General features: G+C 32.3%; 53 protein-coding genes, 2 tRNA genes and 1 pseudogene (1 of these 56 running past the window's edge). 24 read left to right on the top strand and 32 right to left on the bottom strand.

Going from position 1 to position 57,671, the window contains the following annotated elements; genetic code table 11:
* A pseudogene (locus tag BP92_RS17515) lies at nt 1-153 on the top strand (IS30 family transposase); the annotation flags it as partial.
* Nucleotides 154-252: 99 nt separating this feature from the next.
* Here the strand turns inward: BP92_RS17515 and BP92_RS15535 are convergent.
* From BP92_RS15535 to BP92_RS0100030, 5 genes are all read right to left on the bottom strand, one after another.
* A complete protein-coding gene (locus tag BP92_RS15535; protein ID WP_150111833.1) occupies nt 253-1,326 on the bottom strand; it encodes a GNAT family N-acetyltransferase in 1,074 nt (357 codons plus the stop codon).
* Nucleotides 1,327-1,391: 65 nt separating this feature from the next.
* Nucleotides 1,392-1,874, bottom strand: a complete 483-nt coding sequence (locus BP92_RS0100015; RefSeq protein ID WP_026724149.1) for a DUF1761 domain-containing protein — start codon at nt 1,872-1,874, stop codon at nt 1,392-1,394.
* A gap of 58 nt (nt 1,875-1,932) precedes the next feature.
* A complete protein-coding gene (locus tag BP92_RS0100020) occupies nt 1,933-2,382 on the bottom strand; it encodes a KTSC domain-containing protein (protein WP_026724150.1) in 450 nt (149 codons plus the stop codon).
* Between the two features lie 136 nt (nt 2,383-2,518).
* A tRNA-Met gene (locus tag BP92_RS0100025) sits at nt 2,519-2,591 on the bottom strand.
* A gap of 30 nt (nt 2,592-2,621) precedes the next feature.
* Nucleotides 2,622-2,694, bottom strand: a tRNA-Met gene (locus BP92_RS0100030).
* A 117-nt stretch (nt 2,695-2,811) separates the two neighbouring features.
* Here BP92_RS0100030 and era point away from each other — a divergent pair.
* Nucleotides 2,812-3,696, top strand: a complete 885-nt coding sequence (gene era, locus BP92_RS0100035; RefSeq protein ID WP_026724151.1) for a GTPase Era — start codon at nt 2,812-2,814, stop codon at nt 3,694-3,696.
* Nucleotides 3,697-3,731: 35 nt separating this feature from the next.
* On the opposite strand, the gene BP92_RS0100040 is transcribed toward era, so the two are convergent.
* From BP92_RS0100040 to BP92_RS0100065, 6 genes are all read right to left on the bottom strand, one after another.
* The gene (locus tag BP92_RS0100040; RefSeq protein ID WP_026724152.1) at nt 3,732-4,499 is read right to left on the bottom strand and encodes a heme ABC transporter ATP-binding protein; all 768 of its coding nucleotides are present in this window, start codon (nt 4,497-4,499) and stop codon (nt 3,732-3,734) included.
* 1 nt (nt 4,500) lies between these two features.
* Nucleotides 4,501-5,529 carry a FecCD family ABC transporter permease gene (locus BP92_RS0100045; RefSeq protein WP_026724153.1) on the bottom strand — a complete coding sequence of 343 codons (1,029 nt, stop codon included), beginning with the start codon at nt 5,527-5,529 and terminating at the stop codon, nt 4,501-4,503.
* Entirely contained in the window at nt 5,529-6,392 is an 864-nt protein-coding gene (locus BP92_RS0100050) for a heme/hemin ABC transporter substrate-binding protein (RefSeq protein WP_026724154.1), read from the bottom strand. The genes BP92_RS0100045 and BP92_RS0100050 overlap by 1 nt, the downstream gene beginning before the upstream one ends.
* A gap of 42 nt (nt 6,393-6,434) precedes the next feature.
* The gene (locus tag BP92_RS0100055) at nt 6,435-8,648 is read right to left on the bottom strand and encodes a TonB-dependent receptor (RefSeq protein ID WP_026724155.1); all 2,214 of its coding nucleotides are present in this window, start codon (nt 8,646-8,648) and stop codon (nt 6,435-6,437) included.
* Between the two features lie 79 nt (nt 8,649-8,727).
* Nucleotides 8,728-9,225, bottom strand: a complete 498-nt coding sequence (locus BP92_RS0100060) for a hypothetical protein (protein WP_150111834.1) — start codon at nt 9,223-9,225, stop codon at nt 8,728-8,730.
* 69 nt (nt 9,226-9,294) lie between these two features.
* Nucleotides 9,295-9,786 (bottom strand): hypothetical protein, encoded by a 492-nt coding sequence (locus tag BP92_RS0100065; protein WP_026724157.1) that lies wholly within the window; start codon nt 9,784-9,786, stop codon nt 9,295-9,297.
* 241 nt (nt 9,787-10,027) lie between these two features.
* Here BP92_RS0100065 and der point away from each other — a divergent pair, with 241 nt between their 5' ends.
* Both der and BP92_RS0100075 read left to right on the top strand, forming a co-directional pair.
* Nucleotides 10,028-11,338 carry a ribosome biogenesis GTPase Der gene (gene der, locus BP92_RS0100070; RefSeq protein WP_026724158.1) on the top strand — a complete coding sequence of 437 codons (1,311 nt, stop codon included), beginning with the start codon at nt 10,028-10,030 and terminating at the stop codon, nt 11,336-11,338.
* A 129-nt stretch (nt 11,339-11,467) separates the two neighbouring features.
* Entirely contained in the window at nt 11,468-14,251 is a 2,784-nt protein-coding gene (locus BP92_RS0100075; protein WP_026724159.1) for an outer membrane beta-barrel protein, read from the top strand.
* 158 nt (nt 14,252-14,409) lie between these two features.
* On the opposite strand, the gene BP92_RS0100080 is transcribed toward BP92_RS0100075, so the two are convergent.
* The 5 genes from BP92_RS0100080 to BP92_RS0100100 all read right to left on the bottom strand — a co-directional run bounded on the left by BP92_RS0100080 (nt 14,410) and on the right by BP92_RS0100100 (nt 17,638).
* Entirely contained in the window at nt 14,410-15,171 is a 762-nt protein-coding gene (locus tag BP92_RS0100080; protein ID WP_026724160.1) for a TPM domain-containing protein, read from the bottom strand.
* Between the two features lies 1 nt (nt 15,172).
* Nucleotides 15,173-15,610, bottom strand: a complete 438-nt coding sequence (locus BP92_RS0100085) for a TPM domain-containing protein (protein ID WP_026724161.1) — start codon at nt 15,608-15,610, stop codon at nt 15,173-15,175.
* The gene (locus BP92_RS0100090; RefSeq protein ID WP_026724162.1) at nt 15,610-16,212 is read right to left on the bottom strand and encodes a LemA family protein; all 603 of its coding nucleotides are present in this window, start codon (nt 16,210-16,212) and stop codon (nt 15,610-15,612) included. The genes BP92_RS0100085 and BP92_RS0100090 overlap by 1 nt, the downstream gene beginning before the upstream one ends.
* A 34-nt stretch (nt 16,213-16,246) precedes the next feature.
* Nucleotides 16,247-16,579 (bottom strand): MerR family transcriptional regulator, encoded by a 333-nt coding sequence (locus tag BP92_RS0100095; RefSeq protein ID WP_026724163.1) that lies wholly within the window; start codon nt 16,577-16,579, stop codon nt 16,247-16,249.
* Between the two features lie 81 nt (nt 16,580-16,660).
* The gene (locus tag BP92_RS0100100) at nt 16,661-17,638 is read right to left on the bottom strand and encodes a M23 family metallopeptidase (protein WP_026724164.1); all 978 of its coding nucleotides are present in this window, start codon (nt 17,636-17,638) and stop codon (nt 16,661-16,663) included.
* Nucleotides 17,639-17,814: 176 nt separating this feature from the next.
* On the opposite strand from BP92_RS0100100, the gene alaS reads away from it, so the two are divergent.
* The 4 genes from alaS (at nt 17,815) to BP92_RS0100125 (ending at nt 22,485) form a co-directional block, all read left to right on the top strand.
* The gene (alaS, locus tag BP92_RS0100110; protein WP_026724165.1) at nt 17,815-20,451 is read left to right on the top strand and encodes an alanine--tRNA ligase; all 2,637 of its coding nucleotides are present in this window, start codon (nt 17,815-17,817) and stop codon (nt 20,449-20,451) included.
* Between the two features lie 205 nt (nt 20,452-20,656).
* Complete coding sequence (locus BP92_RS0100115; protein WP_026724166.1) at nt 20,657-21,391, top strand: hypothetical protein; 735 nt, start codon at nt 20,657-20,659, stop codon at nt 21,389-21,391.
* A 4-nt stretch (nt 21,392-21,395) separates the two neighbouring features.
* Complete coding sequence (locus BP92_RS0100120; RefSeq protein ID WP_026724167.1) at nt 21,396-21,989, top strand: outer membrane beta-barrel protein; 594 nt, start codon at nt 21,396-21,398, stop codon at nt 21,987-21,989.
* Between the two features lie 10 nt (nt 21,990-21,999).
* The gene (locus BP92_RS0100125) at nt 22,000-22,485 is read left to right on the top strand and encodes a hypothetical protein (protein ID WP_150111835.1); all 486 of its coding nucleotides are present in this window, start codon (nt 22,000-22,002) and stop codon (nt 22,483-22,485) included.
* A 39-nt stretch (nt 22,486-22,524) separates the two neighbouring features.
* On the opposite strand, the gene BP92_RS0100130 is transcribed toward BP92_RS0100125, so the two are convergent.
* Nucleotides 22,525-22,896, bottom strand: coding sequence for a RidA family protein (locus tag BP92_RS0100130; protein WP_051604329.1), 372 nt, complete (start codon nt 22,894-22,896; stop codon nt 22,525-22,527).
* 80 nt (nt 22,897-22,976) lie between these two features.
* Between BP92_RS0100130 and BP92_RS0100135 the strand changes: the two genes are divergently transcribed.
* The 7 genes from BP92_RS0100135 (at nt 22,977) to BP92_RS0100165 (ending at nt 29,471) form a co-directional block, all read left to right on the top strand.
* Nucleotides 22,977-23,930: a GSCFA domain-containing protein gene (locus tag BP92_RS0100135; protein WP_026724170.1), complete on the top strand. Its 954-nt coding sequence runs from the start codon at nt 22,977-22,979 to the stop codon at nt 23,928-23,930.
* A 79-nt stretch (nt 23,931-24,009) separates the two neighbouring features.
* Nucleotides 24,010-24,489 (top strand): YbjN domain-containing protein, encoded by a 480-nt coding sequence (locus tag BP92_RS0100140; RefSeq protein WP_026724171.1) that lies wholly within the window; start codon nt 24,010-24,012, stop codon nt 24,487-24,489.
* Nucleotides 24,490-24,497: 8 nt separating this feature from the next.
* Entirely contained in the window at nt 24,498-24,869 is a 372-nt protein-coding gene (locus tag BP92_RS0100145) for a hypothetical protein (protein WP_026724172.1), read from the top strand.
* Nucleotides 24,870-24,886: 17 nt separating this feature from the next.
* Nucleotides 24,887-26,701, top strand: a complete 1,815-nt coding sequence (locus BP92_RS0100150) for an outer membrane protein assembly factor BamB family protein (protein WP_026724173.1) — start codon at nt 24,887-24,889, stop codon at nt 26,699-26,701.
* Nucleotides 26,702-27,021: 320 nt separating this feature from the next.
* Nucleotides 27,022-27,675: a tetratricopeptide repeat protein gene (locus BP92_RS0100155; RefSeq protein WP_150111836.1), complete on the top strand. Its 654-nt coding sequence runs from the start codon at nt 27,022-27,024 to the stop codon at nt 27,673-27,675.
* A gap of 174 nt (nt 27,676-27,849) precedes the next feature.
* On the top strand, nt 27,850-28,794 hold the full coding sequence (locus BP92_RS15540; protein WP_035692563.1) for a sensor histidine kinase: 945 nt from the start codon (nt 27,850-27,852) through the stop codon (nt 28,792-28,794).
* A 20-nt stretch (nt 28,795-28,814) separates the two neighbouring features.
* Nucleotides 28,815-29,471 carry a response regulator transcription factor gene (locus BP92_RS0100165; RefSeq protein WP_026724175.1) on the top strand — a complete coding sequence of 219 codons (657 nt, stop codon included), beginning with the start codon at nt 28,815-28,817 and terminating at the stop codon, nt 29,469-29,471.
* 182 nt (nt 29,472-29,653) lie between these two features.
* On the opposite strand, the gene BP92_RS0100170 is transcribed toward BP92_RS0100165, so the two are convergent.
* Nucleotides 29,654-31,576 carry an ABC-F family ATP-binding cassette domain-containing protein gene (locus BP92_RS0100170; protein ID WP_026724176.1) on the bottom strand — a complete coding sequence of 641 codons (1,923 nt, stop codon included), beginning with the start codon at nt 31,574-31,576 and terminating at the stop codon, nt 29,654-29,656.
* A gap of 143 nt (nt 31,577-31,719) precedes the next feature.
* On the opposite strand from BP92_RS0100170, the gene BP92_RS0100175 reads away from it, so the two are divergent.
* On the top strand, nt 31,720-32,133 hold the full coding sequence (locus BP92_RS0100175; protein ID WP_035692565.1) for a DUF983 domain-containing protein: 414 nt from the start codon (nt 31,720-31,722) through the stop codon (nt 32,131-32,133).
* An 18-nt stretch (nt 32,134-32,151) separates the two neighbouring features.
* Here the strand turns inward: BP92_RS0100175 and BP92_RS0100180 are convergent, their stop codons facing one another.
* The 7 genes from BP92_RS0100180 to topA form a co-directional block, all read right to left on the bottom strand.
* Entirely contained in the window at nt 32,152-33,204 is a 1,053-nt protein-coding gene (locus BP92_RS0100180; protein ID WP_026724178.1) for an NAD(P)/FAD-dependent oxidoreductase, read from the bottom strand.
* 65 nt (nt 33,205-33,269) lie between these two features.
* Complete coding sequence (porN, locus tag BP92_RS0100185; protein ID WP_026724179.1) at nt 33,270-34,190, bottom strand: type IX secretion system ring subunit PorN/GldN; 921 nt, start codon at nt 34,188-34,190, stop codon at nt 33,270-33,272.
* A 49-nt stretch (nt 34,191-34,239) separates the two neighbouring features.
* Nucleotides 34,240-35,769, bottom strand: a complete 1,530-nt coding sequence (gene porM / locus BP92_RS0100190; protein WP_026724180.1) for a type IX secretion system motor protein PorM/GldM — start codon at nt 35,767-35,769, stop codon at nt 34,240-34,242.
* 49 nt (nt 35,770-35,818) lie between these two features.
* Entirely contained in the window at nt 35,819-36,451 is a 633-nt protein-coding gene (gene porL, locus BP92_RS0100195) for a type IX secretion system motor protein PorL/GldL (RefSeq protein WP_026724181.1), read from the bottom strand.
* A gap of 53 nt (nt 36,452-36,504) precedes the next feature.
* Entirely contained in the window at nt 36,505-37,887 is a 1,383-nt protein-coding gene (gene porK, locus BP92_RS0100200) for a T9SS ring complex lipoprotein PorK/GldK (RefSeq protein WP_026724182.1), read from the bottom strand.
* A gap of 154 nt (nt 37,888-38,041) precedes the next feature.
* Nucleotides 38,042-39,190: a formimidoylglutamase gene (locus tag BP92_RS0100205; protein WP_026724183.1), complete on the bottom strand. Its 1,149-nt coding sequence runs from the start codon at nt 39,188-39,190 to the stop codon at nt 38,042-38,044.
* 3 nt (nt 39,191-39,193) lie between these two features.
* Entirely contained in the window at nt 39,194-41,695 is a 2,502-nt protein-coding gene (topA, locus tag BP92_RS0100210) for a type I DNA topoisomerase (protein ID WP_026724184.1), read from the bottom strand.
* Between the two features lie 265 nt (nt 41,696-41,960).
* On the opposite strand from topA, the gene miaB reads away from it, so the two are divergent.
* The 8 genes from miaB to groL all read left to right on the top strand — a co-directional run bounded on the left by miaB (nt 41,961) and on the right by groL (nt 48,905).
* Nucleotides 41,961-43,409 carry a tRNA (N6-isopentenyl adenosine(37)-C2)-methylthiotransferase MiaB gene (gene miaB, locus BP92_RS0100215; RefSeq protein ID WP_026724185.1) on the top strand — a complete coding sequence of 483 codons (1,449 nt, stop codon included), beginning with the start codon at nt 41,961-41,963 and terminating at the stop codon, nt 43,407-43,409.
* A gap of 41 nt (nt 43,410-43,450) precedes the next feature.
* Complete coding sequence (locus BP92_RS0100220; RefSeq protein WP_026724186.1) at nt 43,451-43,822, top strand: GxxExxY protein; 372 nt, start codon at nt 43,451-43,453, stop codon at nt 43,820-43,822.
* A 45-nt stretch (nt 43,823-43,867) separates the two neighbouring features.
* Nucleotides 43,868-45,130, top strand: coding sequence for a sigma-54 interaction domain-containing protein (locus tag BP92_RS0100225; RefSeq protein WP_026724187.1), 1,263 nt, complete (start codon nt 43,868-43,870; stop codon nt 45,128-45,130).
* Nucleotides 45,130-45,633 (top strand): LptE family protein, encoded by a 504-nt coding sequence (locus tag BP92_RS0100230; RefSeq protein WP_026724188.1) that lies wholly within the window; start codon nt 45,130-45,132, stop codon nt 45,631-45,633. Before BP92_RS0100225 ends, BP92_RS0100230 begins: the two co-directional genes overlap by 1 nt.
* Nucleotides 45,634-45,647: 14 nt before the next feature.
* Nucleotides 45,648-46,445 carry a tetratricopeptide repeat protein gene (locus tag BP92_RS0100235; protein WP_026724189.1) on the top strand — a complete coding sequence of 266 codons (798 nt, stop codon included), beginning with the start codon at nt 45,648-45,650 and terminating at the stop codon, nt 46,443-46,445.
* Between the two features lie 2 nt (nt 46,446-46,447).
* Nucleotides 46,448-46,810, top strand: coding sequence for a preprotein translocase subunit SecG (secG, locus tag BP92_RS0100240; RefSeq protein ID WP_026724190.1), 363 nt, complete (start codon nt 46,448-46,450; stop codon nt 46,808-46,810).
* Nucleotides 46,811-46,948: 138 nt separating this feature from the next.
* On the top strand, nt 46,949-47,224 hold the full coding sequence (locus BP92_RS0100245; RefSeq protein WP_026724191.1) for a co-chaperone GroES: 276 nt from the start codon (nt 46,949-46,951) through the stop codon (nt 47,222-47,224).
* A gap of 55 nt (nt 47,225-47,279) precedes the next feature.
* Entirely contained in the window at nt 47,280-48,905 is a 1,626-nt protein-coding gene (gene groL / locus BP92_RS0100250) for a chaperonin GroEL (RefSeq protein WP_026724192.1), read from the top strand.
* Between the two features lie 91 nt (nt 48,906-48,996).
* Here groL and BP92_RS15545 read toward each other — a convergent pair whose 3' ends face one another.
* The 7 genes from BP92_RS15545 to BP92_RS15550 form a co-directional block, all read right to left on the bottom strand.
* Nucleotides 48,997-50,325, bottom strand: coding sequence for a hypothetical protein (locus tag BP92_RS15545; RefSeq protein WP_035692568.1), 1,329 nt, complete (start codon nt 50,323-50,325; stop codon nt 48,997-48,999).
* A 62-nt stretch (nt 50,326-50,387) separates the two neighbouring features.
* Entirely contained in the window at nt 50,388-51,995 is a 1,608-nt protein-coding gene (locus BP92_RS0100260) for a SulP family inorganic anion transporter (protein WP_026724193.1), read from the bottom strand.
* Between the two features lie 15 nt (nt 51,996-52,010).
* On the bottom strand, nt 52,011-53,879 hold the full coding sequence (locus tag BP92_RS0100265) for a proton-conducting transporter transmembrane domain-containing protein (protein WP_026724194.1): 1,869 nt from the start codon (nt 53,877-53,879) through the stop codon (nt 52,011-52,013).
* 3 nt (nt 53,880-53,882) lie between these two features.
* Nucleotides 53,883-56,378, bottom strand: coding sequence for a YbcC family protein (locus BP92_RS0100270; protein WP_026724195.1), 2,496 nt, complete (start codon nt 56,376-56,378; stop codon nt 53,883-53,885).
* Nucleotides 56,379-56,451: 73 nt separating this feature from the next.
* Nucleotides 56,452-56,787 (bottom strand): hypothetical protein, encoded by a 336-nt coding sequence (locus tag BP92_RS0100275; RefSeq protein WP_150111838.1) that lies wholly within the window; start codon nt 56,785-56,787, stop codon nt 56,452-56,454.
* 151 nt (nt 56,788-56,938) lie between these two features.
* Nucleotides 56,939-57,286 carry a heavy-metal-associated domain-containing protein gene (locus tag BP92_RS0100280; protein ID WP_026724197.1) on the bottom strand — a complete coding sequence of 116 codons (348 nt, stop codon included), beginning with the start codon at nt 57,284-57,286 and terminating at the stop codon, nt 56,939-56,941.
* 11 nt (nt 57,287-57,297) lie between these two features.
* Nucleotides 57,298-57,671: the end of a TonB-dependent receptor gene (locus BP92_RS15550; protein ID WP_051604330.1), read on the bottom strand. It continues 1,927 nt past the right edge of the window; 374 of the gene's 2,301 nt are visible here — the last part of the coding sequence; its start codon lies off the right edge, out of view — the gene reads right to left on this strand; the stop codon is at nt 57,298-57,300.

Consider the following 57,671-nt stretch of genomic DNA (forward strand, 5'->3'; position numbering starts at 1 on the left):
CGTTTTTTTCCTAAAGGAACTGACTTTAATAAAATAACAATTGAACAGCTTAAACAAGCTCAATTAGCTTTAAACAACAGACCTAGAAAGGTTTTAGGATACAAAACACCAGGAGAAATTATGAACCAAGAAATCAATAATTATGCAGCATAAAACAAGCCAATTTCGGAAATAACTTTTGGCTCTTGAAAAAGCCAAAAAAAGTTATTCTGAAATTATGCAAAATTGAAATAAAAAACTAAATTTGATATATTAACTAATTATTGACCTTGTTGCATTAAGGTCTTGAATCCGCCCAGGTGTTGCTCCGATAGAACTTTTAATTTCCAGAGCTGTTCTACCGAAAATAATTCGCTTAAATCCGTTTTCAATTCCATATTCCGTCATGTTGTACAACATATTCAAATACAACATATTTTCTTTTTGAATGTGATCATTATAACCTAAGAAATAGGTTTCAAGAGTTTCATCATTTAGTAACAAAGTATGAAAACCTACTAACTCTTCATTAAGAAAATAACCAAAAATTTGGAATCGATTACCACATTGTCCTTTTAAGGTAGAAAAGTGATTTTTTGACAAGAAAAATGTATTGAAAGGTGCATTTTTAGCTACATAATGATACAAATCATATATCTTCTCTTCGTTTCGAAGCACTTCTTCGTAAGAAAGATTCTTCATTTGAATGCCATCGAATTTTTTACGAGCTCTTTTAAATTGGTCGCGGTATTTTTTGGAAAGTGCAGCTACATAATCGTCTAAGGATTTCCAATTTTCATCCAAATAGAAAATCATATTCGGTTGTGTATTGAATTCGTAAATGTTTGAAAAACGGTACTTTTTCAACTCTACCGAACAATGGTCATAAAAATCTTTGAAGGAAACTAAGTGAATTGAAATTCCTTTTTTCTTGAAGTACAACGTGATTTCATCGGCACTTTGTAAAAGAATTTCACTTATGTGATTGAAGTCGATTTCTTTTGAAAACACATAGCCATTTTGACCTGTAATCATGTTATTCCCTAGAAATAAAGTGTGAGAAGCAAAATTCTTAAAGATAAAATTACGAACTGCGATTTTTAACGATTTATCGCGCTCTCCAAAAGATTCTAATTTATTCAAATCTAAATATTGCGCCAAAGAAACACCTATAAGTTCTGAATTTTCAAAAATTCCAATATAAAAACACTCCATATTTATAGGAGCCGAACGCTCAAGTACAGATAGATAAGATGTTTGCAGAAAAACATTGCTCTGAGCCACAGTGTCCCAAAGTGCTGGTAATTCCTTAACTGAATTGTATATTTTAAATGAAATTTCCTCCAATGTAAAAGTAAAATCGCTCCACAAAAGTAGAGCGATTCCTATATAATTAAATGTTAAAATTTATTTTATTTCCAGCCACAAATGATAGCTCCCATTAAGGTCATTACAACAATCCAATAACCAGAAGTTACAGCTGCGTATTTAAATGATTTTTGTTCGAACAAACAATTCGTAGCCACCACTGGTAAAGCAATAAATAATCCAGCCATGAATCCATGCAAAGCACCATGCTTAAAAGTTCTGAAGGCATCTTGATAATCTGCCATAAAAGCTGCATAAGACGGCAATGCTTTTGTTTCATCTCCTCCAACCATTCCTAAAGCACCGAATTGATGAATCGTTATTGGCATCATTATAAAAGCTAACATAAAGGCAAATACAAATGTTAATCCGAAGATTTTTGCCATATTTCCTTGTTTGGCTTTTTCCTCAGTCATCCCGATTTCATTCATCCAAATCGTTCCGAATACTTTAGGATTATACCACACAAATCCAACGACAAAACTTGAGAGTGCTGCCACTAAAACAGCTAAAAAATTAATTTCCATAATTGATATAGTTTTTTTGGTTAGTATATCAAAAGTAGGGATATTTTTTAACAATTGTTTATTCTGCAACTATTTTGCTTGCACTGCGATATAAGAACTCATTATAAATGTGTCTTCTTGCAAAACGACTTGGAGACTCAGCATTTACCATTTTAATGTACGTTACTTTTGGCACGCTGAAATATTCGTAGTTACTTCCATCTAAAAATGAAATATACAACACACCGTTATCCATATAAAAATCTTGGATATTTACAGTTGAAGTAATTTTTTGATAAACTTCTTTGTTTTTCTCTTGAGTTTCAGGAGCAATACTAACCAAAAAATGGTATGCCTCAATAATATTTTTACTTCTTTCTTCAGCAGCTAAACGCTCCACTGGATCAGCAATAGTATCAGGATGATCTTCCTTCATGCTATTTCTGTAAATGGTTTTTAATTCTTTCAGCGTAGCTGTTTTAGTAACATCAAGTAACTTTCTGTACTCGGCAATTTTCTTTGGATTCATAATTTTTAAAAATAAAGGTGCAAAAGTAGTGTTTTATTATTGAATTTCGCAAGAAAAACAAAAACAATCACAATCATAATCATTTGTTAATGAATTAATTGCATAAAAAAAAGCTCCACATTTCTGTGAAGCTTAGTAGCGGGAACAGGACTCGAACCTGTGACCTTCGGGTTATGAGCCCGACGAGCTGCCTACTGCTCTATCCCGCGATGTACGGTTGTAATTGAATAAATTCTTAGTAGCGGGAACAGGACTCGAACCTGTGACCTTCGGGTTATGAGCCCGACGAGCTGCCTACTGCTCTATCCCGCGATTTGTGAGTGCAAAGGTACACTCTTTATTTAAAATTACAAGACTTTTTTAAAAATAATGTTTTCTTTCTGCTATTTCAGGCGTTATCACTACCTTTGTACCCATAAATATATTGAAATGGAGCACAGAGCAGGTTATGTAAATATCATTGGAAATCCGAATGTAGGGAAATCAACTCTTATGAATGCGTTTGTAGGGGAACGTCTTTCTATTATTACATCGAAAGCACAAACTACGAGACACCGTATTTTAGGAATTGTAAATGGAGATGATTTTCAAGTTTTATTTTCAGATACGCCTGGAATTATAAAACCAGCGTATGAATTACAAAATTCGATGATGGATTTTGTGAAATCGGCTTTTGAAGATGCTGATATTTTGGTTTATATGGTAGAGATTGGCGAAAAAGAATTAAAAGACGAAGCGTTTTTTAATAAAATTATCCATTCTAAGATTCCGGTTTTATTATTATTGAATAAAATTGACAAATCGAACCAAGAACAATTGGAAGAACAAATGCAATTGTGGAAAGATAAAGTGCCAAATGCTGAAATCTATCCCATTTCTGCTTTAGAAAACTTTAATGTCCAAACTGTTTTTGATCGCATTATCGAATTACTTCCAGTTTCTCCAGCGTTTTATCCAAAAGATGCTTTGACAGATAAACCAGAGCGTTTCTTTGTTAACGAAACCATTCGTGAAAAAATCTTATTGAATTACGACAAAGAAATTCCGTATGCCGTAGAAATTGAAACGGAAGAATTTATTGAAGACGACAACATTATTAGAATTCGTGCCGTAATTATGGTAGAACGCGATACGCAAAAAGGAATTATCATCGGTCACAAAGGTGCTGCTTTGAAGAAAGTTGGGATTCAAGCAAGAGAAGATTTAGAGAAATTCTTTGGAAAACAAATTCACTTAGCTACTTACGTTAAAGTAAATAAAGATTGGAGAAGCAACGAACGTCAGTTGAGACGTTTTGGATATAATCAAAAATAAATAGAAAAGCCTGATAAGTATATCAGGCTTTCTTTTTAAAAATGAATGAAGATTTCGTTTTCTATTGTATGAATTTTAGGCTCCATTTTAAAAGCTTCCACTATATTTTCTTTAGATAAAACTTCTGATTTATTCCCAGATGCAATTACTTTTCCTTGACTAAGCAGCATAATTTTATCGGCAAATTTAGCTGTCAAATTCAAATCGTGCAAAACACCAATAATTACCATGTTATTCTCTTTTGCTAATTCTTGCATTTTGTACATAAAACTATATTGAAAGTGGACATCTAGAAATGTTAGAGGTTCATCTAAAATTAAATAGCGTGTTTTATTTTCTTCGGAAAACCAGATTTGAGCTAAAACTCGGGCAAAATGAACCCGTTGCATCTCGCCTCCACTTAAAGTCAAGTAATTCCTATCAACAAAATTTTCTAATTCAAAAAACTGAATCGCTTCACTACAAGCTCGTTTGTCTTTTTCAGATGGATAATTGCTAAAATGCGGATATCTTCCCATCATTACAATATCACGAACGGTTAACGGAAAATTCAACTTACTATTTTGAGATAAAACAGCTCTTACTTTAGCCAATTCTGAAATGGATAAAACCTCAGCATCATAATCAACTGTCCCTTTTTGATTTAATTTTAATTGACCACAAATTGACTTTATGAAAGTTGATTTTCCAGCGCCATTTGGACCAATGATTAGCGTTATTTTACCCGCTTCAAATGTTTCTGAAATATTTTCTAGAATTACTTTATTGGCAATAGCAACCGATAAATTTTTAGTTGTAAGCATATTAAAAAAAGTAATTGGATTTTCGTAATAAAATAATAAACACTGGAACTCCAACAAATGAGGTTACAATTCCAATTGGTAATTCCGCCGGACTTAATAATAATCGTGCAACCAAATCGGCAAAGCAAAGAAAAATGGCACCAAATAGCGAACCGAAAATAATGAGTTTTCGGATATCGGAACCACTAATCATTCTTATAATATGAGGCACAATTAATCCCACAAAACCAATAACTCCTACAAATGATGTAGCCACCGAAACCATAATAACATTAATTATTAAAACTTGATATTTTAAGAGATTCACATTGATTCCTAAATAGCTTGCTTCATCGGCTCCAAGAATTAGGGCATTTAATTTCTTCCCTAAAAAATAAGACAAAATTAAACCAGAAATAGAAAAAAAAGCCACCATTTCTACCGCTTGCCAATTGGCTCCTGAAAGTGTTCCTAAATTCCAAAATGTAATAGAACGTGCTTGCGGATCACGAGCAATGTAGGATAAAAATCCGATTCCGCTTAAAAACAAAGCATTTACAGCAACTCCTATTAGCAACAAAACCGTTACTGAATTGTTGTTTCCGTTTATTTTGGATAACGAAAAAACCAAGAATGTTCCAATTATTCCACCGATACAAGCGATTAAGGGCAACGAAATATTGTTAGTTGCAAAAGCAAAAGTATTTCCCAACACAATAAAAAAGGAAGCTCCAAAAGCAGCTCCGCTAGAAGTTCCTATTAAGCCAGGTTCTACAATTGGGTTTCTAAATAAGGTTTGAACTAAAATTCCGCCAACGGCTAATGTAGCACCAACTAAAATACTTAATACTGATCTTGGCAATCTTATATCAATAAAAATGCGTTCGTTCAAAGTTGTAAATTCATTTCCATTGAAGAAATTAGAAAACGAGGAAAAAATCTCATCAAGTGAAATTTTCACTGCTCCTAATCCTATGGATAATAAGAAAACCACAACTAGCAATAATAGTAGTGTAATCAATAAAAAGCTATCTCGTTTTGTAAAAAACATTATTGATGAATTAATTTTTGAATCAGTTGTATGTTTTGACCTGTTCTTGGACCTAAATACACCAAATCGTGTTCTTCTATTCTGTAAATTTTCTTGTCTTTGTAGGCTTTTGTACTTGAAACTCCAGGAAGTACTCCTATTTTTTCATAAGAACCACCCAGTTTATCATAACCAAAATCGGTAATTAAAATAACATCTGGATTTGCAGCAGCTACTAATTCTGGAGAAAGATGTTTCATTCCTTTTTCTTCATCTATAGCAATTTCACCACCAGCCCATTCGATCATTTTACCACCCGTACTATTTCTAGTCATAACTAAATATACATTTGAAGCTTGTCCATAATGTATAACCAAAACTCTCATTTTTTTTGTGAAAGCGTTTGTTTTTTTAATTGCTTCATCAAATTCATTTTTCAAAGTAATGCAGATAGAATCGGCCGCTTTTTCTCTTTTAAAGTAGCGTCCCATTTCATGAATTAACGAATCAGTTCCTGCAATGGTTTGTTCATACTTCCCAAATTGTTTCATAGGAACTTTAAGTTTCTTCAATTGATCAACCACGGTTTCAGGACCAATATTATCATCTTCAATCACAATAGTTGGTTTGCTCGCCAAAATGGCTTCCAAACTCAATGCTCTATGATAACCAACAGTTGGTAGTTCTTTTAATTCTGCTGGATAAGTACTTGACACATCAACGGCAACTAAATCTTTTTGAGCACCTAATGCGTAAATAATTTCATTGTATTGCTTTGCAATGCAAACAATTCTTGTTGTAATTTCTTGCTTTTTGTCTTCTTTCGAAAATCTATCACAACTTATAACAACAAGTAACACTACTAAGTATTTTATAGCTTTCATATTATGAAATTTAAGAGCGGCATAAAACCGCTCTTTTATTAATTAGAATGTATATTTTAAGTTTAATCCACCAAAGAAAGTTGCATTATAAGGCGCTGGTAAATAAGCATCTGGCAACTGGTTATTGAATACCATTTGGTAATATTGTGTGTTTGTAATGTTATTTATCCCAAGACTTGCATCTAATGATAAGTTATTTACAATTTTTCTTTGGTAACCTAACTTAGCATTTAACAAATTATAACTTTTGGTTTCATAATGAACCCTATTAGGATCTGTTGTTGCAGTAGGCACATAACTGTAAAAAACCGCATCTCTGTAATTATAGGTCACATTTCCATAAAAACCATATTTAAACATAAAATCAAAACCGGAGTTAAATACAACCGGAGGAGTTCCTAATACTTTTTCACCTGAAAAATCAAATGCTATATTGTACGTTCTTTGAAAAACATAATCTTTATATTTAAAATCTGAATATGTTACGTTTGCGAAAGGAGTTACATTTTTAACGAATCCAGTTTCTGATTTGATTAATTCATATTTTACATTAATTTCTATTCCTTTATGAACTTGCTCTCCAGCATTAACAATGTAAGAATATAAAGTTGCCGTATTTGTAGCATTTGGAACCGCTACAGAAGTCATTTTATCTTTAAAATTTGTTTGAAAAAGGGCAACTTCATAAGTAAATCTATTATTTAATAAATTTCCCTTAGACCCTATCTCGAATTGAGTCCCAACTTCTGCTTTTAAATCTTTATTAACTTCTCCTGTAAAAGGAATATAAAAATAAGAACTAACAGGTGCTTTATACCCTTTATTATAAGAAGTGTATAATGAAACTTTTTTATTAAAAACTTTGTTAATAGCAAATTTAGGCGAAATCATATTTTTATATGAAGTTCTAAATGTAGTTGGCATGTAAGTACTAGGCGTGTTATTAGCTGCAACATAAACTCTATCTTGTAATTCAATACCCATATAACTGCTTCCAACACCTGCAGTAAGAGAAAAGTCTTTTGGCATATTCAATGTCCATTCTGTAAACAAGCTATTTGTTTTAGAAATACTGTACTTGTTACTTCTTTGATTTCCTATTACATTATAAGCATCAGGATCTACACCATTAGCAACCATAGCATAAGCAATAGTTTGAGAATTTTGCTGTTGCAATTCAGCCCCTGTAATACCTGAAAGTTTAAGCGAAGTTCCTAAGTCGAAATTTGTATTAAATGATGTTCTAAAACCATAATTTAATGCTGTTCTATCCGTCCAACCTCCTGCAGAACTTGCGTCGCTTACAATTCCAGTTCCAAAAACAGTTAGCGTATTTCCTATGTTTTTATTAAATTGGTAATCATGATTTAAACCTCCTCTAAAACTAACAACATGAGAATGTGCATCATTCTTAATGTAAGCAGGGTTTCCAGAATAATCAAAATCTTCATATTGCTCTCGCGTTAATTCTCCGTTTCTTTGATCATAACTATCGCTGTATCCTAAATAAGCATTGATTTTTTGTTTCTCACTTAGTGAAGTATTTCCAAAAATATTTACAAAATCTTTACTTGAAGCCGTATGTTTCATAAAACCATCGTAAGTTTGGTTTCCATAATTAATCAACATTGATCCATTTTTCCCTCCTATCTGAGCTTGTGTTGTTACTCTTTTTAATCCGTAACTTCCAAACAATGTATTTTGTGTTAAAGAAATTTTTTCTAGCTCTGGCTGTATTGTTTTTAAGTTTACAACACCTGCTATGGCTAAACCATATAATGAACCTGAAGGCCCTTTAACGATTTCCACATTACCGATGGATGCAAAATCAATATCATCTAATACCGTTATTCCTTCTGCATCTGTTACTGGAATATTGTTTAAATAAACTTTAGTCCCTTGGGTATCAAAATTACTATTTGAACCATTTGTTCCTCTTACCCCATTTCCGTAGCCACGAATATTAAATTGTTGGCCTCCAGAAACCGTTCTTTTTTGCATATTTACACCTGGTGCATTTGTATTAATTGCATCATCTAAAAACAACCCCGTATTTCTATTCAATTCTTTTTTATCCAATTTTGATATGGATTGTGGTTGACTTAGAATTGACTTGTTTGAATTTGATGTAGCTGTAACTTCTACTTCTTTTAAGTAATTAATTTTTGCTACAGAATCATTTTTTGTGTCTTGACTATAAACCATAGTCGATGTAACGATAGCTAAAAGAGCTATCATTTTATTTAATAATTTCATTTTATTTTTAATTTAAATTAAATAACAAGAATATTTAGATGCGTTTTAAAAAGCATCTAATCAACATAAATTGAAAAAATTAAATAAAATCGGGAGGTGGAACAATTATAGATAAATAAACTTCTTTTATGTAAATGAAGTTAAATGGTGTTTTTTTCAAAGATTCCTTTTTAAGAGACTTTGAAATGTAATATCGTGTTTTATTCAAACAAGCGATCTTGGTTTTGAAGATACTTTTCCCCTTAGAAGACTGACTTTTCTTTTGAATGTTTTTGATTTTCAAAGCAAAGTTTTTCTCTTTTTTGTCTTTAAAAAGTTTTAGTTTAACAAAATCACCTTCAAAAGTCTCCTCTAAAATATCATAAAGTTCATCCTCAATAACAATTTCAAGATCATCAATTTTCATTAAATAATAATCTTTTTTAGCAATTGTTTTTGTGACAATTAAATGAGGGTTTTTATTAGATTCAGCAATTTTTTTAAAAATTTTATGCGAAAAAGTAGCAAAATAGAACATCCCTACTGATTGAAGTAGTATAAATACAGCTAAAAACAATGTGATGTATTTTTTATTCAAAATAGGGGCTAGTTAATTGACCTCCAAATGTATTAAATTAATTTCTTAAAAAAGAAATCTTTTTAATTCTTAACTTAAAACCTTATGCATCAAATCTTCTAATTCATGCATTTGTGGAACACCTTGCTCTCTGTTTAATCGCGCCATAAAATAGAGTGAAAACCAAAAAACAACCATTATACCCATAATGCTAAAATCTAAAACCGTGGATTGTTTTAGCGACCAATGCGTGTAAGCCATCATAGCAAAAACCAAAAACAATCCTGCAATGATAAAATGTAAAAACATAAAAAGCGTCCACAACAATTGCTCGGGTCCAAACAAGCCTTTTACTGTGGTTTTATCTTCGTTTGCTTCTAATTCCAAATGTAAAAAAGGTGAATAGTATTTTCGTTTTTCTTTACTGAAATAAAAATACAAATGTTCGTCTATGATTTTGATTTGGTAATCCGACTTTAATTCAGACTTTAACGTTTTTGCTCTTTCTAAAATTTCCGCAACACTTTTTTTTGATTCCACTTCAAATTTAGGACGAAGTGCGATGCTTTTTTCGGGTTCCATACACTTGGGATTTGTGCGAATATATAAATTTTTAACAAATGTTGAATAAAATTTTCAGTTTAGCCCAGATAAGAATGAAAACCCCGCAAATTTTATAACTATTTTTTCTTTTTATTAGAGTTGCGACCTTAGAAGCTACTCTAATAAATTTAGAAAAAAAGACGTAAAATTGTGGAGTTGTAATGGATAGCTGGAAAAAGCTCCAAAAAAAATCGTACTTTTGCCGATTCAAAATAAGATTATGAACAATATTGTTGCCATTGTAGGAAGACCAAATGTTGGAAAATCCACATTTTTTAACCGTTTAATTCAGCGAAGAGAAGCCATTGTTGACTCGGTAAGCGGTGTTACGCGTGATAGAAATTATGGAAAAAGTGAGTGGAACGGAAAAGAATTTTCGGTAATTGATACCGGAGGTTATGTAAAAGGTTCGGATGATATTTTTGAAGGAGAAATTCGTCGTCAAGTAGAATTAGCTATTGACGAGGCGGATGCTATTGTTTTTGTGGTAGATGTTGAGGAAGGCATAACTCCAATGGATGAAGAAGTAGCGAAATTGCTTCGTAAAGTTAAAAAACCTATACTTTTAGTTGTTAATAAAGTAGACAACGCCATGCGTGAAAAAGACGCTGTGGAGTTCTATAATTTAGGATTAGGTGAATATTTCACCATTTCAGGAATGAGCGGAAGCGGAACTGGGGAATTATTAGATAAAATCGTAGAGGTTTTACCTGAATTGCCAGAAGCGATAGAAGAAGAAAATCCGTTACCAAGATTTTGTGTTGTAGGAAGACCAAATGCTGGAAAATCATCATTCATCAACGCTTTAATTGGTGAAGATCGATTTGTAGTAACCGATATTGCAGGAACTACTCGTGATGCGATTGACACGAAATACAACCGTTTTGGATTTGAATTCAACTTAGTAGATACGGCTGGAATTAGACGTAAAGCAAAAGTAAAAGAAGATTTAGAATTTTACTCGGTAATGCGTTCGGTAAGAGCAATTGAGCACAGTGATGTGTGTTTATTGGTTATTGATGCGACTCGCGGATTTGAAGGACAAGATCAAAGTATTTTTTGGTTGGCAGAGAAAAACCGTAAAGGAATCGTAATCTTAGTGAACAAATGGGATTTGGTTGAAAAAGACACTATGTCAACAAGAGATTACGAAAGAAAAATTAGAGAAGAAATTGCTCCTTTTACTGATGTGCCGATTTTATTTATCTCAGCTTTAACGAAACAACGTTTATTAAAAGCGTTAGAAACTGCGGTTGAAGTTTTTGAAAATAGAAAACAACGTATTTCGACTTCGAAATTCAATGAGTTGATGTTACCAATTATTGAAGCAACTCCTCCACCAGCATTAAAAGGAAAATACATCAAGATTAAATATTGTATGCAGTTGCCAACACCAACGCCTCAGTTTGTGTTTTTTGCGAACTTACCACAATATGTAAAAGACCCGTACAAACGTTTTATTGAAAATAAATTGAGAGAAAACTACAATTTTAGTGGTGTTCCAATTGATATTTATTTCAGACAGAAATAGTAAAAAACCGAAGTTAACGCTTCGGTTTTTTTATGTTCTTTGTTAAATTTTTCGTAAGAAAATTTTTAGTTACACAATAAATATTTTATTTCGTAGTTTATAACAACTTAAAACAAACTTCACTTTTTTATGCGAAATAATTTTTTATTAGCCTTATTATTGCTGGCTACCTCGGCCATTTTTTCTCAAAACACTATTTCATTAAAAGGAAAAATAATTGATAAGAATAGTACTCTCCCTTTAGAATCTGCAACCATTTATTTAAAAACTGTAAAAGATTCAACTGTTGTAGATTACACCATTTCAGATAAAAATGGGAATTTTGAAATCAAAACCAAGAAGAATGAAAGTCCAATTTATTTTAAAATATCCTACATTGGTTATACCGATTACACTGAAAAATTAGACAATTTAAGCAAAGACAAAGATTTTGGCTTCATTAAATTGACTGAAAATGTAAGCACTTTAAACGAGGTTGTAGTTCAATCAGAAGCTCCACCTATTACAATTAAAAGCGATACATTGGAATTTAACGCTTCATCATTTAAAGTTAGACCCGATGCTAATGTAGAAGCGCTTTTAAAACAACTTCCTGGTGTTGAAATTGACGAAGAAGGTAAAATTACTGTCAACGGAAAAGAAGTAAACAATATTTTAGTTAACGGAAAACCTTTCTTTGGAAAAGACGGGAAAATTGCAACACAAAATTTACCTGCTGAAATAATTAGTAAAGTTCAAGTCACTGACACCAAAACGAAAGAGCAAGAATTATCAGGACAAAACGCAACTTCAGACGAAAAGACCATTAATTTAACCATTCAAGAAGATAAAAACAAAGGTGTTTTTGGTAAAGCTAATGTTGGTTATGGAACAGATGAACGATATGAATCGAGTTTACTTTTTAATTATTTCAAGGATACGCAAAAAATAAGTGTCTTAGGCTCGTCAAATAACATCAACTCTATAGGCTTTTCAATGGATGAGATTTTTGACAACATGGGTGGCGGAAGAAATCGTTCCATTTGGGTAAACGACAATGGTAGTTTTGGGATTAATGGAATGCAATTTGGAGGTAATAACGGAATTACGCAATCTAATATGCTAGGTGTGAATTTTGCAGATGAATGGGCAAAAAAGAAAATCAATCCAAACGGAAGTTACTATTATTCAAACGCAGAAACCAACAATAAAAATCGAACCAATAGAATCAATTTGCTTCCTACGGGCAACACAAACACACTTGCCGAATCTACATCAAAATCGATTACAGATGGACATAACATTGCTGCAGATTTTGAAATAAAATTAGATTCTACTTCAACCCTATACATTAGCCCAAGTTTTTCTAAAAGCGATATTAAAAATCGTAATTCAGGTTTTGATACCACATTTGATGATACTGGAGCAGCTCTTAATCAAAACACAAGTGATAATAATTCTTCAAGTCAAAACAATACTTTTAAAAACAATATTTATTTCTACAAAGGATTAAAGAAAAAAGGAAGAGGAATTAGTGCATCCATAAATAATGAAAACAACAAAAATGATTCTGAATTAATTACTAAAACTACGACAACCTTTTTTCAATCTGGCAACTCTGATGACGATAGAAATCAATTTAGGATTGATGCTTCTAAAAAAGATAATTTTAAAGCAAAAATTGGATATTCAGAGCCATTAAGAGATTCACTTATTTTTAATTTTGAAGTTTTTTACGATTATAAAAAGGCTAAAGATTTAAGAACTACTTATGATTTTGATAATGGATTCAACACATACTCCATTTACAACGATTTGCTTTCAAATACTATAACTTCAACAACATCTTCGGTAACTCCAATGGTTGGAATTAGTTTGCAAAAGAAGAAAATTAGAGGTAGCCTTTCTATGGGAACTGAAATAATTAATTTTAACAACCAATCTACTTATTTAAACAACACCACTAAAGTCAATAAAAGCTATATGTATCCTAATATGAATGGATATATAAGTATAACATTGGGTAAATCAAAATCGCTTTATAGTTACTATTCTTATGAAGTAAATTTACCTAGTGCTAATCAAATTTTACCCTTTCAAAATTTAGGCAATCCGTTAAACACATTCATAGGAAATGCAGATTTAAAACCAAATGAAAATTATTCATTTTATGCCAACTTTAATAATTATGATTATGCATCGAAAAGTGGTTTTTATGCGTACTCAGGAGGCGATTATAATGTTAATCAAATTGTAGCTTCTACTACTTATGATAGCGACTTTAAAGCAACCACAACTTATCAAAATATAGACAAAGCTTACAACACCTATATTGGTTTTAGTTTAAACAAATCGCTAAAGAAAGAAAAAAGAACGTTTAAATATGGTTTTGGAATGCAATTGGGTTATAATTACGATCAAGGATTGACCAATTCAGAATTATTTGAATCTAAAGGATTGACATTAAATCCAAGAGCTAATTTATCATGGTCAATTGATGAAATGATTACGATTAGCCCATCGTATAGATACACCTATATTACCAATGATTATACCAACTATATTATAGATAACACTAAAAACTTTAAGCACAGTGCGAAGTTAGAAATAACAAGTTATTGGCCTAAAAAAGTGGTACTAGGAAGTGATTTTGGCTATAATTACAACTCCAATATTGCTGCTGGATTTCAAAAAGATTTCTACTTATGGAACTTGAGTTTAGGATACAACTTTTTTGAAAACAAACTATTAGCAAAAGTAAAAGTTTATGATGTTCTAAACCAAAATATTAGTGCAACACGAACCATTACACCTACTGCCATTAGAGATATGGAAAACACTGTTTTACAACAATATGCTATGTTTTCTTTAACCTACAAATTAGATAAATTTGGAGGCAAGAAAAAAGATGGAGGTTTAATAATTATGAATTAAACAAAAAAACTCGTTAGCAATACTAACGAGTTTTTTGTTTTTCAAGTACAAGCTCAAAAATCAAGTACAAGTTTATTTTCGCTTTGCTCAAAGTAAGCCTAGTTCGTAGGAGATTCCTCTTTCATCGGAATGACAAAGTCTTGGAATTTAATTTTAAACTACCAACTTCCGCCAGCGCCACCACCTGAGAAACCGCCACCGCCGAAGCCACCGCCAAATCCTCCTGATGAACCTCCACCGAAACTTCCACCACCAAAACCACCGTTTCCTCTTCCGAGACTACTAAGAATGATTATATCGCCTAAATCTAAACCACTGCCACCTCTATAATTTCCTCCTCCTTTGTTTCCTCTGGAAGCTAAAACGATTAGAATAATAATAAATATAACAATCAAGATAAAAGGCAAAGGATTACTCGATTCTTTTCTAGAACCTTTGTATTTTCCTTTTAAAACTTCAAAAATCGCATCGGCACCTTTATCTAAACCGTTGTAATAACTTCCAGCTTTGAACTCGGGAATAATGATGTTTCGAATAAGTTCTCCATTGATACCTGCAGTCAGTCTATCTTCAACTCCATATCCTGGTGCAATCCAAATTTCTCTGTCGTTTTTAGAAAGTAAAATCAGAATTCCATTATCCTCTTTTTCTTGACCAATCCCCCACTCTTGTGCCCATCTTGGAGTCAAAAGCCCTATAGATTCTCCTTTTAAATCATCAATGGTAATAACTACAATTTGAGTCGTAGTCGAATCGGAATAGCGAACCAATTTATTCTCTAATTCTTTTTCTTCTGTCGGGTTTAAAACATCGGCATAATCGTAAACACTTGTTTGAAAACTAGGTTTTTTCGGAATATCAAACTGTGCATGAGCCATCAATCCGCTTAAAGCTAATACAAATAAAAATAACTTTTTCATATTAACTTCTTGAGATTTCGTTAGACAATTCGTTAGTATCATCTGATTGATAAGGGAAATATTTTTTCAATCTCTCGCCTGCTCTAAGAATTCCTTCTACTAAGCCTTTCTTGAAGTTGCCTTCCTTAAAATTCGCAATTACAACATCTTTAGTACAATCCCAAAAATCAGATTCTACTACTTTATTAATGCCTTCATCACCAATGATAGCAAACTTTTTATCGGCTACACCAACATAAAAAAGCACTCCGTTTCGCTCTTGTGTTTCGTGCATGTGGAGTTCAAAAAAAACCTCCTGAGCTCGGTCAAGAGGTGATTTTTCTGTATGTTCTTCTAAATGCACTCTGATTTCTCCCGAAGTGTTTTTTTCCGCTTCAATAATCGCCTGAACAATGTCTTGTTCGTCTGCTTTTGATAAGAAATCTTCTGTTTTAGACATTATTTTTTCTCGTTATTAAAGTCAAATTCTACGTCAACTGGTTTTTCAGCACCTGCAACAGCATCAAAATATGGTTTTTCTTTGTAGTTTCCTAAGAACATTGAATTAGGGAACACCAAAATGTAGTTGTTGTATTTTTGAACCGCTTCGTTAAAACGCGTTCTTGCTGTTAAAATTTGATTTTCTGTACTAGCCAATTCATCTTGTAATTTCAAGAAGTTTTGATTTGCTTTTAAATCTGGATATTGTTCCACAGTAACCAATAATCTTGACAAAGAACTATTTAAGTTTCCTTGTGCTTGATTAAATTGTGTTAATTGTTCAGGTGTCATATTCGTTGGATCAATTTTTACTGAAGTTGCTTCAGAACGTGCTTTAATTACGGCTTCTAAAGTAGATTTTTCAAAATCAGCAGAACCTTGAACCGTTTTAACTAAATTTCCAATAAGGTCATTTCTTCTTTGGTACGACGTTTCTACATTTCCCCATTCTTTATTTACTTCCTGATTAACACGAACAGCTCCGTTTTTGATACTAAAAAACCAAAATACAAGGACTAATAATAATCCACCACCGATAATAAAAGGCAAAAATTTTCTCATCATTTTTTTAAGTTTTAAAAGTTTAATTTATTGTTTATAGTTGATTTTTAATGGTATTCAATTGTGCTTTAATCGTTTCTAACTTGCTGATAATTTCAAATTTATCTAGCGTTTTTTTCTGACCTTCTTTCAAATGCGTTTTGGCTCCTTCTAAGGTAAATCCGCGCTCTTTTACCAAATGATAAATCAATTGCAAATTCTTTACATCTTCTGGTGTAAACATGCGATTCCCTTTTGCGTTTTTCTTTGGTTTTAGAATATCAAATTCTTTATCCCAAAAACGAATCAAGGAAGCATTTACATTAAAAGCCTTAGCGATTTCGCCAATGCTGTAATATCTTTTATTTGGTGCTAATTCTAAATGCATTTTTCAAATTCAAGTTCAAATTCAATTACAAGTTCAAATTCAATTACAAGTTCAAGTTCAAGTTCAAAACTTCTGAAATCGTTAATCCAGCGATTGGTTTTCTTGGTTCGCTAATTTTGAAATTTCTATATATTCTTTTGCTGAAATACTTCCGTAATAGAAATTCAGCGGATTTACGCGTTCGCTTCCTTTGAAAACTTCATAGTGCAAATGCGGTGCCTGACTTCTTCCTGTACTTCCCACATAACCAATAATATCACCACGTTTCACTCTTTGACCTGGTCGGCAATTGTATTTACTTAAATGCGCATACAAGGTTTTGTAGCCATAACCGTGATTAATTTCAATATGATTCCCATAACCTGATAACGATGCATCTGCTTTATATACAACTCCATCACCTGTAGCGTAAATTGGTGTTCCGGTTCTTGCTGTAAAATCCATTCCGTAATGGAATTTTCTAATTTTCGTAAATGGATCACTTCGATAACCATAACCTGAAGCCATTTGTTTCAAGTCTTCATTTTTAACCGGTTGAATTGCAGGAATAGCGGCTAATAATTTCTCTTTTTGCTTGGCCAAAGCCACAATTTCATCCAACGATTTCGACTGAATTACCAACTCTTTCGTTAAAATATCCACGCGTTTTGTCGTGTTTTCCATTAACTCTGAATTATTGAAACCTTGTAAATCTTTGTAACGGTTAACGCCTCCAAAACCTGCTTTTCGTTCTTCTTCAGAAATAGGAGTCGTATTAAAATATATTCTGTAAATATTGTTGTCTCTATTTTCAATCGCTTCCAAAACATCGTCCATCAAATCCAACTTTTTATTCAAAACGGTGTAATTTAATTTTAAAGCTTCAATTTCTCTTGCCTGAATTTTATCTTTTGGTGTTTCGAAATAACTCGTATTTATCAATAGTAGAAAAATTAAAAAACCAAACAACGCCGAAGACACCAAAAACAACACAACATAGCCAAACTTCTTCCTTTTTCTTGTCTGAATGCGCTTGTATGCTAAATTTTCTGAATCGTAATAATATTTTACCTTCGACATATATGAAAATATACTATTTTTGTGCCAAATTTATTGGTTGACATAGGTTATACGAACAAATTTAAGAAATGTTTCATTCTTTAGCTATTTTATTTTTAGTTGGGCTATTTTTTTGGACATTTACTTTCGTTTCCGCATCACAATAAACAAATAAAAACAGATCTAAATTATTGATAATGAAATCGCAAGACATTCGTAAAGCATACCTGAATTTTTTTGAATCAAAAGGGCATTTAATTGTTCCTTCTGCGCCAATCGTTTTAAAAGACGATCCAACCTTGATGTTCAACAACTCGGGAATGGCCCAATTCAAAGAATATTTCTTAGGCAATGGAACTCCAAAAAGTCCAAGAATTGCCGATACGCAAAAATGTCTTCGTGTTTCTGGAAAACACAATGATTTGGAAGATGTAGGTTTTGATACTTATCACCACACCATGTTTGAAATGCTTGGAAACTGGTCGTTTGGCGATTATTTCAAGAAAGAAGCCTTAGCTTGGGCTTGGGAATTTCTTACTGAAGTATTAAAGTTAGACAAAGACCGTTTATACGTTTCTGTTTTTGAAGGAAATCCAGCAGAGAACGTTCCGTTTGACCAAGAAGCATTTGATATTTGGAAACAATACGTTTCGGAAGACCGCATCATTTTAGGAAATAAAAAAGATAACTTCTGGGAAATGGGCGACCAAGGTCCGTGTGGTCCATGTTCGGAAATTCATATCGATTTGAGAACCGATGCAGAACGTGCAACTGTTTCAGGGAGAGATTTAGTAAATGCTGATCATCCACAAGTAGTGGAAATTTGGAACAACGTATTTATGGAATTCAACCGAAAAGCTGATGGTTCGCTAGAAAAATTACCAGCACAACACGTAGATACCGGAATGGGATTTGAGCGTTTGTGTATGGCAATGCAAAACGTGACTTCGAATTATGATACGGATGTTTTCACTCCGCTTATCGCGAAAGTTGAAGAAATTACAGGATTAAAATACACTTCAAACGAAGTTAAAAACATATCAAAAGAACAAAACAAAACTAATATTGCGATTCGTGTAATTGTAGACCACGTTCGTGCGGTAGCTTTTGCTATTGCTGATGGACAATTACCTTCAAATACAGGTGCTGGTTATGTAATTCGTAGAATTTTACGTCGTGCGATTCGTTACGGATTTACGTTTTTAGGAACGAAAGAACCTTTCATCAATAAATTGGTGGAAGTTTTAGCGAATCAAATGGGCGAATTTTTCCCTGAGATTAAATCGCAACAACAACTGGTTACCAATGTAATTCGCGAAGAAGAAGCTTCTTTCTTAAGAACTTTGGAACAAGGATTACAATTATTGGATAAAGTAGTTGCTGAAACATCTGGAAAAGAAGTTTCGGGTGAAAAAGTATTCGAATTGTACGATACATTTGGTTTCCCAAAAGACTTAACTGCTTTGATTTTAAAAGAAAAAGGCTATTCGTTTAACGAAACTGAATTTGAAACCGAATTACAAAAACAAAAAGCTCGTTCTCGCGCAGCTTCTGAAGTAACTACTGATGACTGGAAAGTTTTAATTGACGGAAATGTGGAAACATTCATTGGTTATGACCAAACGGAAAACAACGTTAAAATCACTAGAATTCGTAAAGTAGATTCTAAAAAAGATGGTGTTTTATACCAAATTGTTTTAGATGCAACCCCGTTCTATCCAGAAGGTGGTGGACAAGTAGGTGATAAAGGAACCTTAGTTTCGGCAAACGAAACCATCGAAATTATTGATACTAAAAAAGAAAACAACTTAATATTACATTTCGCAAAACAACTTCCTGAAAATATTGAAGCTGGATTTGTAGCAAAAGTAAATACCGATTTAAGAACTTCGACTTCTAAAAATCACTCAGCTACGCATTTGATGCATTTGGCTTTGAGAAGCATTTTAGGAACACATGTAGAACAAAAAGGTTCGTTAGTAAATCCAAATTACTTACGTTTTGACTTTTCGCATTTCTCTAAAGTTTCAGAGGATGAATTACGTCAAGTTGAAGCAAGTGTGAATCAACAAATTGAAGCGCAATTACAATTGGTAGAACACAGAAATATCCCAATCAAAGAAGCATTAGACAAAGGTGCAATGGCATTATTTGGAGAGAAATATGGCGACAACGTTCGTATGATTGAATTTGGAGATAGTAAAGAATTATGTGGAGGAATTCACGTAAAAAACACCGCTGATATTTGGCATTTCAAAATTGTTTCAGAAGGTGCTGTTGCGGCTGGAATTCGTCGTATTGAGGCGATTACTGGTGATGCGGTGAAAGATTTTTATAAAAATCAAGAAGACACTTTAGCGGAAATAAAAGAAGTATTGAAAAACCCACAAGATGTTTTAAAATCGGTGGCTTCATTACAAGATGACAATGCGAAATTGAAAAAACAATTGGAGCAATTAGTTAAAGAAAAAATCGAAGGATTAAAAAATACTTTAATTAACGATTTCCAAGAAGTAAACGGAATCCAATTTTTGGCTAAACAAGTAGATTTATCTATGAGTTCGACTAAAGATTTAGCACAAGCTATTGGAACTTCAAAACCAAATGCGTTTGTGTTTTTAGCTTCGGTTGAAGATAATGCTCCAAATATTCATTGCTACATTTCAAAAGAATTAGTAGCTGAAAAAGGATTAAACGCTGGAAACGTCATCAGAGAATTAGGAAAACTAATCGATGGAAACGGTGGCGGACAACCATTCTTCGCTTCAGGAAAAGGGAAAAATGTAGTTGGAATTAAAGAGGCGTTGGAGAAAGCGGTTGAATTTGTTAAATAACAATTCTAATGTTTTGTCATCCTGGACTCGTTTCAGGATCTTTAATAACTTATATTAATGAGATGCTGAAACGAGTTCAGCAAGACAATAATTCTTCTTATTACAAATGCCGATAAATAAAATTTTGTCGGTATTTTTTTATAAAAAAATTTGGAAAATCGTTTTTTTTTTTTTGATTTGTATAAATTTAACTAATTGTATTCCAATGAAAAAACTACTTTATCTTTTTGCTTTTTTAATGGTTGTTTTGAGTTCTTGTACTAGTGACAACGATGATACCTCTTCACCTGTTTTACTAACACGTTATGTAGAAACATTAGAAGATGGTTCAACTTTTACTATGAATTTTAATTATAATGGTAATAAACTTTTGGGTTCGACTGGTGATTTCAACTCATCTACAACTGTAACTTACACAGGAAATTTAATTACTAAAATTGAATATTTCAGAGCAGGAACACTAACACAAGAAAACATATATCAATACAACAGTAATGATAAATTAATAAATTCTAAAAGAAATGAATATTCATCAAGTGGCAACTACGGAACAAGCGTTGACTATACTTATAATACAGATGGAACTGTAAGTTTTTCTAAGTATAGTGGAGATTTAGACATTCCTCTTACATTGTCATCTGAAGGGTATTTTACTTTTGATTCCCAAGGCAGAGTTACTTCCGTAATTCATGATAATGGATACGAAGAAACATTCACTTATGATACTAAAAACTCTCCTTACAAGAATATTTTAGGAATGGACAAATTACCTTTTGAAATGGATTATGCCAATAATTTTGTTAATAATTTCTTAAGTAGAAATGATACTTATTCAGGATCAGATTTTACTTTAACTTACAATTCAAGTGATTACTTAATCTCTGAAATAGAAGATGATGGTGAAGAAATAACAACAACTCAATATTATTACAATAATTAAAAAAATGAGAAAACTACTTTATATTTTTGCTTTTCTTTTTACTTGTTATGTTTCAGGACAACAAGAATTTTCATATGGCGTTGTAATAGGTAATAGCTTTTATACAATTGCCAATAACAATGGAACAAATAGTATGAATACAGATGATTATAGCACTTTTACTTTTGGTGGTTATGGAGAATATAATTTTACAGAAAAAACAGGAATTAAAACTGAAATCTTATTTGCTAAAAACACATTTTTATATTATCCAACAAAACAACCTTTTGAAATGAATATCCTAAGCATTTCACCTAATTTCAAATATGATTTTGGTGAAACATATAGAGATGGATTTTATATGTTAGCAGGACCAAAATTAGCATTTATAACTGGTGTTAAATCAGAAGGAGAAGATGTAAAAGACAGTTTTGAAACTTTTAATTTAGGTGCTCAATTAGGTTTTGGATGGCGTATATTAAAATTTTTTGATATTCAAACAAAATTAGATTATGAATTAACACCATTTTTTAAATTGAATAATGGTAATAAAAGCAACTTTTTTGGTGCTGTAATTTCTGCAAACATTGATTTATCAAGAGTGCTTTCAAACAACTAAACTTCAAAACATGAAACTATTTTATTTCTTAATCTTTACAATCCCATTTTTAGGATTTTCTCAAGGATTTTCTCCACCAAGAAACAATGTTAATGTGAATAATCAATTGTTTAGTCACAGAAACCAAATGATGCAACATCAACAAATCATTAAAACCTTAGAAACAAAAGTTGCTACAGACGAAGAAACATTAGTTACTGAAACGAATAAAAAGGAAAGTACAATAAAAAGCAATGAAGAATTAAATTCAAAATTAAATCAACTAAATGAAGAGTTCGCATCGATTGAGAATGATTCAAACCTTACAGCAGATGAAAAATCTAAAAAGTCTGCAAAAATCAAAAAGGAAATCAGCAGTACTCAATCTAAAATTAATTTGAATTCGAAAAAAATAGAAATTTCTACAAAAAAGATAGAAACCCTAGAAAAAAGAATTGAAAGCTCTAAGAAAGAACTTGAAGAAAAAAAGAAAAAAGAGGAAGAAAAGAAAAAATAAATCACATCCCGACAAGCTAAAAAACTTGTCGGGATTTTTTTATTCCACAACGGCAATCGCTTCAATTTCAATCAACCATTCATTTTTTCCTAAGCTTTGAATTCCAACTAAAGTGCTGGCCGGATAATTTTCAATTCCTAGAAATTCTTTTCTGACTTTTCTAAAAATAGGTAAGTCGATTTCTGGATTAAAATTCACGATGTAAGTGTTCATTTTTACTACATCTTTAAACGTTGCATTAGAATTAGCAAGTTGCTTTTCTAAATTTTGAAATGTGGCAATGGTTTGTGCTTCTAAATTTGCACCATCACCTATTTGTCCAGAAATGTAAAGTGTTTTAAAATTTCCTGTTTTTACTACAACCGTTTGAGTGAATCCTTCATTAGGTTCGATGTATTCTTTTTCAATCATTTGTATGGTATTAAATCTTGAGTAAAAATACTCGTTTTTTGTAAAAAGTAGTTTAAATTTGGACTTTAAACCCAACTGATTTGCAATTCACTACCAAAATACCCGTTCAAAAAAGCGCTTTCCCAATCGATTATGATTCGAAAGTTATGTTATTGGGTTCATGTTTTGCGGAGAATATGGGTAAAAAGTTTGATTATTTTAAATTTCAAGCCACTACCAATCCGTTTGGAATTATTTTTAATGCGGTTTCTTTAGAAAGGTTAATTCGTCGTGCTGTTGAAAATAGAACGTTTACCGAAAACGATATTTTCTTTCATAACGATTTATGGCATTGCTATGAAGTACATTCGGAACTATCAAATTCGGATAAAGATGCCTTTTTAAAATCTTTAAACAATATAATCCGTTCGACAAATAAACAATTAAACGATTCAACACACATTATAATTACGCTAGGAACGTCGTGGGTGTATCGAAATATAGAATCAAACGAAATTGTCGCCAACTGTCATAAAGTCCCGCAAAAGCAGTTTACAAAAGAATTGTTGTCGATTCATCAAACCGAAGAAAGTTTACAAAGTATTATTTCATTAATACATTCGGTTAACCCAAATTGCAATTTTATTTTTACGGTTTCTCCTGTACGCCATATAAAGGATGGATTTACAGAAAACACGCTAAGTAAAGCGCATTTGATTGCGGCAATTCACAAAACAATCACCCATCTCAAATCACCCATCACCTATTTCCCATCTTACGAAATTATGATGGACGAATTGCGCGATTATCGTTTTTATGCTGAAGATATGTTGCATCCGAATCAAACTGCAATCGATTATATCTGGATTCAATTCTTTGAAAATTATATTTCTGAATCGGTTTTTGGATTAATGAATGAGATTTGCTCTATTCAAAAAGGATTGCAACATCGTCCGTTTAATCCAAATACAGAAAATCATCAGAAATTCTTAAATCAACTCGATTTAAAAATCAAAGCCATTAAAAATCAATATCCTTTTATAAAATTTTGTTAAAATACGACAATTGTCGTATTTCCTACCTTATCCTTTTTTGTGAATTTTGACTTATCAATAAATATAAAAATTCACACTTATGAAAACTTTAAAAAATTCAACTCTATTTTGTTTGTTACTTTTATTCGTTTCGATTCAATTCGCAACAGCTCAAAAATTAGTTAATGCATCGGAAGTTACACCTTCTTTATTAAAAGAAACTTGCGACAATGCCTACATAGAAGTATTAGAAGTTAAAGACACTTATATAAAAATTAAAAACACTTATAGTGTATATCTTGATATTGACGACAATAAAAGGTTCGTAACATTTAGTAGCGTTTATAATCTTGTTGATGGTGCTTCAAAAAAAGATGCACTAGAATTAGTAAACAAATTAAATGCTGAAGTAGCTTTAATTAAGGTTTACTATTCCGAAAGCACAAACACCATTACTTATTTCTATTATTTTTGGACGGAAGGCGGATTTACACAAAAATCCTTAATTAGTTCTTTACGCCTTTATAAAACGGCATTGGATTTATCTTTAGATAAAGACACAGGTAAACTTATTAAATAAAAATATTTATGAAAATAAGAATTGCCTTTGTATTGCTTGTAATTAATCTTTTTTACAGCGAATCAATATGGTCTCAAAGACCTGTTCTTACAGACGAAGAAACAGTTTCTGAAATGGTTATATCCGAAATGCATGAAGTATTTCAATCTCCTGATTTTATTAAAAAGAAAAACAAGAAATTTTCTGAAGTAACAGGCGACATGACTATTGACATTACTGTAATTCAGAGCGGAAAAGTTGCCACTTTTTTCAAAGTAGATAGCACAATAAAAGACATCGATTTTATCAACTTTATGTCGGAATACATTCTTACTCACAAATTCAAATTCAAATTAGAGAAGAAGAAAAGATACAAAATTAGATACAACATATCATTTTAACACTAAAAACTAAACTCATGAAAAAATCAATTATTATGTATTCTCTCCTTGTAGCCATAGTAGGAACTACTCCTGCAACTGCTCAATTTGGGAAGTTATTAGACAAAGTAAAAGGAAGTGGTGGTTCTAAAAAATCAGGAAGTTTTGCTACTGTTTGGGAATCAGAATTTGGAAATAAGGCTACAAGATTAGCTGTAAACAACCATGACGGTTCTTATATTTTAGGAACAGATGATAACTCTGCTTCAGTATTAAACGGAGAAGGAAAGCTAATTTGGAATGGCGATTACAAAAACATCACAACCAACAAAACCAATAAATGCGAATATCAATACGTTATCTGGAAAGATAATGGTGGTTACTTGTTCTTGTTTGACGAAAGAAAAATGGGAACTGACCGAGTTGCTGTAATTGATATTGCTTCAGGAAAAGAATTATGGAATTCAGAACAATACCAAAATTTACTTCCAAAAGGAACAAAATCGGAAGATGGTGCTGATCAAGGGGAATTAGAAACTGTAAAATATATTTACGAATTGGATGCCTTTTTAATTTCTCAAAAAGCATCTGTAATATTAGTAAAAGCAAATACAGGAGAAAAAGTTTGGGAAACCAATCGTTTCAAAGGTGGTGTTGGAAAATACATTTACGATGCTAAAAAGAATGAAATCATCATGGTGAATTTCAAACCAACAGCTTTAGGAGCTTTGTTTGCAGGATTTAAAAATCAAATGGTAAAATTAAATGCAAATAATGGTGAAATCATTTGGGAAAACACTTTTATGGGAACTGTAGAAAAAGAATTAGTTACCAGAAGAGCCATCTTAGATTTATGGATTAAAGGCGACAAAGTATTCATGTATTTGAATGGATTACAAGTTTTCAACATCAATTCTGGACAAAAACTTTGGGAATCGGTATATGAAAACGACATGGATGGTGGTGGCGGAGGCATGTTCTCTAATACAACGCAAAAAAAATATTACAGAACAATTGCTGATCCATTATTTACAGATAATGCGGTTTACATTGTAATGTTAGGTGGAAGAGACCGAGCTAAATACGTTCAAAAACATGATTTAGAAAGTGGTAAAATCATGTGGACGTCTGAGAAAATTACAGGTGCTTTTTCTATGCCAAATATTTACAGATCGGGTGATAAAGTAATTGTTCAAGTTGGTGGAAAAGTACAAGTTCAAGAGTACAGAAAAGAACAACAACAAAGTTTGTATGGAGGAACTTACACTTCACTTGTTCCTTACATTTATTGGGATTATAAAGCGCAAAAAAATAGCTTATTGGCTTTAGATGACAAAACAGGAACTACTTCATGGCGTTCTGAAAAATTTGACAAACGTATTACAGATTTCATTATTCATGAAAATAAAAATGTTTTTGTTGGAGATGGCGATCAATTCTATTGTTATGACATTGCTTCGGGGAAACAAATTTTTGATGTAAAACACAACGATGCTGGTGTTGGAAAAGCAACAGACGTAATCGATTTTGGAAACACAGTAGTCGTTTTATCTGAAAAAGGATTGGCATCATACAACAAAAAAGATGGCTCAAGAGCTTATGCAACTGAAAAAATTAAAGGAGTAGATTATTTCTACGATGTAAATGGAAACTACTTTTTACGCGACCAAAGAAACAGCAAAAACATACTTCATGCAATTGACATGACTAACGGAGAAACCAAAGGTTCTGTTCAATCGAAAGGTAAAGGCGGAAGTCCAAAATATGGTGACGGTTTAGACATTACTGACGATGGAGAATACATTTTTGCTTTTAAAGGTAAAAAAGTAGAAAAAATAAAAGTGAACAATTAATTTGCTTTTATAGTTTGATTAGTTTGAGTGGATTGATGTTCTATCAATCCACTTTTTTTATAAATACGTCAAATGTCGTATTGAAAAACGCCTTATTTTAAACGAATTTTACGCTATTAATAAACATGAATTATGTCTAAATTATTTCTTCCTATCGAATCATTGAGTCAAAAGAAAGAATTGTTTGTTATTCTTTTTAGACTATTCGTTTTACTTTGCTTGCTATTGAATGTTTATAATCTTATTTATGTATTGCATTAATTTAAACGCACTTTAAATTTGATTTTATACTTTTATAGTAAACATTGATCCATTTCAAAATGAAAAACTATATATCTATCCTATTCGCTTTACTTCTTACCCAACTCTTTAGTCTTAGTTGGGGACAAACCTATTCGGTAAAACAAATAGATTCGGTTTTGAATATGCCATACGATGATATTGTTGCTAATACTTCTAAGTCATTACAACTGTTCAATAAAGTTTTATCGGATGCTAAAAAGCAAAACTACAAATTAGGCATTGCCAACAGTTATGATAAAATGGCACTTTGTTATTTTTATCAAAGCAAGTATGATTTACAATCCAAATATATTTTCATGGCAATTGATTATTTTAATCAATTAAAGCAATACGACAAAGTTGCCTCGCTTTATGGAAGTTATGGTTATCATTTAAAAAGACGCAACTTAGATTCTGGGATTTTGTACATGCAAAAAGGCTTGAAAATTGGTGAAAAACACAATGCAGAATACGAACTTAGAGCTATTTATGACAATTATGGTGTTTTAAAAGAAATGAAAAAAGAGTACGATAGTGCTTTTTTGTTCTACAATAAATCGCTGACTTTAAAAGAAAAAGCGAATGATAAAATTGGAATCCCTTACAGTTTGAATAAAATTGGAATGCTCCAATTAACCTTAAAGCAATTTGCTAAAGCGAAACAAAATTTAGACAAAGCCTATCAAATATGACTTGAGATTGATGATAAAATTGGAATTGCAGAAAACCTCAATTTCTATGGTTACTACTTTTTTGAAACCAAAGACCATCAAAAATCAATTGAATATTTCAACAAAGCTCTCAATTATAGTAAAACTTACAATTACAATTATTTAACCCAAGACAATTATCAAAAATTATCTGAGTTGTACGAATTAAATTCCGATTATAAAACAGCATTAGATAATTTTAAAAACTACACTACTTATAAAGACAGTATTTCTAATATCAATCTAAGAATAAAACAAGCAGAACTTGATACCGAGTTTGACACAGAACGAAAAGAAAAGGAAATTTTAACTCAAAAAGCAGATTTAGCCGTTAAAAATACTTATATCGTAATCATTGTTTCACTCTTAATTTTATCGATAATTGTTGGGTATTTTATGCTAAAAAATCAAAAAATGAAAACGCTTCAATTGCAAAAAGAAAACGAATTAAAAGATGCGTTATTAAAAATCGAAACTCAAAATCGTCTTCAAGAACAACGTCTTCAAATTTCGAGAGATTTGCATGATAACATTGGCGCACAACTTACTTTTATTATTTCATCTGTCGATTCTTTAAAATATGCTTTTGCCGATGGAAATCCGAAGTTAGAAGATAAACTAAATAATATTAGCTCGTTTACCAAAGAAACTATTTACGAATTGCGAGATACGATTTGGGCCATGAATAAAGAAGCGATTACAATTGAAGATTTGAAAACCAGAATTTCAAATTTTATTGATAATGCCCAACTTTCATTGAACGGAATTCAATTTAATTTTAACTTTGATACAAAATCGTTTCAATCGTTTAGTTCTAGAGATGGAATGAATATTTATCGTTTAATTCAAGAAGCGGTAAATAATGCTATCAAACATGCAAAAGCAAGTCAAATTGACGTATCTTTAACAGAATCAAACAACAAAATCAATATTGTTATTTCAGATAACGGTAAAGGATTTGATTTGGCTACAGCCGAAGTTGGGAATGGGTTGAATACCATGAAAAAAAGAGCTTCCGAATTAAAAGGAAATTTCAAAATTGAATCCGCAGAAAATGGAACTTCAATATACCTAAGTTTACCTAATCAAACTGAATTTTAATTTAATTAATCATCAAAGAAATGGAGAAAGTAATTAAAACTGTTATCGTAGACGACAATACGTTCCTGATAAAAGCTATCCAGGAAAAGCTTTCCTTTTTTGATGATATTCAGATAAAATTTACAGCTTTAGATGGTTCTGATTTACTAACTAAAATTAGTAACAATCATAATATCGATGTGATTTTAATGGATATCGATATGCCTATTTTAAACGGAATAGAAGCCACCGAAATTATAAAAAATAAATATCCCCATATTAAAGTTATCATGTTAACCGTTTTTGACAATGATGAAAATATCTTCAATGCAATTAAAGCAGGCGCTGATGGCTATTTATTGAAAGAAGTGGAACCAAAAACGTTATACGAAGGCATTATCGATACTTTAAACGGAGGAGCAGCTATGAATCCTTCCATTGCCTTGAAAACTTTAAAACTACTTCGCAATCCAATAGATTTAGACAATAAAAAGGAAGAAGAAATCATCAAATTAACTACAAGAGAAGTTGATGTTTTAGAACAACTTAGCAAAGGATTAAACTATATCAATATTGCTGAAAATTTATTTTTATCTCCGGCAACGGTAAGAAAACATATTGAAAATATTTACACGAAACTTCAAGTTCACAACAAACTAGAAGCAGTTCAAAAAGCCAAGAAGAACAATCTTATTTAAAAAATACGTTATTTGGCGTATTGATACATGATTCAAATTATTGCAATTTTACAACATTATAAATTTGACGAAATGAAGCGGACTATTGGTGCATTTATAAAGAAAAATAAAATGACCATGATTATCATAATCATAGTCATTTTATTCTTGTTGCTTAATTGCTATAATATTATATATTGTAACTAACTATTCAATTCTTCAATTTCTAATTGCACGTTTTCCCAATCTTCTAATAATTGTTCTAATTCTTTTTTCTTCTTTTCATAAGCCGCAAAAAAAGTAGCATCTTCAATATGTTTGTCATAGTTTGAAGCTAAAGCTTTATCATCAGCTTGAATGGCTTTTTCTAATTGTTGAATTTGGCTTTCAATTTTACTTAATTTATTTTGAAGCGCTTTCGCTTTCTTTTGATCTTCGTATGAGATACTTTTTACAGCTTTTGCATTTTGAGATTGTGCGTTCACTACGACATCTTTCTTTTCAATCTCACGCATATTCATAGCGTTTTTCTGTTCTAAGAAGAAATTGATATCACCTAAATATTCTCTGATTTTTTGATCTTTGAATTCGTATACAATATTTGACATTCCTTGCAAGAAATCACGGTCGTGAGACACTAACAACAATGTTCCTTCAAATTGCTGTAAAGCGGCTTTTAAAACGTTTTTAGACTTAATATCCAAGTGATTGGTTGGCTCGTCCATAACCAAGACGTTAATCGGCTGTAAAAGCAATTTACAAAGCGCCAAACGATTTCGCTCGCCACCCGAAAGTACTTTTACTTTTTTCTCTACTTCATCACCGCGGAATAAAAACGCTCCCAACATATCACGCACTTTTGAACGATTCGTATCGGTTGCGGCTTCTAACATCGTATCGAGCAATGTTTTTTCACCATCTAAATATTCCGCTTGATTTTGAGCAAAGTAACCTAACTGAACATTGTGTCCAAGTTTGATGGTTCCTTCGTATTCAAATTCGTTTACAATGGCTTTCATAAAAGTCGATTTCCCTTGACCATTTTGCCCAACGAATGCTACTTTACTTCCGCGTTCTACTAAAAGTGAAATATCTTTTAAAATTACTTTATTGCCATAGGCTTTGGTAACGTGTTCCGCCTCTACCACTACTCTTCCTGGAGTTTGCGAAACTGGAAATGAAATATTCATCACCGAATTATCGTCTTCATCGACTTCAATTCGTTCTACTTTATCTAATTTTTTAATCAACGATTGCGCCATCGATGCTTTAGAAGCTTTGGCTCTAAATTTCTCAATTAACTTTTCAGTTTCTTCAATTTTTTTGGCTTGATTTTTCTGAGTTGCCAATTGCTTTTCGCGAATTTCCTGACGCAACACTAAATATTCCGAATACGGTTTACTAAAATCGTAAGCTTTTCCTAATGAGATTTCAATAGTTCGATTCGTAACATTATCCAAAAACATTTTATCGTGCGAAACGATTACGACTACTCCTGGGAAATTTCGCAAAAAACCTTCTAACCAAATAATACTTTCAATATCCAAGTGGTTCGTAGGCTCATCTAAAAGTAAAATATCGTTAGATTGTAATAATAATTTTGCTAATTCAATACGCATTCTCCATCCTCCAGAGAAAGTATCGGTTTGGTTATCGAAATCTTCTCTTTTGAAACCTAAACCTAACAGAATCTTTTCGGTATCGCCTACATAATTGTAACCTCCTAGAACTTCATAATGGTGTGTAACATCACTTAACTCTTCAATCAAATCGGAATATTCTTGACTTTCATAATCGGTACGAGTAACTAATTGGTGATTGATTTCATCAATTCGGAATTCGGCACGTTTGATTTCTTCGAAAGCCATATACGCTTCCTCTAAAACCGTTCTTCCTTTTACAAAATCAATATCCTGACGAAGAAATCCGATTTTCACTTCTTTTTCTGTTGCAATAGTTCCACTGTCAGGTTTAAAATCACCCGCAAGCATTTTCAACATGGTTGATTTTCCTGCACCATTTTTCCCAACAAGACCTACTCTGTCTCCAGAACCTAATCTAAAAGTTACTTCTTCAAAAAGATAAGTTCCACCAAATGAAACCGATAAATTATGTATGTTTAGCATTTAATAAGTTTAACTGTTTAATTGTTTATGTGTTTAAAAGTTACTACGATTAAACTCAAAATTCATTAAACAAATTGTTATATGTAATAATTGTTACACTTCAGAAAATTAGTTATTGTACCTTTGTGTAAAATATTTTGCAAATGTTAAAAAAAGGATCCAAATTAAATAGTATTTTAACAGGAAGTTGTCCAACTTGCCATGAAGAAAGCATGTATTTAGACAAAAATCCGTATAATGTTCTAAATGTGTACAAAATGCACGAAAATTGTAGCCATTGTGGAACCAAATATAAAATAGAACCGTCGTTTTTTTATGGTGCTATGTATGTGAGTTATGGCCTAGGAATTGCTTTTGGAGTAGCTGCATTTATTATCACCTATTTCTTTGTTGGAGAAAAAGATTTAGTAAACAATTTTATCGCAATAATCATTACTTTAATAGTATTTATGCCCGTAATTATGAGATTATCTAGAAATATATGGATAAATCTGTTCATGAGTTACGACAAAGATTGGAAACAACACAAGGGCGAAAAGAAAGCCACACTTAGATAAATAAAAAACCGAAACAAATTAGTTTCGGTTTTTTTTATAGCATCGTATTATATCAATTTCCATTTCTAACGGAATATCATTTTCAATATGCTGAAATAATTGATTGGCTAAATAAGGACCAAGCATTACACCGCGAGTTCCTAAACCATTTAAAACATGTAATTGCGAATGTGTGGGATGTGTTCCTACTAATGGCCTCCTATCTTTAACTGTAGGTCGAACACCTGCAAAATGTTTCACAATTTCAAAATCGCATGATATTAATTCGGATAATTTTTCGCTTAATTCTTGTTTTCCTTCTTCGGTTGGAACATTCGTTTTGTCTTTCCAATCGTAAGTGGCCCCGACTTTATACAAATCATTTCCAATTGGAAGTATAAATACACTTGACTTTATCACCACGTCTAAATCTAAATTTGGCGCTTTGATGATGAGTAATTCGCCTTTTGTTCCATCCAAAGGCAAATCATTAAAATAAGGATTGGCATGTAATCCAAAACCTTCAGCAAAAATGATGTGTTTCGCTTTTATATTATTATATTGAATTCCGTCTTCTAGAAAATCGATTTCATCATAGTTAAAACCTTCATTAGAAAAGCAATTTAGGTCTTGCAAATATTTAGTATAAGCTTCAATCAAAGTTGAAATTTCTAAATAGCCCGTATGATTAACCTTTCCGTAGTGAAATGGAGAAGCAATATTTTTATAAGAACTTGTAACTAGTTTAGCGTCTAAAAAAGGAGCTAAATTTGGCTTATCTGCTGCTTGAAACCAATTATTTTGTTCTTCAGCAGAATATAATTTACGAAGTATTGGCAATTCAAAATCAAAAACTACATTCAACTTGGATTGCATATTATGGTACAAAGGAAAAGCAAAATCTATTTGCTCCTTAGCTTTCCAAACTTCACTGAAACGTTTTAAAACTACAGGGTTGTATAATCCACCAGCTACACGAGATGAAGGTTGCGAATTGTTATCAAAAACAAAAATTGATTTATTGTTTTGTAAAGCAATTTCCGCAAATGAAATTCCGGCTAAACCATTTCCAACGATTATAAAATCTATCATGGTGTAAAATTAAAAAACTCTTACCAAATGGTAAGAGTTTTTTAAATGAAATTGGAGAAATACTATTAATAATTCCACATATCTTGTTCAAAGTCACGAATCTTTTCTTTAACACGATCAGATTCTAACAATTGCATTTGAGCGTTTTCTTTCATGTAATCAGCAATCTTACGATCACCGTAAACATTTTCTTCTAAATAAATCATTCCGCTAAAACGACGTGCGTTTAATAAATGATCGAAAGAGAATGGCATTGCAGAGTTTCTATTATTGAATGCTTTAGCTTCATGTAAAATATCTCTAGTTGATGGGAAATAAACCCAGAACAAATCAATATATTCTAATTCAGCATCATTATTCTTTTTAGAGAAAACGTCTGGAACAACCGGACAAATACCTAATAATCTGTATTTTAACTCACCTTGTCTTTTATCGAAATACCAATATCCAACAATACGGTAAGCACTTACATCATAAGCTTCAATCTCAGTTTTTCTGATAAACTCTTCATCGATTTTCTTCGTACCTTTTCTATAAGCTTCCATATCCTCATTCATTTGTTCACGACCTACGTCAGTAGTATCAACTGTGAATAATGAAGATTCAATATCCTTAAGTGTCTTTTTAGTAGTAAAATAACTTGAGTCATAAACTTCTGTAATTTTACCTTCTTTAATACCACTAATTAGCACATTATAAAGAGGTCTTCTATCAGGTGAAGACATAACATCACCTTCAACTGGGAAATAAAGAGGGAAGTTAACTCTCTCATCAAGATCAACAAATTCCCAAATACGTTTTCCCATTAAGATATCTCTATCATGAACATATCCATAAGGCAAAGGTTTGTCATTATCAGCGCTTAACTCAGCTTCTGTTTTCTTCCCGATTTGATCAGGTGTCTTAGCATTTAATAAGTTTGACTGAGCAAAAGTAGTAGCACTTAAACCTAATACTAAAATTGCAATACTATTTCTCCAATTCATTTTATTCATTTTTTATTTGGTTTAAAATATAAACTCAAATTAATTTAAATTATTGTATTTCGTAAGTACAAATAGATACTTTCTTAGCCATCTGATCAATTCCAGAGAAACTAGCTTTGATTTCAGAAATAACTACTACATCACCTTTTTGTGCTTTAGCAATTGCAGATTTAGCTCTAGCATCCATTCTATTACCAGAAACTACAATTGTTGGTTGACCAGGAACTTTAACGTTAAATTGAGTTACGTTAACTGTAACTGGGAAATCGAAGTCTTCCATAACAGCAGTAACAGAACAAACTTCTAAGTTAGATTTTGGTCCTTTATTTTTCTCTGAACCACCAACTTTTCCTGTTGGAGCAGGTAATCCTTTGATTCTAAATACTTGTGCACTTGACATTGCTTTTCCGTCAGGCATAGTAGCATTTACGTTTATTTTCACTTCACTTCCTGAACCTGGTTTTAACATAAATTTACCATCACCAACTTTAGTCATTCCTGGAGCACTAGCATTTACTTTGTTAGAAGCAATACCAGGTACAGAAATAGAAATTGGGTTAGGAACTCCACGGTAAACAACATTCATTTTATCAGCAGAGATAATAGCTTGGTTAGGACGAGGAACAACAACATAAGTTCCTTCGAATTTTAAAGGAATTTCTTTTCCATCTTCTAAGAAACCAAATTCTCCAGAAATGTTTTGTTCTCCAATTCCACCAGCAGTCATCGAAATAACAGCTTGACCGTTTTCAATTTTTCCAGGACCTTTAAATGATGTTGGTTGTGTGTTAGCATCGTAACGACCTAATACAACCTTACCTTTTACAGTTTCACCTTGGAAATAAGCATTTTTCTCTAAAACAACGATAGCTTGGAAGTTTTTCATAGAAGCTGCAGTTTTCAATGCATTTCCTAAGAATAAGTTATAAGCACCAGCTTCTGTATTTTTTACATCATTCTGCATAGCAGTCAAGAATGTTAAAGTAGATACCGCTGGGAAACCTTTAGTTTTATAATCTAAAAATTTAACTTTAACGTTTTCTCTGTTAGTAATATCTGCTGTAGAAAATTTCTTTTCAATCTCTTTGATAAAAGGAATGTATTTCACATCATTTCCTAATACTTTTTTGATATCAGCAACATATTTATCTATTTTAGAAACAATTTCAGTTCCTCTTGGACTGTAACCGTCACCTGCGAACCATTTTTCATCAATAGTAGATTTGTCCATAGACTCGAAAGGCAATTTACCATTCTCATCTGGCGCAATACCTTCGGTAACTTCTGCTTTAACTGTTTCTAAGAAAGCAACAAAATCTTTAGAGATTTTAGCTACTTCTTTAGCTTTATTAGCTGGCTCAGCATATTTAGCAGGCTCATCAGCTGCTTTAGTATTTAAAGCAGACAATAAGTTGTTATTTGCTTCTTCAGTTAATTTATTTGATTCAGTAAATTTGTCATTAAAATTACCAAAAGCAGTTAATACTTCTTTTGACATATTTAATGCCAACATTGCGATGAAAACCAAGTACATCAGGTTAATCATCTTCTGTCTAGGGGTTAATTTTCCTCCTGCCATTTTCTTTAAATTAGTTTTTAATTAATAAAATATTTAATGATAAAACTAATTATCCTCTGTTACTCATAGCAGATAACATACCTCCATAAACTGCATTTAAAGATGCAATATTAGAAGTCATAGATTGCATTTGCTCTTTTAATTTTGCAGCATTTTCAGCAATTTCTTTATTAGCTTGTGCATTTCTATCTGCACTTTCTAATTGAATTTTATATAAATTGTTTAAAGCTTCCATTTGAGCTGCAGCTGTAGTCATTTCTTCAGCATATTTCTTTTGACCTGCCATAGCATCTACAGTAGGAGAAATTGATTTAGCAGCACCTTCGAAGTTTTTGATACTATTTCCTAAGCTTGCCATTAATTCACCATCAATTTTAGCTTCTTTTAACATATTATCTAATTTTTGAGATAATAATCCTTGAGCCTCAGCTGGGTTTTCTTTTTTATCTTTTGGTTTAGCTTCACCACCTGCTAATTCAGGGTAAACTAAAGACCAATCTAATTCGTGTTCTACTGGTTCAAAAGCAGATAATGCGAAAATCGCTGCTTCTGTTAATAAACCGATTACAAGCATTGGTCCTGCACCTGGCCAGTGCATTAATTTGAATAATGCTCCAACGATTACTACTGCCGCTCCCATTCCATAAAGGAATCCCATCACTTTTTTGCTTAAAATTGCCATAATAAATAAAATTTAGTTAGTTAAGTTAATTATATAATAAAATTGGTTAAATACTATTTTGGTCTAGTCCCTGTTGCCGCTGTACCCATATAATCTTGTACAGTTCTGAATCCAATATAACTTCTTGCAGAATCAGCATACTCATAATCACGAGTAGACACTTGTAAGAAATAAGCAACATCTTTCCAAGAACCACCACGAACCACTTTTCTTTGATTCTTCTTATCTGCAACATGAGGATTCATTGTAGAAACAAATTCATAAGCCTCAGCATAGTAAGAAGACTCAGTCCACTCAGAAACATTACCTGCCATGTTATATAAGTTGAAATCGTTAGGCTCATATGATTTAGCTTCTACTGTATATAAAGCGCCATCAGCAGCATAATCTCCACGATTTGGTTTGAAGTTAGCCATAAAACATCCTCTATCATTTTTAGCATATGGACCACCCCAAGGATATGTACCACTTTCAATTCCACCTCTTGCAGCATATTCCCATTCAGCTTCTGTTGGCAAGCGGAATGAGTTTACTTGATCTCTACCTTTTTTCTTTTTAATATATGCATTTTTATACATGGTTCTCCATGCACAAAAAGCCTTTGCTTGATTCCAAGAAACTCCCACAACAGGATATTCACTGTAAGCTTGATGCCAAAAATAATCATTATGCATAGGCTCATTATACGAATAGGCAAAATCTTTAATCCATACTGTAGTATCGGGATAAATTTCAATTGGTGGTGCGTCCTCATAAAAATTCTTACGCCCTTTCTTTTTAACAGCTTTATTTAAATCAACCTGATTGTATTTGAATTTTAATTTAGAGACATCAATAGTTTTAAGACCATTGTAAGATTCAGATTCTGGCAAATACATTGAATCCATTACTTCCACGTAAAATTCATCAGGATATTTAGAAGGTTCTTTTACAAGTTTTACCTTTTTATTTAATTTTCTTCCAGCATAAATATCATCATCTGTACCTACACTATAGTAATTTTCATACATGTATTTATCATAAGGAGTCATTTTTTCAGGATCTACATCTGCGAAAGCAAAATCACCAATACTTCCTCCTTTACCACTTCCTGAACCTGGTTTTTGCCCCTGCTCATCAGCCAATATAGCCAATCGTGTTCTAATTGTTGAATCTTTTACCCATTCAACAAACTTTCGATACTCTGCATTAGTAATCTCTGTTTCGTCCATGTAAAAAGAACGAACTGTAACGGTTTTAGTAGGTGCGTCTTGAATATTAGCTAAATCATCATCCGCTTTACCCATAATAAAAGCGCCACCAGGAACTAATGTCATTCCGTAAGGTTTTTCGGGATGCCATTTTCTCCCTTTAACTCCTACTAATTCTCCTTTATCGCCTTTACCACAACTGATAAATAATGACAAAATTGCTGAAAATGCAACAAACTTCTTCATATAAACTTGGGTTAAATGTAATTTCTATTTAAGGGCGTAAACCTATTCAATAATTTTGAAAAAAACAACATTTTTTTCAAAAACGTGTAAAAAATATTAAAATTTAAAATTATATAATTTTTAACATTAGTTAACCGTTTGAAAAATAGTCTTTTTAAACAATATTTCTTCTTTGGGCTTTCCACCATCTTTCTGGAATTTCCTGTTCACATGCAGCTAAATAATCTTCATGTGTACAAGGCAATAACGTATTTCTTTTTAATTTATTATTAACGTTAGTTAAAAAAGGTATTTCAATCCACCATCTTTCAGTTTTATTACTCTTATAGAAGATTAATTCTTCATCCTCAATAGGAACAATGTACTTTATATAGCTCTCTTTTGTACCAAATGGATACTCATGAGAGCGAAAACAAAATCCTTCAATAAAATACCACAACATTTGAGCTGTTAAAACAACTTCATTCCCATTTGGATTAAAATTAAAAATCCCGAAAGACGTTACTTTATCACTTATTCCTGCATAACGTGTAAGAGCACAAATTTCTTTTCCTGTAAATCCGTTAGGATTAAAAACATCGAAATTGCCAGAATAAGAAGACTGTACCGATTGCATATCAACACTAATTAAATCAGCATCTCTAAAAACGGGTTCTGCCACTGCAATATTATTTGAAACCTCTCCTAAACGATAGGCTTCAAAGTATAATTTTTCGATTAAATCGATTTCTTCTTGCGAATTAAAATAGGTTTGAAATCCTAAATTACTGAAATTAAATAGATTATTAGGCTCCTCTACGATAATTTTCGACAAATAAGACTCCGAGTCCAATTTATTCTCCTTAGAAAAATCAAATTGATTGTCTACAGAAACCAAATTAACCATTTGATCTAAATTATCATAACCGCGATACATCGGATAAGTCAAATCCTGAGTTCCACCAATGACAACAGGAATAATTTGTTTTTTTATTAACTCTGTCATCAGACTTTTTACAACAAAATAGGTGTCTTCTATACTCGCCCCAGCCTCGATAGTCCCTAAATCAACAATTGAAGCATTCCAATTTCCAGGAAAAAGACTGTAAAATTGCTTTCTAAAGTAGTCAAAAGAAAAATCATCATTGTCTTTTTCACTTCCTCTAAATTCATTAACCGTGATTATAGCTATAGCAACATTGTCCAAAACCGGAAAATCGGTTTGGGTATGAAACACCACTTTCTTTCCCAATGTCTGATTGGATAATGTTGCAATGTATTCTTCTACAGAAGTTGAAATAGGTTGTAAAAAATCAAAAACCATTGCTTATTTCTTTTTAGCGGTTGTTTTCTTAGCTGGTGCTTTTTTTGTAGCCGTCTTTTTAGCTGGCGTTTTCTTTTCTATCATTTCTTGAACTTGTGCCAACGTTAATTTAGAAGCATCAACATCTTTGCTCAATTCAATTTTGATTTTGCCCTTTGTAATTACAGAACGACCCCAACGTGCTTTTTCCACTTTGATTCCTTCTTCTTTCCAATCGTGAATTACTTTATCAATGTCTTTTTGTTGTTTTTCTTCGATTAACTCGTTTAAATCTGATTGCGATAAATTATCGAAGTTATATTTCTTATTTACATTGATAAACATTCCATTCCATTTAATGAACGGTCCAAAACGACCCACTCCTTTTTGAATTGGTAATCCATCATAAGTTCCAATTGGCGCATCCGCTTGAACTTTCTCATCAATCAAACCTTGAGCGGTTTCCATAGTTACATCCATAGGATCCATACCTTTTGGCAATGAAATAAATTGAGAACCAAAACGAACATAAGGTCCAAAACGACCATTATTCACTTCAATTTCTTCTCCTTTATATGTACCTAATTGTTTTGGAAGTAAAAACAAGTTCAATACTTCTTCTAAAGTAATATTTCCAATATTTTGATCTTGACGTAAACTTGCGAATTGCTTGTTTTCATCATCAATATCACCAATTTGAGCCATTGCTCCATATTTTCCTAAACGAACCGAAACTTGTTTTCCTGAAACCGGATGCACTCCTAATATTCTTTCACCACTTTCTCTATCTGCATTTTTCTCTACATCAACCACATTTGGATGGAAGTGTTTGTAGAAATCGTTCATCATCTTAGCCCAATCTACTTTTCCTTCTGCAATTTCATCGAAATCCTGCTCCACTTTTGCTGTGAAATTGTAATCTAAAATCGTGTTGAAGTTTTTTACTAAGAAATCATTCACGATAATTCCGATATCGGTTGGAACTAACTTTCCTTTATCTGAGCCAACATTCTCCGTTAAAACTTGCGATTTTACTTCACCAGCTTTTAACATCAATTGGTTGTACTTTCTTTCTTGACCTTCAAAACTTCCTTTTTCAACATAAGTTCTGGCGATGATAGTAGAAATAGTTGGCGCATACGTTGACGGACGACCAATTCCTAATTCTTCTAATTTCTTCACCAAAGAAGCTTCTGTATAACGACTTGGTGGACGTGAAAAACGTTCGGTAGCCGTGATATAATTATTAGTAAGCTTTTCGTTTACTTTTAATGCTGGTAACATCCCTTCTTGTTCCTCTTCGTCATCATCATGTCCTTCCAAATACACTTTTAAGAAACCTTCAAATTTAATAACTTCTCCAGTTGCTGTAAACGTTTCTGAATGATTGCTTGCTTCGATTTTTACATTAGTTCTTTCCAACTCTGCATCGCTCATTTGAGAAGCTAATGTTCTTTTCCAAATCAATTCATACAAACGCGCTTGATCTCTATCGATATCAACCGTATGTCTTGACATATCGGTTGGACGAATCGCTTCGTGCGCTTCTTGTGCTCCTTTTGATTTGGTATTGAAGTTTCTCGGTTTAGAAAACTCTTTTCCGTAATAACTGGTAATTTCAGCTTGAGCTGCTGCCATTGCTTCTTGCGATAAATTCACACTATCCGTTCTCATGTAAGTAATGAGTCCGGCTTCGTATAAACGTTGCGCAATTTGCATGGTAATTCCAACAGGCAAATACAATTTTCTTGCTGCTTCTTGTTGCAACGTAGAAGTTGTAAAAGGTGCTGCTGGTGATTTTTTTGTAGGTTTGGTTTCTAAATCCCCCACTTTATAAGAAGAACCAATATTTTTAGCTAAGAAATCCTCTGCTTCTTTTTTAGTTGCGAAGTTCTTAGGCAATTTTGCTTTGAATGTTTTTCCAGCCTCATTAGTGAATTCTGCTGTAATACTGTAAGAAGCTTCTGGTTTGAAATTTTGAATTTCTCTTTCACGCTCCACAATCAAACGAACCGAAACTGATTGTACACGACCTGCAGATAAACCTCCTTTAACTTTTTTCCAAAGTACTGGCGATAATTCGTAACCTACTAATCTATCTAAAACCCTACGCGCTTGCTGAGCGTTTACTAAGTTATAATCAATTCCTCTCGGATTTTCGATTGCTTTTTGAATAGCTGATTTTGTAATCTCGTGAAAAACGATGCGTTTTGTTTTCTCAGGTTTTAATTTTAATTCTTCAGATAAGTGCCAAGAAATTGCTTCTCCCTCACGGTCCTCATCGGAAGCCAACCAAACCATTTCGGCATTTTTAGCTAATCCTTTTAATTTGGTCACCAATGCTTTTTTATCTGCCGAAACTTCATATTTAGGTTTAAAACCATTTTCTACATCCACTCCTATTTCTCTCGAAGGCAAGTCCGCAATATGTCCATAACTCGACTCAACTTGATACTCACTTCCTAGAAATTTCTCGATGGTTTTTGCTTTTGCAGGTGACTCAACGATTACTAAATTCTTTGCCATTTCATATTTTTTTGAATCGCAAAAGTATAGGTTTTTTTTAAATTTTAACATCTTGAGTTTTTTTTTACCTATAATTAACCAAAATATCAGTCAAATTACTCCTATATATATAGGTATAAAATCCACGAAAAACGGCTACTTAGAAATAAAGAAAAAAATATTTTAAAATTTCATGTTAAACCTTTTCTGCCATCTTGTCAGATTTTATAATTTAGTATTATCTTTGCGTTCCGAATCTTCGGAATGATTAATGGAAATCTTTGATATGGAAAAGGTAATTGATGAAAACAAACAAGGTCAGAGTTTAGTGCTTGACCAAAAAGAAGGAAATACTAAAAAACTTTTTATAGAGAGTTATGGTTGCCAAATGAATTTTTCGGACAGCGAAATTGTGGCGTCTATTCTTTATGAAAACGGATATAATACCACTCAAAATCTGGAAGACGCTGATTTAGTTTTGGTAAACACTTGTTCTATTCGCGACAAAGCGGAGCAGACGATTCGCAAGCGTTTAGAAAAATACAACGCAGTAAAGAAAATCAATCCTTCAATGAAAGTTGGGGTTTTAGGTTGTATGGCAGAACGTTTGAAAAGTCAGTTTTTAGAAGAAGAGAAAATTGTGGACATGGTGGTTGGACCTGATGCTTACAAAGATTTACCAAATTTATTAGCTGAAGTTGAAGAAGGAAGAGATGCTATCAACGTAATTCTTTCGAAAGAAGAAACGTATGGTGATATTTCACCTGTCCGTTTGAATAGTAACGGAGTTAATGCTTTCGTTTCGATTACAAGAGGTTGCGATAACATGTGTACCTTCTGCGTAGTTCCTTTTACTCGTGGACGTGAGCGTAGCCGTGAACCACAAAGTATTTATGACGAAATTCAAGATTTATACGATAGAGGTTTCAAAGAAGTTACTTTATTAGGCCAAAACGTAGACAGTTACCTTTGGTATGGTGGAGGTTTGAAGAAAGATTTCGATAAGGCGACTGATATACAAAAAGCGACTGCAGTTGATTTTGCTCAATTATTAGACAAATGTGCTACGTTGTTCCCAAAAATGCGTTTTAGATTCTCAACTTCTAACCCGCAAGACATGCATGTGGAAGTGATTGAAACTATGGCGAAACACCATAACATTTGTAAGTACATTCACTTACCTGTTCAAAGTGGAAGCACTAGAATTTTACAAGAAATGAATCGTCAACACACACGTGAAGAATACATGGCGTTGATTGATAAAATATATGCAATTATTCCAGATATTTCATTATCGCAAGATATGATTGCCGGTTTCCCAACAGAAACTGAAGAAGATCATCAAGACACCTTGAGTTTGATGGAATATGTAAAATATGATTTCGGATTTATGTTTGCGTATTCAGAACGTCCAGGAACTTTGGCTGCCAGAAAAATGGAAGACGACGTTCCAGAAGAAGTGAAGAAAAGACGTTTAAATGAAATCATCGACTTACAACAAAGAATTGGTTTAGAAAGAACGCAACGTTTCATCGGTCAAGAAGTAGAAGTATTGATTGAAAAAGAATCAAAACGTTCTGATGCTCATTGGAGTGGAAGAAATTCTCAAAATACTGTAGTAGTTTTCCCAAAAGAAAATTACAAAGTAGGCGAATTCGTAATGGTAAAAATCACAGATTGTACCGCTGCAACTTTAATTGGAGAAGCAGTTGGATATTCTGAAATAATGAATTAAAAATATAAGCCACGGATTAAAGGATTAACACAGATTTCAATATGGGACTTTATAGAGAAGAAGAAACTTTTAAAATTATTGGGATTTGTATGGAAGTTCATAGAAATCTTGGTCCAGGATTACTTGAAGTAGTATATAAAGATGCGTTAGAAATAGAATTTAAAGCAAATGATATTCCTTTTGAAAGAGAAAAAGAATTTTCAATCGAATATAAGGGAATTATATTACCGCATAAATTTTATGCAGATTTCATTGTAAATGAAGATATTGTTTTAGAAGTAAAAGCAGTAAAAGAATTTTCAGGAGAGCATACTGCACAAGTATTGAATTACATGAAACTTTCAAATTCAGAAATTGGATTATTGGTAAATTTTCAAAACAAATCACTACAACATAAAAGATTAGTATTTTAATTAATCCGTGAAAATCCTTTAATCCGTGGCAAAAAAAATAAAAAAATGGAATCAGTACAAGCTATAAAACAACGATTTGAAATTATTGGGAACGACCCAAAACTCAATCGTGCCGTGGAGAAAGCCATTCAGGTAGCTCCAACGGATATTTCGGTATTGGTAACAGGTGAAAGTGGTGTTGGAAAGGAAAGTATTCCAAAAATCATTCACGCACTTTCGCACAGAAAACATGGGAAATACATTGCAGTAAACTGTGGTGCTATCCCAGAAGGAACGATTGATAGTGAACTTTTTGGTCACGAAAAAGGTTCGTTTACTGGAGCAACCAACACGCGTGAAGGTTATTTTGAAGTTGCCGATGGCGGAACTATATTCTTAGATGAAGTTGGTGAATTACCATTAACAACTCAAGTACGTTTATTACGTGTTTTGGAAAATGGCGAATTTATCAAAGTAGGTTCATCGCAAGTTCAAAAAACGAATGTAAGAATCGTAGCGGCTACGAATGTCAATATGTTTGATGCAATTGAAAAAGGCAAATTCCGTGAAGATTTATTTTACAGATTGAGTACGGTTGATATTATGTTGCCACCGCTTCGCGAACGTAAAGACGACATTCATTTGTTGTTTAGAAAATTTGCTTCAGATTTTGCGCATAAATACAAAATGCCTGCTATCAAATTAGATGACAGCGCAGTTGAGATTCTTTTAAAATATCGCTGGAGCGGAAACATTCGTCAATTGCGAAATGTTGCCGAACAAATTTCGGTTTTGGAAACCAAACGTGAGATTTCATCGCAAACGCTTCTCTCCTATTTACCAATGGAAAATCCGAATTTACCTTCGGTCATTGGAACAAAAAAATCAGAAAGTGATTTCAGTAACGAAAGAGAAATTTTGTACAAAGTCCTTTTTGATATGAAGAGCGATTTGAACGATTTGAAAAAGCTTACGATGGAATTAATGCAAAACGGAAGTTCAAAAGTTCAAGAAGCAAATAAAGGATTAATTCAGAAAATTTACGGCAAACCCGAAGAAAATGCTATTTTTGAAGAAGAACCGAGAGTTGAAATGCTTCCGAATCAAAATAATATGATTCAAGAAGAGTTTGAAGACGATGACGATGATCAAAATTATTTATTTGCCGAAACGGTTGATGAAGAAGAAACCTTAAGTTTAGAAGCGAAAGAAATTGAATTAATCAAGAAATCTTTAGAGCGAAATAAAGGAAAACGAAAAGCGGCTGCTGACGAATTAGGAATTTCAGAACGCACATTATACAGAAAAATTAAACAATACGATTTATAATGAGATATTTGATAATTATAATAACACTTAGTTTTTCATTTCTTTTGAACAGTTGTGGTATTTACAATTTCACAGGTGCTAAACCCATTGATGCTAAAACTTTTCAAGTAAATTATTTTCAAAATAATGCCCCTTTGGTAGAGCCCGGAATTGAAAGAACTTTCACATTAGAACTGCAAGATATTATTCAAAACCAAACCAATTTAAATTTGGTGTCTCAAGGTGGTGAATTACTTTACGAAGGTGAAATTGTAGATTATCGCATCACACCAATGACCGCAACTGCAGATCAAAGAGCAGCACAAAATAGATTAACAATAAGTGTAATGGTAAGATTTACCAATAGAAACAAAGAAGAGGATAATTTTGAAAAGCGTTTTTCCTTTTTCTATGATTTCGATGCCAATCAGCAATTAGTAGGTTCGCAATTAACAACTGCATTAGATGTTATTTTTGAGCGAATTACTCAAGACATTTTCAACGAATCATTAGCTAAATGGTAATTAATTTGTAAATTTTGAACATATCCGATTTAACATATCTTTTAAATAAGCCTGAAACTATAAACGAAAAGCAAACTATAGCTTTAGAGAATGTAGTTTTGCAGTTTCCGTATTTTCAAGCGGCACGAGCTTTACATTTAAAAGGATTGTTCAATCAAGAAAGTTTTAGATACAATTACGAATTAAAAAAAACGGCAGCTTACACAACCGATAGAACCATTTTATTTGAATTTATAACTTCTGATAATTTCACAGCGATTCAACAGGAAAAGATAGATGAAATTCAAAGATCATTGTTAGATATTGAAGTACATCACATAGAAGAAGTAATAGTTTTACCAGAAATTAAAACCATTACTCCTAAAGAAGAAACTAATGAGATAGAACCAACTTCAGAAGAAAAATTGGAAATTGGCAAACCTTTACCATTTACTCCTTCAGAGAGACATTCGTTTCAAGAATGGTTACAATTGACAAAATTTAGTCCAATTGAACGTGAAATTGAAGAAAAAACCACATCAAACGACCCTGAAAAGCAAAAAAAATTAGACATCATTGATAAATTTATTGAAGCTAATCCAAAAATTGCTCCAGTAAAAGAAACAACCAAAGCACCTGCAAATATTAGCAAAAGCATTGAAGAACCAACGCATCTAATGACCGAAACATTAGCCAAAGTATATTTGGAACAAAAAAAATATACAAAAGCAATACAAGCTTATGAAATATTAATTTTGAAATATCCAGAAAAAAGTAGTTTCTTTGCAGACCGAATAAATGAAATCAAAAATTTACAACAAAATAATAATTAATTATGGGATTCACAGGTTTTTTAATTGCGATAACAATTGTTTGTTTTTTATTAATCTTAGCTATTATGGTTCAAAACCCTAAAGGTGGAGGTTTATCTTCTTCATTTGGTGGTTCTCAACAATTAGGTGGAGTTCAAAAAACAACTGATTTCTTAGATAAAAGCACTTGGACATTAGGAGGAATTTTAATTGCATTAATTTTACTTTCTAGTTTAAGTTTCAATGGCGCTGCATCTGGTTCTAAAGTTTTAGGTAATGATGACACATCAGTTCCCACAACTACAGTTCCAACTACACCAGAAGCTACACAACAAGCTGCTCCTGCTGCTACACCAGCACCAACAGCTACTGATTCTACAAAATAAGAATTGTAAAAAATAACAAAATGCCAGCATGTCAGTGCTGGCATTTTTTTTACCGAAAAATTGTCAGAAAAATGATTTGGCATAATTTCTGAAATATTGCAAGCAACAATTTAATTATAACATTAAAATATAAAAACTATGTCATTAAACATTAAACCAATTTCAGATCGAGTAGTTATTGAGCCTTTAGCAGCTGAAACTACAACCGCTTCAGGAATTATTATTCCAGACACTGCAAAAGAAAAACCTCAAAAAGGAACTGTAGTAGCCGTAGGAAATGGTAAAAAAGATTATACCATGACAGTTAAAGTTGGCGATGTAGTTCTTTATGGGAAATACTCTGGAACAGAGTTTAAATACGAAGGTAAAGATTACCTAATTATGAGAGAAGACGAAATATACGCAGTTCTTTAATCGTATAACAACAACTTTTAAACATTTAAACTTAAACATTTAAACAAAAAATAAAATGGCAAAAGATATAAAATTCGATATTGAAGCTCGCGATGGTTTAAAACGCGGTGTTGATGCATTAGCAAATGCAGTTAAAGTAACTTTAGGTCCAAAAGGAAGAAATGTAATTATTTCAAAATCATTTGGAGGTCCAACGGTAACTAAAGATGGTGTTTCTGTTGCAAAAGAAATCGAATTACAAGATCCATTAGAAAATATGGGTGCTCAAATGGTAAAAGAGGTAGCTTCTAAAACCAATGATTTAGCTGGTGATGGAACAACTACCGCAACCGTTTTAGCTCAAGCAATCGTGAAAGAAGGTTTGAAAAACGTAGCAGCTGGAGCAAATCCAATGGATTTAAAAAGAGGAATTGATAAAGCTGTAGAAACTATTGTTTCAGAATTAGGAAAACAATCAGTAGCTGTTGGTGACTCTTCTGAAAAAATCAAACAAGTAGCTTCTATTTCAGCAAATAATGATGAAACTATTGGTGATTTAATCGCAGTAGCTTTTTCAAAAGTTGGAAAAGAAGGTGTTATCACAGTAGAAGAAGCTAAAGGAACAGATACTTATGTAGATGTGGTTGAAGGAATGCAATTCGACAGAGGTTATTTATCGCCTTACTTCGTAACGGATGCTGATAAAATGGTAGCGGAATTAAGCAATCCATACGTTTTATTATACGACAAAAAAATATCTAACTTACAAGAATTATTACCGGTTTTAGAACCAGTAGCACAATCAGGAAGACCATTGTTGATTATTGCTGAAGATGTTGACGGACAAGCATTAGCAACATTAGTAGTAAACAAATTACGTGGTGGATTAAAAATTGCAGCGGTTAAAGCTCCAGGTTTTGGAGACAGAAGAAAAGCTATGTTAGAAGACATCGCAATCTTAACTGGAGGAACCGTAATTGCTGAAGAAAGCGGATATTCATTAGAAAACGCTACTTTAGACATGTTAGGAACTGCTGAAAACATTACAATTGACAAAGACAATACTACAATTGTAAACGGTTCTGGTTACGCTGAAAACATCAAAGCAAGAGTAAACCAAATCAAATCGCAAATCGAAACTACAACTTCTGATTACGATAGAGAAAAATTGCAAGAGCGTTTAGCTAAATTAGCTGGAGGTGTTGCCGTTTTATATGTTGGAGCAGCTTCTGAAGTAGAAATGAAAGAGAAAAAAGACCGTGTTGACGATGCTTTACATGCAACTCGTGCTGCTGTTGAAGAAGGAATTGTTGCTGGAGGTGGTGTTGCTTTAGTAAGAGCAAAAGCTGCATTAGCAAACTTAAAAGCAGAAAATGCTGACGAAGCAACAGGAATTCAAATCATTAACAAAGCAGTAGAAGCACCTTTAAGAACTATTGTTGAAAATGCTGGTGGTGAAGGATCAGTTGTAATTGCAAAAATTACTGAAGGAAAAGACGATTTCGGATTTAATGCAAAAACAGGAGAATATGTTCAAATGTTAGCTGCAGGTATCATCGATCCTAAAAAAGTAACTCGTGTAGCTTTAGAAAATGCTGCTTCTGTAGCCGGAATGATTTTAACTACCGAATGTGCTTTAATCGACATCAAAGAAGATAGTCCTGCAATGCCAATGGGCGGAGGAATGCCAGGCATGATGTAAGATTCAAAATACTCAGATACATAAAACCCGATTAGAACTTTCTAATCGGGTTTTATTTTTAAAACTAACTTAAAACAAAAAATAAAACTATCTAATTGAAGAAAACTTGATATTGTGCTACCACAGAACCATTTCTAGAAACTTGGTCTCCAGCAGTATTATAAATTGGTCTATCTTGATAAGAAACGGTAAATTTAGAAGTGTGATTTGCCAATAACCAGTTTACACCAATATCATAAAAATTCATTTGATCGTTTAATCGGTTAAAATTTGAACTCTGAATGGATGCGTAAGGCATAAGAGTCGTTTTGCCAATTAAATTCTCTTTAAATTTATATCCAATCTGACCATATAAAGTTGTACCTGTTCCATACATTGGAAATGCATTTCCAGCACCATTTAAAATTGCAGCATTATTATTTCCATTTGCTGGATTCATTACACCTAAATTACGTGTATAATTATCTCCGAAATCATATTTTGTAACACTTGCATAAGCGCTAATAGCCTGTCCTTTAGATCCAACTGGAGCATCATAATAAATATCAGCAGATAAATGCAACATATCATGATTAATAGTATCGCCAACAGTATTTAATTTCCACATAGCATCTTTTTGATAAATAAATCCAGCACCGATATTAAATACTTTTTTCTTACCTAAATAAGTTCCTGTCATGTAAGGCATCAAATTACTTTCTTGATCTTTAAATTGGTATTGAAAGTAACCGTTCCATTGCATTTTTGGAGGAGCAGCTGAAAAATTCCAATTGGTATTTATAGTTGGATTATAGTTAGCTGATTTTTGAATTGCCATTGGTTGCGCCATTGCAATTCTATAATCTAACTTACCTAATTTCCCTTTTGCAAAAACTGATAATTTTCTCAAAAACTGATCTGTAACATCATTTGTAGTTTGTTGAAACAATGGTGCATCAACTCCTAAAATAGAACCTGTTGATGGAGAGGAAAAACGAGCTAATCCACTCCAACCTGACAATCCCATTCCCAAAGACAGCTTTGTTTTATCAATTGCATATTCACCCATGGCATCATGCAAAAAGAAACCTTGTTTTCTATCAGAAATATTATTTAAGTTGTTTTGTCCAAATTGCGAATAAATAAAAACTCTATCCGTTAATTGCCCATACATTTGTATTCTAAAACGACGAATTCCAATATCGGTTCCACTATTTTTTTCAATTCCAAAAATTGTTGTTCCTGGATTATATTCTTGACTACGCAGCCAAAGCTGAGCTAACATTGTAAACTTTACATAGTTACTTCCATCTTCATTTAAATTGAATTTACGATCTTTAAAAAAGCTATTAGTTTCAGCTTTTTTCTCTTCCTGAGCATTTGCTTTTATTGTAACTAATACCAATGCAAAAACGCCCAAATATTTTAAAATATTTTTCATTTTACGACATAAAAATTTTGAAAACCCCTTTTACAAAGGGTTTTCATGTTAGTATTTTACTTTTAAAGCTCTGCTAATTTTGCTTTTCTTGAAGATAATGGGTGGCTAGAAAGTGGCTTATGATTTTCAAGACCTTTAATCTTAACTGTTCCACCGTTTGCTTCATAATCATGTTTAAAGTGCTCCAAGTTTTCCATTACAGAATGGTCAACTAATTTAGTTTTCTTTAAATCGATTGTTACATCAAAACCATAAGGAATAGCTTCTAATTTACTTTTTACTCCTAAGTAATTTGTAAATACAGCTGCTTTACTAATTTCAACTAAATAATTATTTCCTTCAAAGGAAACCAATGTTGGTGCTTTAAATAATGAAGAAATTGGTGTTCCATTAATTAAATGAATGATAATTTTCAAAACCATACCCGCAGCAATACCAATAAGTAAATCTTCGAATAATGTAAAGAAAATCGTTACTAAAAAGATAGCCAATTGTTCTTTACCAATTTGAAATGTATGAATAAATTCTTTTGGATGCGCTAATTTAATCCCTACCGTAATCAACATTGCAGCTAAAGCAGCATTTGGAATCAACTCTAATATTGGAGTAGCAAGTAATACAAACATTAAAATAAAGAATCCGTGGAAGAAATTTGCCCATCTTGTTTTTGCACCATTGTTAACATTTGAAGAAGAACGTGCCACTTCAGAAATCATTGGTAAACCTCCTAAGAAAGCAGCAATTGTATTTCCAATTCCAACAGCAATTAAATCTTTATTCATATTTGACTTTCTTTTGAAAGGATCCAACAAATCGATTGCTTTTACTGTTAACAATGATTCTAATGTTCCTACTAAAGCAAACATAATTACATATTTAATAAACAATCCTGTTTGAGAAAAACCTTCAAAACTTGCATTGAAATTCAAATTATCAACAAAATTTCCAATTTTTACTAATGCATAAGCAGGTTCTGTTTCTTTAAAATGCATGAATAACTCACATGGAATAGCAAATAACAATACCACAAGCGGAGCTGGAATCATTTTAATCGTTTTGTTTTTGATATAAGGCCACCCCAACATAATTGCTAAACTCACAATACCAATAATAGAAGCTTTAGGATCTAAATTAGCAATGAAGTTTGGAATATTAGCTAATAATTCCAATGGACCTTTACCTTTTGCTAATGTTGGATTATCATTCAATAAAACGGGAATTTGTTTTGCTATAATGATAATTCCAATCGCTGCTAACATTCCGTGAATAGCAGAAAGCGGGAAGAAATCAGCCAATTTTCCTAATTTTAAAACTCCGAAAAGGATTTGAATTACTCCAGCAACAACCATTGCTCCAAGGGCTAATTTCCAACCTAATTCGTTATCTCCTTTTCCAAATTCTGCAACAGCACCAGCAACAATTACAATTAAACCAGCAGCTGGCCCTTTAATTGTTAAACGAGAACCCATGAAAAACGACACTACAATTCCACCAATAATAGCCGTAATTAATCCCATAATAGGTGGAAAGTCGGAAGCTTTTGCGATTCCTAAACTTAATGGCAATGCCAGTAAAAACACGATGAAACCTGAAATGGCATCCGTTTTAAAATTTTCTTTTAAACCTGCTAATCCATCAGCAGGAATGTATTTTTTTATATTTGCGTTCATATATTTTCAAATAAATTAAGATGATTTGTAAGGCAACTCATGATACGTTTTAACATGAGGACCTAAGAAAAGACGAGCATAAATTCGGATTCCAGCAATACCTGAAACCACAAAACTTGATGCTACAAAAAAGGCTAAGAATAGTTGATTACTATCTATATGACTAAAAACTAAATCTTCGCCGATGAAAGTTGTTGTAATTGGAAAACCTGTGATTCCTAAAGTGGCTAATAAGAAAAAGAAAGCAAATTTAGGATGCTCGTAAACATGACCTAAATACTGATTAATAAGAATCTTTCTTTCTAATTTTCTAAGTTGTAATAAAGCCACGTACCCTATAATTCCAGCAACAATAATTCCAGCCAAATAGTAAGCAATCTCACTAATACTTACTTTATCATTAAACACAATGGCTAAAGCAATCCAAAAATGATTCATCACAATTAAAATCCATGCTAAAAACGGACTTCTTCGCTCTGAAAACGATTTGAATACAAATACCAATCCGATAAAAGCAAACAATTCTGGAAGAATATTAGTTAACTGATAAGGCAAATGCAACTTAAATTTATAAGTTATAAATCCTAGCAAGTAAATTGGGATAAACAAGAAATAAATTCTCTTAATATTCAAGAAATCCAGTGATTTACCAATCATTTTCAAAGGTCTCCACAATACCATATTTAAGAATCCTTCTAAATTGAATTCTTTAAGAGCTAAAATATAAAGTGTATATTCTATTTTCTTTGGATACGAATCTTCGATAGCTTTTTCTCTTGGTTTGAAATTGTAAAATTGGTCGCGAATTAAATAGCTCACTACCGAAGGAGAGACCAATAATTGATACGTTCTCAAAAATGCATTTCCAGCAAAGTGAATCAAGGCTAATGTTTCAAAACCTAAAGCAATTTCAATAAATATAATTCCAATTTGAGAAATAGAACTATACGCAACTTGACTTTTAACCGAAGACTGAACTCTAGCCATTACTGAAGCCGCCAAACTTGTGGTTAATCCCATTAATCCAATAGCAATTCGCATAGTGGTTTGATGTTCCCAAAATGGAAATGTTCGCAACATTAAGAAAACTCCTAAATGCACTGATAAGGAACCATAGAAAATCGCACTCGAAGGTGTTGGTCCTTCCATAGCTCTTGGCAACCAAGACGAAAACGGAATCTGAGCCGATTTTGCCGCAGCCGCACAAGCCAAACAAAGCGCAATGAATATTCCGATTATGGAATGATTTTGCAAATGTTCGTTAACCAATTCGTAATTATTCAACTTCATGAAGGTAATATTTTCATGAAATAAGTGGTGACTTGCCCACATCGCTAATAACAGTCCAACATCGCCAATTCTATAAATTGAAAATACTTTGAAAGCGTTTTTAACAGGTAAATAACGTTCTCTATAAAAAGCAATTAAAAGGAAAGAAGAAATTCCAATGATTTCCCAACCAATGAATAAGGTTTCGAAATTTCCTGATAAAATAGCTAAGTTATATCCGAAAAAGAAAAACAAAACCGTATTAAAAAAACGTTTATATCCTTTTTCTCTATGTAAGTAATAGCGACTATACGTAGTTATCATCGAAGTTAATAAAGCTCCAATGAATAAATAAACTGCTGAAATTTGATCAAAATAGAAATCGATAAAAAACTCATAATGAGCTGTTTTTAATATCGATAATTCTAATAAATTCAAATCTTTAGCACCGTCAATTATCCAAAAAATGATAAAAACTACTAATCCTATTAATTGTAAAAAAACCGTTCCAAATGCCGTCCATGAGATGGCTTTTTCTTTAGATTCAGGCAAAAACAAACTAATGATAAAGCCTAAAAACGGCAACAGTATAAAATATTGCAATAACTCGTTCATGACTTAAATGGTATTAGTAATTATTCCTACCGGAAGATTCTCTTTTGTAGTTTCAACCAACTGCATTTCATCTTTAATGAAATTCACAGTTTGAATAGGTTGATAGGGAACAAACTTTTCGTCTTCAAAAACAAAAAGCTCTTTAGTTTCAGGTTGAACTGCCACTAATTTCACCCAATCATTCTTAAACCATTCGTAAGTAGCTGGATTTTTTGAAATCGCATATAGTACTTTCTCTGGGAAATGTTCGGCAATAACTAACAAACGAACTGGGTCGTGCACCTCAATCATTTGACTTGGCAAACCTGGACGTAAATCGCCATCGATTCCGTTGGCAACTCCAATTAACCCCATTACGTTATGAGGTAATTTAGAACCTGCGCCTAATTTTTGATTGTCAACTCTTGAGAAATAGTATTCCAAATTAATTCCACCACCCACTGGAGCAACTGCGCCTAAGATAATCGCTAAATAATCTCCCGCAGGATCAACTTCGTAGTCATATGAATTCAAGAACGAACGTCGGTCTAAAAACAATTGTTTTGACAAACTTCTCCTTCCTACGATACACATAGCATTAGTAGCGTGATTTAATTCGGGACGTGGTTCAAACAAAGATAACGAACGACGTTTTACTTTTTCGTGAACTTTTTCTAAAGTATCAGAAGTATTAATCGTATCAAATCGTCTTGAACGTTCTTTTGCATTGTTATCTAAAGCTTTAGTAAACGTGATTACATTTTGTTGGTGCAATGTTTTGTTATCCTCTGACAACGTATCTTCGTCATAAAAAGCAATTTCATCACGAGTCGTATCATGTAGAGCCGGTAAAAATTGCGTTGAAATTGGAATATCAATTCCTCTTTGTCTCAAAACGGCTCTAACTTCTGAATGATTTGCTGCAAACGAAGCTACTTTTGCGTTTACCGAACTTGGTCTACCAGAACAAGCTCCACAATCATAACCTGCATAATGCGTGTTATTGATACTCGTTGCTCCGTGACCAACAACATAAACAATGGGAGAAAAATTCGAAACTAATCCGATACTCTTCAACAAACCCTCCAGTCTATTGGCCATTTCTTCTACCGAAAAACCAATTTGTAAGTCACCTTCTCTTTGATTTACATCTTTATTTTCGATAACTAATTTCGATTTTTTATGTAAATGCTTGAATGAAGATGTAGTTGCAGGCGACATTGAAGGTTTAAAAATATTCAAGAACAATTTTAAAGCCGAAGAAAACCCTAAAGTTTGACTAATGATCCAACCAAAAAACAACGAGTGTGATTGCTTGTGATAATGTAAATCTTTAGCTTGTTTTTTCTTTCTGTGTTCTTCTTTGATTAAGAATTTTGGAGTAACAGGAGCTGGACATAATTTGGTATAAAATTTTCCATTTACCGGTTGATAGAAAAATTCAAAGTTAAAGAAAGCTGCCGTTCCGTATGTAGAAACATTTTTATCGATGTGTTCAATATGTCTTCTAAACGAGCATTCTCTGTCGTCCATACAAAACAGACTCTGAAAACTTGGTATTTGTACTACCTTTTCTTCTTTTACATTTTGAACATTGGATAAAACAGCATCGTAAAAACTCCATTCAAAAGCTTGTTGCCAAAGCGATAAAACATCGAATAATTCGCTATATGCTACTTTTTCAAATAATAAGAATTCTTCGTCTTCGATTTTAAAACCAAGTGGCGCCCAAATATCATTAAACTTATTATCTAAAGTATCAATCTCAAGAAGTAATTCAAACTTGATTAATTCTTCTAATGTAATTTGTTTTGAATCTAATAGTGAACTTGGATTATTTTCGATAGTTGCAATCATCCCACTCCAACCTGGATGTCCAAATTGTTGGTCAAATAAATAGTGTTCGAATAATTCTTCTTTTCCTACAATTATTTCTAATAACTGCGTGATTGAAGCATTTTCTTGTAATAGTTTTTTTGCTCTATTGGAAGTAAAAATCCCTTTAAAGGTATTCTTTTCTAACTCTCTAATAGAAGCTAAAAAACCTTTATCATGTACAGGAAAATTCCAAATAGCAATCCCTTGATCTAAATAACTACACAATACTCTAAATAATAAACTATGTGTTGATTTTTCAAGATTTATAGCATAATATTTTTTCCAATTAGAACGTAAACTTCCTATTCTTGGAGAAATGGATTCGTCGTAATTGGTTTTTAGTAACTTCTCTTTCCAAGTTTGAAGATTTTCAGCTCCTTTTGCTTTTGTAATGATAGCATCTAAAACAGTTTCATTGATTTCTTTATTAGCAAATCGTTGTCTGAAATCAGATATTGATAAATACGTTTTGTAACCAAAAATCGTAGAAGCCTCAAGTAATGCATCATGAAACTTTTTATTTTGAAAAGCATGCAAAGTATTGTGGTGCACAAAATCTTTCAGCGGATTTTGCGCAGGTAAATAATGAGTTAGGCTATGAAGAACTTCGTGTTCGTCAAAACCAACGGTATGTGTTTTCATTGATTAATGAAATAGATTAATACACAGTGAACATTCACAATCAAATTAATGACGTGAAAAAAATAAATGTGTATTAAGAAAGATGAAACTTCCAATTACAATACAAATCGTAAAGTGGAATAATTTCTTTAGAAGAAAAGAATTGGGATAAATATGAACTTGAACTCTTCTCTAAAGAAGATTTAACAATAACAATTGATTTTGTTGGAATTAAAATTACATCAAACTCAATTTTCAATTCAGGTTCTATTTCAACAGTAACATATTCTCCTTCTTCTAGATCAACGGTTTGAAAATGAGAAAAATCAGATGGGGTATACTTTTGTTGAAATTCAGCTTTAGCTTTTAATTCAACATCTTTTGAAACATTATATGAAGCAACAATAGCCCACATGAAAAATGTGAGCATAAAAAATAGAAATAATTGTAATAATCTTTTCAAATTGATTTCACTTGCTACCTAAAGTGACTACAAATGTATATTATATTTTGATTCAAAAAATTAATTTCTGATTAATTTTAACAAAAAACCGATTAGAAATTCTAATCGGTTTTTTTTACTATTTTTCTATTCTCTCATAATTGCAACAACCATGAAGTTTATCATAATCTTCATCTTTGGCTTTTGTAAATTGGGTATCATGACCTACAGCGGCAATAGCCTTTGCTACATCTTCTTTAGAACACTTCGTTTCGTCTATAATCAAATGAATATCACCATGATCGGCGTGCCACTCAGCGCTTTTAACTCCTTTTACAGAATAAGCCGCTTTTTCAATACGTTTCTCGCACATTTCACAATTTCCAGCGACTTTAAACTCTACTTTTTTGTTTTTGCTTTTCTTTTCTTGCGCTACCATTGTGAAAGAAAAAATACATGCTAATACTAATAAAACTATTCTTTTCATTTTTCTATTATTTAGTGATTATGAGCTTCCTCTTTAACTGGGGCTAACTCTTCTATTTCATGATTCTGTTTTTTATCTTTAATTTTAAAACGCAATCCAGCATAATACATGGCACCAAAAGTGGGTCCGTATATCATACTACTATCAAAATAAGTACCAAAAGGGTTTTCATTTTGAACAATTCCATTCATTTGTTTGTAATTCCCCATGTTTTCTCCTCCCACATACACTTCAAAAGTACTTGAAAACGTTCTCGTAATTTGAGCATTCAATGTACCAAAAGCTTTTGCATATTCATCTAAACGATATTGCACTGGATTTGATTGTGTATATGGCAAACGTTGTTCCCCTAACCAATTATACGTTACATCAAATTTCCATTGTT

The organism is Flavobacterium sasangense DSM 21067 (genome assembly GCF_000686885.1).
GTDB classification, from domain to species: domain Bacteria; phylum Bacteroidota; class Bacteroidia; order Flavobacteriales; family Flavobacteriaceae; genus Flavobacterium; species Flavobacterium sasangense.

Coding starts and splice junctions, on each gene's coding strand:
- BP92_RS0100015 (WP_026724149.1), bottom strand. CDS start 1,874: ATGGAAATTAATTTTTTAGCTGTTTTAGTGGCAGCACTCTCAAGTTTT.
- BP92_RS0100020 (WP_026724150.1), bottom strand. CDS start 2,382: ATGAATCCAAAGAAAATTGCCGAGTACAGAAAGTTACTTGATGTTACT.
- era (WP_026724151.1), top strand. CDS start 2,812: ATGGAGCACAGAGCAGGTTATGTAAATATCATTGGAAATCCGAATGTA.
- BP92_RS0100040 (WP_026724152.1), bottom strand. CDS start 4,499: ATGCTTACAACTAAAAATTTATCGGTTGCTATTGCCAATAAAGTAATT.
- BP92_RS0100045 (WP_026724153.1), bottom strand. CDS start 5,529: ATGTTTTTTACAAAACGAGATAGCTTTTTATTGATTACACTACTATTA.
- BP92_RS0100050 (WP_026724154.1), bottom strand. CDS start 6,392: ATGAAAGCTATAAAATACTTAGTAGTGTTACTTGTTGTTATAAGTTGT.
- BP92_RS0100055 (WP_026724155.1), bottom strand. CDS start 8,648: ATGAAATTATTAAATAAAATGATAGCTCTTTTAGCTATCGTTACATCG.
- BP92_RS0100065 (WP_026724157.1), bottom strand. CDS start 9,786: ATGGAACCCGAAAAAAGCATCGCACTTCGTCCTAAATTTGAAGTGGAA.
- der (WP_026724158.1), top strand. CDS start 10,028: ATGAACAATATTGTTGCCATTGTAGGAAGACCAAATGTTGGAAAATCC.
- BP92_RS0100075 (WP_026724159.1), top strand. CDS start 11,468: ATGCGAAATAATTTTTTATTAGCCTTATTATTGCTGGCTACCTCGGCC.
- BP92_RS0100080 (WP_026724160.1), bottom strand. CDS start 15,171: ATGAAAAAGTTATTTTTATTTGTATTAGCTTTAAGCGGATTGATGGCT.
- BP92_RS0100085 (WP_026724161.1), bottom strand. CDS start 15,610: ATGTCTAAAACAGAAGATTTCTTATCAAAAGCAGACGAACAAGACATT.
- BP92_RS0100090 (WP_026724162.1), bottom strand. CDS start 16,212: ATGAGAAAATTTTTGCCTTTTATTATCGGTGGTGGATTATTATTAGTC.
- BP92_RS0100095 (WP_026724163.1), bottom strand. CDS start 16,579: ATGCATTTAGAATTAGCACCAAATAAAAGATATTACAGCATTGGCGAA.
- BP92_RS0100100 (WP_026724164.1), bottom strand. CDS start 17,638: ATGTCGAAGGTAAAATATTATTACGATTCAGAAAATTTAGCATACAAG.
- alaS (WP_026724165.1), top strand. CDS start 17,815: ATGAAATCGCAAGACATTCGTAAAGCATACCTGAATTTTTTTGAATCA.
- BP92_RS0100115 (WP_026724166.1), top strand. CDS start 20,657: ATGAAAAAACTACTTTATCTTTTTGCTTTTTTAATGGTTGTTTTGAGT.
- BP92_RS0100120 (WP_026724167.1), top strand. CDS start 21,396: ATGAGAAAACTACTTTATATTTTTGCTTTTCTTTTTACTTGTTATGTT.
- BP92_RS0100125 (WP_150111835.1), top strand. CDS start 22,000: ATGAAACTATTTTATTTCTTAATCTTTACAATCCCATTTTTAGGATTT.
- BP92_RS0100130 (WP_051604329.1), bottom strand. CDS start 22,896: ATGATTGAAAAAGAATACATCGAACCTAATGAAGGATTCACTCAAACG.
- BP92_RS0100140 (WP_026724171.1), top strand. CDS start 24,010: ATGAAAACTTTAAAAAATTCAACTCTATTTTGTTTGTTACTTTTATTC.
- BP92_RS0100145 (WP_026724172.1), top strand. CDS start 24,498: ATGAAAATAAGAATTGCCTTTGTATTGCTTGTAATTAATCTTTTTTAC.
- BP92_RS0100150 (WP_026724173.1), top strand. CDS start 24,887: ATGAAAAAATCAATTATTATGTATTCTCTCCTTGTAGCCATAGTAGGA.
- BP92_RS0100155 (WP_150111836.1), top strand. CDS start 27,022: ATGAAAAACTATATATCTATCCTATTCGCTTTACTTCTTACCCAACTC.
- BP92_RS0100165 (WP_026724175.1), top strand. CDS start 28,815: ATGGAGAAAGTAATTAAAACTGTTATCGTAGACGACAATACGTTCCTG.
- BP92_RS0100170 (WP_026724176.1), bottom strand. CDS start 31,576: ATGCTAAACATACATAATTTATCGGTTTCATTTGGTGGAACTTATCTT.
- BP92_RS0100175 (WP_035692565.1), top strand. CDS start 31,720: ATGTTAAAAAAAGGATCCAAATTAAATAGTATTTTAACAGGAAGTTGT.
- BP92_RS0100180 (WP_026724178.1), bottom strand. CDS start 33,204: ATGATAGATTTTATAATCGTTGGAAATGGTTTAGCCGGAATTTCATTT.
- porN (WP_026724179.1), bottom strand. CDS start 34,190: ATGAATTGGAGAAATAGTATTGCAATTTTAGTATTAGGTTTAAGTGCT.
- porM (WP_026724180.1), bottom strand. CDS start 35,769: ATGGCAGGAGGAAAATTAACCCCTAGACAGAAGATGATTAACCTGATG.
- porL (WP_026724181.1), bottom strand. CDS start 36,451: ATGGCAATTTTAAGCAAAAAAGTGATGGGATTCCTTTATGGAATGGGA.
- porK (WP_026724182.1), bottom strand. CDS start 37,887: ATGAAGAAGTTTGTTGCATTTTCAGCAATTTTGTCATTATTTATCAGT.
- BP92_RS0100205 (WP_026724183.1), bottom strand. CDS start 39,190: ATGGTTTTTGATTTTTTACAACCTATTTCAACTTCTGTAGAAGAATAC.
- topA (WP_026724184.1), bottom strand. CDS start 41,695: ATGGCAAAGAATTTAGTAATCGTTGAGTCACCTGCAAAAGCAAAAACC.
- miaB (WP_026724185.1), top strand. CDS start 41,961: ATGGAAAAGGTAATTGATGAAAACAAACAAGGTCAGAGTTTAGTGCTT.
- BP92_RS0100220 (WP_026724186.1), top strand. CDS start 43,451: ATGGGACTTTATAGAGAAGAAGAAACTTTTAAAATTATTGGGATTTGT.
- BP92_RS0100225 (WP_026724187.1), top strand. CDS start 43,868: ATGGAATCAGTACAAGCTATAAAACAACGATTTGAAATTATTGGGAAC.
- BP92_RS0100230 (WP_026724188.1), top strand. CDS start 45,130: ATGAGATATTTGATAATTATAATAACACTTAGTTTTTCATTTCTTTTG.
- secG (WP_026724190.1), top strand. CDS start 46,448: ATGGGATTCACAGGTTTTTTAATTGCGATAACAATTGTTTGTTTTTTA.
- BP92_RS0100245 (WP_026724191.1), top strand. CDS start 46,949: ATGTCATTAAACATTAAACCAATTTCAGATCGAGTAGTTATTGAGCCT.
- groL (WP_026724192.1), top strand. CDS start 47,280: ATGGCAAAAGATATAAAATTCGATATTGAAGCTCGCGATGGTTTAAAA.
- BP92_RS15545 (WP_035692568.1), bottom strand. CDS start 50,325: ATGAAAAATATTTTAAAATATTTGGGCGTTTTTGCATTGGTATTAGTT.
- BP92_RS0100260 (WP_026724193.1), bottom strand. CDS start 51,995: ATGAACGCAAATATAAAAAAATACATTCCTGCTGATGGATTAGCAGGT.
- BP92_RS0100265 (WP_026724194.1), bottom strand. CDS start 53,879: ATGAACGAGTTATTGCAATATTTTATACTGTTGCCGTTTTTAGGCTTT.
- BP92_RS0100270 (WP_026724195.1), bottom strand. CDS start 56,378: ATGAAAACACATACCGTTGGTTTTGACGAACACGAAGTTCTTCATAGC.
- BP92_RS0100275 (WP_150111838.1), bottom strand. CDS start 56,787: ATGCTCACATTTTTCATGTGGGCTATTGTTGCTTCATATAATGTTTCA.
- BP92_RS0100280 (WP_026724197.1), bottom strand. CDS start 57,286: ATGAAAAGAATAGTTTTATTAGTATTAGCATGTATTTTTTCTTTCACA.